Source organism: Streptomyces sp. NPDC002809 (genome assembly GCF_040295435.1).
GTDB lineage: Bacteria > Actinomycetota > Actinomycetes > Streptomycetales > Streptomycetaceae > Streptomyces.
Genome location: NZ_JBEOVJ010000006.1, coordinates 57,672 through 113,293, shown reverse-complemented (window position 1 = coordinate 113,293; position 55,622 = coordinate 57,672). Strand labels below are relative to the sequence as shown.

Sequence of the window (55,622 nt, the reverse complement as noted above, 5' to 3'; positions counted from 1 at the left end):
GGGTGCGTACGTACGAGGCGGAGACGGCGGACCAGCGCTCCGCCTGTGAGGGGCTGAGAGTGCCGCGCAGGGCGGCGAGTTTCAGCAGGGCCGCCTCGGCGCCCGTGGTGAGCGTCTGGGCCTCGCCCGTGTAGTGGTCGTCGATGACGGCGGACAGCTCGGCGTCGTTCATGACGGGCACGACGCGCTCGGCGATGCGGTTCATGTTGCGGTACGAGCCCTGCAGGCGGAACGGCGGCTCGGTGCGCGTCGCGTCGGACTGAGCGGCCGAGGCGATGTACGCGGCGTTGACGGCGAGGACGGTGTCGCGGGCGTGCAGCAGATGACGGAGCACGGCGGTGATCCGGTCCACCTCGGCCGGTGCGTAGGGGTGTTGGAGCCGGTCCGCACGGGCTGTGGCGTCGGTGCCGGAGGCGAGTCGCAGCAGCAGCGCGAGGTCCTCGCGGGACCGCCCGGCGAGGGGGGCGAGCACCGGGTTGGCGGTCAGCGCGTTCTCGACGAAGCTCAGCGCGAAGACGTCCTCGCGGCCGCTCAGCACCTCGCCCAGATTCCAGACGTCGGCCCGGTTGGCGAGCATGTCGGGGATTTGGAACCGTTCCCCGGACTCGGTGTACGGATTGCCCGTCATGCACACCGCGAACCTCTTGCCCCGCAGGTCGTAGCTGCGCGGCTCGCCGTCCCGCACACCCTCGATCCTGCGGGTGGCGTCGCAGAGCGGGATGAACTTCTGGAGCAGCTCCGGTGAGGTGTGCTGGATGTCGTCGATGTGCAGCAGGGTGTTGTTGCCGGCCTCCAGCGCGAAGTTGATCTTCTCGACCTCCCGGCGCGCGGTCGCGCTGCGGGCCTGGGCGGGATCCAGCGAGGTCACGTCGTGGCCGAGGCCGGGGCCGCTGACCTTGACGAGGACCAGGCCGAGCCGGTCGGCGACGTACTCCATGAGCGTCGTCTTGCCGTAGCCGGGCGGCGATACGAGCAGCAGCAGCCCCTGCGAGTCGGTGCGCCGGTCGGCGTCGGCGGTGCCGAGCTGCTTGGCGAGGCTGTCGCCGATCAGTGGCAGGTACACCTCGTCGAGCAGCCGGTTGCGGACGAACGCGGACATGACGCGGGGCCGGTGGTCGTCCAGCCGCAGCCGGGTGCGCTCGGTGGTGACCAGGGCGGTGCGGCGGTGCTGGTAGGCGCGGAAGCCGGGGACGACGGTGGTACGGAATTCCTCGGTGCGGGACAGGAGTTCATCGATCCGGACGGTCAGCCGGCCCCGCTCGATGCGCGGGTGCACGCCCAGGAGGCCGTCCACGGTCGTGGTGAGGGGCGCGTCCCCCTCGTAGCGGGCCAGAACCGGCTCCGGGCACAGCTCGACGGCGACCGCCTCCGCGAGATCGCCCGCGTCCGGATCCGCACCGCCTGCCCGGGCGTACGAGGTGAGCCAGCCCTCGACGAGCTGGCGGCGGGCCGGCAGATCGCCCGCGAGGGCGGCCAGATCCTCGTCGTACGCCGAAGTGCCGGTCGTGCGGCGGAACTTGTCCAGGAAGGTACGGACCGGCTCGGCTGTGACGAATCCTTCCGGGCCGCTCGTCAGCTCCTCGAAGAGGTAGGCGGCGACGGTGCGGGAGCCGTCCTCCTGGATGGCCGCGGCCCATTCCTCCTGGAGTGCGGCCACGGCCGGGGCGAGACCGAACGTCTCGCGGGCGCGGGCCAGGGAACGGGCCCGGCGCGTCCAGGACGTCCGGCTCGCCTCGTCCGTCCCGTACACCCAGAACAGCTGGGCGGCGGCGCGGACAGCGGGCGGGAAGCGCAACAGCCCCGCGGCTGTGTACAGCCGCAGCAGAGCGGCCAGGATGGCCGTGGCGTCCTCGTCGTGGACGCCGCGCTGGTACCCCTCGTCGTACGCGGTGGCAGCCGACTCCCTTACCAGGGCGGCCAGTTCGGTGGCGTCGAGGGACCGCAGCCGGTCAGCTCCCTGCTCGGAGAGGAGCCGGGCCGCCAGGTGCTCGCCGCGGTAGACGGACGGGGACTCGGAGGGCAGCAGCTGGTCCCGGTACGGGCGGGTGGCCCGGAAGTCCGGGTCGGTGACCGGGGCCCGGTAGTCGGTTCCGGTGACGGCGAAGGCGAGCCCGTCGCCCTGGGGCACCAGGGTCAGCTCGAACGGCTGGGTGTTCACCGCGAAGCGGTGACGGCCCAGCCTGATCGTCGCCCCGCCGTCCGCGTACAGCTCGCTGCGGTCGCGCAGCGCCCGCCCCGCCTCCTGGCGGGCGGCCAGCAGCTGCCCGTCGAGCTCCTCGGCCCTGACCGTGTCGCCGAGTCCGCGCAGTTCGTCGGCGGTGCGGCGGACCTTGGCGACCATCGGATCGGAGGCGAAGTAGGTGTGCACGGCATCCGCGTCGGGCAGCGCGGAACTGCGGCGTGCGACGGTCTCCAGCACCCGGGCGGCGGACGCCGCGAGTTGCTCGGTCCGGCGGGCGAGGGCGTCCTGAAGGGTCTGCCTGCGGGCCGAGAACGCCTCGTACACCTCCGTCCGCCGCTCGCCCAGCTCGGCCAGGAAGTCGTCGAACTCGGCGAACCGCGCCTCCAGGTTCTCCAGTTGCAGCAGCAGCCGCGCCAAGCGGTCGTCACAGGCGTCCGGGGTGTCCGCCGCGGCCAGTGCTGCCGTGACGGCCTGCCCCAGCAGGGCGAACTCGGCGGCGAACTCGGCCCGGCCCTCCTGGTCGAGCAGCGTGCGCCGACGGGCGTCGAGCGTGGCGCGGGCCCGGTTCAACCCGCCCAGCACCTCGGCGATCCGCTCCAGGATCGAGGTGCGGACCACGCCGTCACCGATGTCGAGCCCGGCGACGACGTCCGTCACCGTGCTCAGCCCGTCCGTCATCCCCGCCAGCCGCTCGCCGAGCGCCGAGGCGCCGGTGACGGTGGTGAGAGCGGCGGCCTCCTCGGTGAGCCGGGCGACGTCCTCGTGGTACCCGGTGAACGCGTCGTCCCCGGACAGGAACGCGACCGCACGCCGGCCCGCCGCGGAGACGTCGTCGGCGGTGGCGGCGCCGAGTTCGGCGATCCGTCCGGTGTCCGCGTACCGCATCTCGGAGAGCGTCGCCAAGTGACCGTGAGCTGCCCGCAGTTCGGTCAGCCGCCCGACCCATTCGGCGGCCGACCCCGGGGCCTCGCCGCGGACCCGGCGGACGAGTGCGGTGATCCGGTCCGCCGTCTCGGCGAGCGCGTCTGCGGCCCGTCGGGTCTGCTCCTGCACCGCGTCGAACTCGGCGAGCACCTGCTGGGCGGTGTCGCGGAGTGCGGCCAGCGGTTCGCCGAGAGCCCCGAGTCCACTCTCGTCCAGCCAGTGGTACCGGTCCGTCGCGCGGGAGCAGTCGGCCACCAGCCGTGCGTACACGGCACCGGTCGGGGTGGTCCCCTCGGCGCTGTGCGCGAGCGCGAGGCAGTCGGAGATGCCGCGCACCAGATCGGCGTTGCCGACCCGGGCGAGGGGGCCCGTCCCGGCGGGGCGGGAGGCGGCATAGGTGTCGGAGACGTACGGCGTCTGCCAGCGCTGCACCGGGTGCACGCGGGCCGGGCCGCCGTCCGGGCCCTCGACCGGGTCCCGCAGAACGACGAGCGAGCCGTCGTCGAGCAGCGCGTGGCCTCGGCCCTGGAGCGGAGTGGCGACCTCCTGCCGGATCACGTTGTACGGGAGCAGCAGGCTGCGCCCGTCCTCCCGCGAACGGAACGCGTACAGGACGTCCTCCCCGTTGGGGGAGCGGACGGCACCCTCGAAGACGGGTTCGGCGAGCGGCAGGGCGATGTCGAAGGTCTTGGCGGTTCCGGAGGTCAGGTAGTAGCCGCCGGGGAAGATGATTCCCTGGTCCTCGGGGAGCCGGTGGCAGGCGGGACCGATGCCGTCCAGCCGCTGCACGGTGCCGAGGAGTCCGTTGAAGACGAGATGGCGCCAGGCCTCCTCCTTGTACGGCCGGATGCGCAGCAGCACGAGCGGACCGGACTCCGCGTACTCGACCTCGGCGTCGGCGAGCGACTGGAGGGGCTCGGTGACCGGCTCGCGGTAGATCCCGTCGGGGGACTCCGTGTCGTCGGCGGTCTTGAGCGTGAGATGTCCGCCGAGCGTGGAGACGAAGAGCGGGGCACGCGCCCCGTCCCCGGAGCCACCGACCGCGATGTGCGGATGCGGGCCCGCGATGTGGGCCTCGCGGCCCGCGACGGTCCAGGTGAAGTCGTGCGACGGCGGGAACACGTGGTCGCGCTCCCCGCGGGCGTCGAGGAAGGCACCGGGTGAGCCGTCGGCGTCGAGCGCCCAGCGCAGGACGCGGATGTCCTCCGCGGTCTCGCCGGTACGGAACACGGCGAGGAGCCGGCTGTCGGTACGGCGCAGCCGCAGGAGCCTGGCATCCCGGTAGTAGCGGTGCAGGCCGCTGAACTCGCGTACGAAGGCCTCGTCGGCGAGTAGGGGGTCGGTGGCCGGGGCCAACTGGGCGTCGTACAGCGCGAGGACGTCGTCGACGGCCGGCCCGTCGGCCCGGCCGGGGCCGCGCTCGAAGCCGAAGAGGAGGTGTCCGCCGATCGCGACGAGGTCGCGGGGGACGGACGGCTGCGCCGTCCGCACCTGCTCGCTGCCGAGCAGCCGCAGTCCGGTGGAGCCGAACTCCGCGGTCCGGCGTTCGTTGAGCGTCTCGGCGCGGCGGGCGAGCTCGGCGGCCTGGGTGCGGAGCCGCCGCCGCAGCACGTCGTAGGCCCCGTCCTCGGGGCCGTCCGGGGGCGGCGGGGTGGCGGTGTCCATGCGGCTCCTTACGGGGCGGATGTGTGGCCTGCGGCCGGCGGTGTCCTCGACCGCCGGACGGGCTTGCTTCGGTTCGGCTCGGTCCGGCTTGGGCCGGGTCGTCTCGGCTCGGTCCGGCTTGGGCCGGGTCGTCCTCGATCGCCGGACGGGCCGGATTCCGCCCGGGGGCCGAGGGGCACGCGGGCTCGGTCCGGACCGGCGGTCCTCGACCGCCGGACGGGCTCGGCAGGGACCGGGCCTCGGCGGCGTGCGGGTTGCAGGCGGCCCGGGCGGGCTGTCCTCGATCGCCGGACGGGCCTGGGTTGCCCGCCGTTGGCGTGAGCCTGCGGGCGAGTGTTCCCGGCCGGCCACATACCGGCAGTGCGGCCACATCGCGCCCGTCCGGCGTTCGAGTACGGACGGTGCTCCGGGGGCCTTCGAGTGGGCTGGATCGGTCCGATCCAGCCCGTCCGGCGATCGAGGACAAAGGGCCAAGGACCCCGCTACCCCACCGGCGTACCGTTCCGGGACGGTGACGGTGACGGTGACGGTGACGGTGACGGGCTGGGCACCGTGCCCACCGGCGCGTCCGCCAGGCCCAGGGACCTGGCGTGTTCCAGGAGTTCGCGGACCTGGTCCGCACCCGCACCCCCCGCCCCCGGCGCAGCCATCATCCGCATCAGCAGCGCCGACACCGTCAGGTTCTGCACGTCACCCGACGACACCGAACCCAGCACCCGCGTCAGGTCGTCCGTGAACGACGACGTGCCGTTCAGCCACGCCCCGCCCAGCGCCTTCGCCGTGTCCGAGTTCTCGACGAACCCGTCGAGGCTCTTGCCCATCGAGATGGACGAGACCAGCCGGTCGAAGAAGACCGACTCCCCGCCGACGATGTCGATGTCGGCGTTCTCCAGGCCCGTGGCCAGTACCGTCGCCTGCGCCTCGGCGACCTGGCGCTGGACCTCCAGCCCCGCGAGCCTGATCTCCTTCTCCGCGGCCAGCCGCAGCCGGTACTCCTCGTGCCCGCGCGACGCGTCGTCCAGCGCCGCCATCGCGGCCGCCTTGTCCGTGAGCCCCGCCGCCTCGGCCTTCAGCTTCTCGCCGATCATCGCCGCGTCGGCCACCGCCTGTGCCTGTGTGCCCTCCGCCGCCGCGAGCGCCTTGAGCCGGGAGCCCTCCGCCTCGGCCCTGAGCCGGGCGGACGTCGCCTCGGCCTCCGCCAGACCGGTCTTCTCGATGACCTCGGCCGCCGCGTCCCGCACCTGCACGTCCGCGAGTCCGAGGGCCGCCGACTCCGCCTGGACCCCCTCGGCCAGCCGCAGCTTCGCCCGGGCGTCCAGGTCCGCGGTCTTCAGCCGGGCCTCAGCGAGCGTCAGCTGCTCGGCCGCCCGGTGGGTGGCCGCGGCCTCGGCGGCCTCCGCCGCCTTGATGTCCTTGACGAGCTGCTCCTGGGCCTCCGCCTCCGCGGCGATGATCACCGACTTGCGGGTGCGCTCGGACTCCTCGACGGACCGCAGCGTCTTGATGGACTCCTCCTGCTCGGCGACCGTACGGTCCACCGCGATGCGCTCGCGGATCACGTCGGCGACCTCGCGGCGCTCGGCCTCGACCTCCTTCGTCGCGGCGATGCGGTTGAGTTCGGTCTGCCGTTCGCGCCCGATGACCTCGATCATGCGGTCCTTCTCGATGCGCTCGTTCTCCACGGCGATGACCCGCTCGCGGTTCTTCTGCGCGACGGCGATCTCCCGGGCCTGGTTCTCCCGCTGGATGCCGAGCTGCTCCTCGGTCCGGATGAACGCGGTCTGGGCGCCCAGGCGTTCCTCCTCCTGGACCCGGGCGGTGGCCGCCTCCTCGCGGGCGCGCAGGGTCTCCACCTCTCGGCGCTGCTTGATCTCGGCCTCGGCCTGCCGGCGCTCCAGCTCCAGGATGGTCTCCCGGGCGTCCACGTCCTGCCGGGTGATCTCCTTCTGCTCGGTGCGCTGGAACTCGTTGGTGCGTACGTGCTCGATCGCCGTCAGCTCGGTGATCTTCCGAATGCCCTGTGCGTCAAGGATGTTGGCGCCGTCCAGCTGCACCATCGGGGTCTGCTCGAGGAAGTCGATCGCGGCGTCGTCGAGGTGGTAGCCGTTGAGATCGGTGCCGATGACCCGGATGATCCGGTCCCGGAACTCCTCGCGCTTGGTGTACAGGTCGACGAAGTCCAGCTGCTTGCCGACCGTCTTGAGCGCCTCGGAGAACTTCGCGGCGAAGAACTCCTGGATCGCCACCTTGTCGCTGGCCCGTGCCGTACCGATGGCCTGGGCGACCTTGATGACGTCCTCGACGGTCTTGTTGACGCGGACGAAGAACGTGATGTGGATGTCGGCGCGGATGTTGTCCTGGCAGATCAGGCCCTCGCGCCCGGTGCGGCGGATCTCGATCGTCTTCACCGAGATGTCCATGGACTCGGCCTGGTGCAGCACCGGCAGGACGACGGCGCCGGTGAAGGTCACGTCGACCTTCTTGGTCTTGGAGATGATCAGGGCCTTGCCCTGCTCCACCTTGCGGAAGAGCCGGGTGACGATCAGGAGCAGGGCGATCGCGATGAGCAGGACCACGGCGATGAGCAGGCCGAGGCCCAAGGAGATGGCTTCCATGACAGTCCTTGGCGGCTGGTGGTACGGAAAAGGAAAGGGAAGGGTGACGCGGGTGCGCGCGGTGCACGGGCCGGGCGGCACGCGCTCGGGCAGCACGGCAGGCACGGGCACGACGAGGCGTGTGGCGTCGGGCCTTTGCGGGCGTCCGGATCAGGCGGTGCGGCCGGGCGGCGTACGACGGTGCGGACGCGGCAGAGCCGGCGGCGGTCCCGGGTCGAGCGCACGGTCGTACGGGGAGACCCAGAAGAACTCGCCCGCCTCGTCGTACGCGTACAGCAGCCCCGAACTCCCCGCGGTGAACGCGGTGTCGGCCGGTGCCAGCTGACGTACCTGGACGATCGCGGTGGATCCGTCGGCTGCGGCGACCTCGGCCTGGCCGAAGTCCGTACCGACCGAGCCGGTGCGCACCGTGCAGACGCGGCCCAGGAAGTCCTGGCGCGATGGAGGAGGCTGGTCGGCGAAGAAGCGGCGGAAGTGGTGCACGAGCAGCCGCACCACGGCCCAGGCGACCAGCAGCGCCCCGGCGAGGACGCCGAAGGCGAGCGCGGCCCGGACGGCCCCGGTGGCCTCGCTGCGGTGCACCAGCACCGAACCGGTCAGGGCGGTGAACCAGCCGACGGCCACCATCACGGATACCGAGACGGTGACGGGCACGCCGCCGATCCCGGCGAGATCCGTGTCGAGGTCCGCGTCGAATGAGTGGTGGTCGGCCGCACCGGCCAGGACGAGCAGCCAGAAGGCGATGACGACGACCAGCGCCGCGGAGAAGAGCACGGCCGGGAAGGACTGCGCCGCGGTCAGGAACTCCTGCATCGGTCCACCCCCCTGCCGTCCGTGCGGGGCCGGGCGTGACCGCGGAGCCGCGGCGCCGTCCCAACGGCACCGCGACAGCCGGGTCTTCCCCCGTCCCCCTGCACCCCCGTGTTTCCCCCGTGGTCCCCCGGTTGGTGCTGACAGGATCGTGTCATCCACGGCCGGTCGGCCGCACTGCCGGATTCCGGCAATCTTTCTCCGCGCTCGATGCCGGGCACCGGCATGCGCACGTATGCGTTGTGTAAATATCAGTGGCGCATCAGGAGTGGAGGCGTGGGCGTGGCGGAACCGGTGATTCCCGACAGTTTTCTGGAGGGCTACGCCCGGATCCTGGGTGAGGTCGCCGTCTCCGGCCGTCGGCTCACCCGGGAGGAACTCGACACCCGCCGCACCCTCGGCAGGGAGGCTGCCGAGGCCGGGCACCAGCTGCGCGCGCTGGTCCGTATGCATCTGGCCGAGGCCCGCAGCACCTGGCCGGCCGCTGCCCCCGGAGCGACGCCGGCAGCCGCCGCCGCGTCCACCGAGAGCGTGCTGGCCGCTGTGGAACACGCCGTCGACGCGTTCGCCGAGGGTTTCGAGCGGGCCCAGCGCCTCACCGTCCGGCGGGAGGAGGCGGCCCGCCGGGAGTTCATCGACGACCTGCTGTACGGGCGCAGCGACCTGGGCCGGCTGGCCGAGCGCGCCACCCGGTTCGGGCTGCGGCTCTCCCGCGCCCATGCGGTGGCGGTGGCGACGGGCCCGGAGGCGTACACCGAGACCGACGCCGTGCCGCGGCAGGTGGAGTCGGCGCTGCTGGCCCGGTTCGGCGGCCGCAAGATCCTGCTCACGACGAAGGACGGCCGACTGATCTGCATCGCGCCCGGCACCCAGCCCGATGTCCTGCGGTACTTCGCCAAGCAGGCGCACGCGGCGACGGACGGCGGCCGGGTGGCCGTCGGCCGTGCCCACCGGGGGCCCGGCGGGGTGGTCCAGTCGTACGACGAGGCGCTGGACGCCCTCGACCTCGCGGACCGGATGGGCCTGGACGACCCCGTGCTGTACGCCGCCGATCTGCTGGTCTACCCCGTGCTGACCCGGGACCGGCAGGCGATGGCCGACCTGGTGCGCAGCGAACTCGGCCCGCTCCAGCAGGCGCGGGGCGGCGCGGAACCACTGCTGAAGACGCTCACCGTCTACTTCGAAGCGGGCTGTGTAGCGGCCGAGACGGCCCGACGGCTCGCGCTGAGCGTGCGGGCGCTCACCTACCGGCTGGAGCGGATCCACCAGCTCACCGGCTCCGACCCGTCCGACCCGATGCACCGCTACACCCTGCAGACCGCGGTCATCGGCGCCCGGCTGCTGGACTGGCCGGCCAAGGAGGTCTGAGCCCCGGAGACGGCCCGGCCGCCCCGTCCGCTGCCGGGTTCCGGCAGCATCGCCCCTCCACCGCTCCCCACGTGCGGGGATGCCGACCTCCGCCTAGCGTGATCAGTCGGGGGAATCCGGTGTGCAGCGAGGGAGAACCGCACCATGGCCCGACATGCACGTCAGCCGGGGGAACCGGCCGGGGACGGAACGCGGGGGCGGGTGGCCACCGAGCAGTCCGCTTCCCGGGCGGCGCCCGGCAAGGAGCGCGGCCCCTCCCACCGGTGGTGGGTGCTGGGGGTGATCGGTCTGGCCCAGCTGATGGTGGTCCTCGACGCGACGATCGTGAACATCGCGTTGCCCTCCGCCCAGCAGGACCTCGGCTTCAGCGACGGAAACCGCCAGTGGATCGTGACGGCGTACGCGCTCGCCTTCGGCTCGCTGCTGCTGCTCGGCGGCCGTATCGCCGACCTGGTCGGCCGCCGGGTGGTGTTCCTGACCGGGCTGGTCGGCTTCGCGGTGGCCTCCGCCATCGGCGGTGCCGCGCCGAGCTTCGAGATCCTGGTGCTGGCCCGTGCCCTGCAGGGTGTGTTCGGCGCACTCCTCGCCCCGGCCGCGCTCTCGCTCCTCACCACGACGTTCACCGTGCCCAAGGAGCGGGCGAAGGCCTTCGGGATCTACGGTGCCATCGCGGGCGCGGGCGGTGCGGTGGGGCTGCTGCTCGGCGGGGTGCTCACCGAGTACCTGGACTGGCGTTGGTGCCTGTACGTGAACCTGCTGTTCGCGGCTCTCGCCTTCATCGGCGGCTCCCGCCTGCTCACCGCGGGCGCGCCCGTGAACCGTCCGAAGCTCGACATCCCGGGGACCCTGCTGGTCTCCGCCGGACTCTTCTGCATCGTGTTCGGCTTCTCCAAGGCCGAGACGAATCCGTGGAGTTCGCCCCAGACCTGGGGGTTCCTGCTGGCCGGTGCGGTGCTCGTGTCCGTGTTCGCGTGGTGGCAGACCAGGGCCGCGCATCCGCTGCTGCCGATGCGCGTGGTGCTGGACCGGGACCGTGCGGCGTCGTTCCTCGCGATGTTCATCTCCGGCGCCGGCATGTTCGGCGTGTTCCTGTTCCTCACCTACTACCTCCAGAAGAGCCTGCTGTACTCGCCGGTCTCCACGGGCGCGGCCTTCCTGCCCATGGTCGCCGTCATGATCGTGACGTCCGTGACGACGACCAACACCCTGGTGCCGCGGTTCGGGGCCAAGCCGATCGTGCCGCTCGGCATGGGCATCTCGGCGGCCGCGATGGTGTGGCTGACCACCCTGAACCTGAGCAGCAGCTACCTCGCCCATGTGCTGCCGCCGTTGATCTGCCTGGGCCTGGGCCTCGGCATGATCTTCGCCACGGCGATGAACCTGGCCACGGCCGGGGTAGCGGCGCGGGACGCCGGGGTGGCCTCCGCGATGGTCAACACCAGCCAGCAGGTCGGCGGCTCCATCGGTACGGCGCTGCTCAACACCCTGGCCACCAGCGCCGCCGCCGACTACCTGGTGGGCCGCAGGCCCACCCCGGCCGCCGTCGCCCAGGCCCAGCTGGAGAGCTACTCCACCGCGTACTGGTGGTCGGCGGGGTTCTTCGCCCTCGGCCTGCTGGTCACGGTGATCCTCTACCGCCGCGGCGCGCCCCGGCCCCACCTGGTGGAGGAGACCGAGGCGGCTCGCGCCTGACGGCGCCCGGCCCGTCCCTCAGCGGCCGCGCCCGCCCGGCCCGGTGCCCTCCACCAGCGAGACGAACGGGATCGACTCGCCGATCCGCCGGTAGTCCTCCGCTCCGCCGTCGACCGCGAACCCCATGAACGCGGCGAGCCGGCGGGCGGTCCGGGGGTGGCGGGGCGCGTACCGAGCCATCAGTTCGCCGCCCTCCTCGGTCGGCAGGACGTGCGCCGTCACGGCGTGGAACCCGCGCCCGACCTGCACGGCGGCGTGCGGTGTACGGAGCAGGTTGCGGTACCAGTCGGAGCCGGGGCCGAAGCCGGAGGCGACCGTCCAGCTCCGCCGGCCGTCCACGGTCGCGGACTCGACGACCTCGATCACCGTCCGCCGGGAGAGGCCCGTCGTGCGGCCGGTGTGGACGAGGAGCAGCAGACGGTCCCGGAACAACGGTCCGAGCCCCGCGCGGAACATGTGGACGGGCAGCCGGACCGCGGCGCGCCGCAGTCCGGTCGGCAGTGGCGGGCGCCGCTGTCCTGGCGAAGGTGCGGGTTCAGGCATCACTGTGCAAACGTTGCACAGACCAATGGTGGTGTCATGGTCCTGAGCGGTGGATTCGGTACCGGTTCGACACCGTTCCGGCTTCGGCGCGGGCCTGACTCGAGTACGGCCGTTCCGCACGGTACAAAGAGGCATGGCCGAGCAGGAACAGTCATCCGCCGAGCAGGAACAGTCATCCGAGGAACGACCGTCCGCCCCGGGCAGGGACGACGTCGACGCGGTGACGCGTGCGGTGCTCACGGCGTCGCGCCTGCTGGTGGCGGTGTCCGCCCGTTCGCTGGCGACGGTCGAGGACCGGGTGACGCTGCCCCAGTTCCGGCTGCTCGTGGTGCTCGCCACGCACGGGGACGCCAAGCTCGTCTCGCTCGCCGAGCGGCTCGGCGTGAACCCGTCGACCGCGATGCGCATGGTGGACCGGCTGATCGCCGCCGGTCTGGCGGAACGGCAGGTCAACCCGGCCAACCGCCGGGAGACCTCGCTGCGGGTGACGCCCGAGGGGTGCCGGCTGGTGGAGGACGTCACGTCCGCCCGCCGCCGGGAGGTCGCCGCCATTGTCGAACGCCTCGCGCCGGAGCAGTGCACCGCGCTGATCGAGGCGCTGACGGCGTTCACCGCGGCGGGCGGTGAGCCGGCCGTGCCCGGGGGAGGCGCGGACGCCTACCCCCTGGGCTGGGCGCCCGACCTCCCCGCCCCCCACGACAGCTGACGGCGGCACGGACGCGGAGTCAGTCCGCGGACGTGGCCAGTTCCTCCTCGGGGGCGGTCACCCGCGCAACCGGGAGCACGCCGGGCTCACCGGGCGTGGCGGCCGGGCCGTCCCCCTTGCCGCGCCACTTCCGGATCAGCTCGACCGCCGGCTGGGTCCAGCGCGCGGTGAGCGGGCCGACGATCACGAGGATGAGGACGTACGCCGTGGCGATGGGCCCGATCCGGGGCTCGGTGGCCACGGCCAGACCGGCGATGACGATGGAGAACTCACCGCGGGCGACGAGCGTGCCGCCCGCCCGCCAGCGCCCGCGCGATCCGATGCCCGCCCGCCGGGCCGCGTACCAGCCGGTGGCGATCTTGGTGAAGACGGTGACGACGGCCAGCAGCGCGGCCGGCAGCAGCACCGGCGGAATCTCCGCGGGGTTGGTGGAGAGCCCGAAGAACACGAAGAAGACGGCGGCGAAGAGGTCCCGCAGCGGGGTCAGCAGCTTGCGCGCGCCCTCCGCGACCTCACCGGAGAGCGCGATGCCGACGAGGAACGCGCCGACCGCCGCCGACACCTGCAACTGCTGGGCCACACCGGCGACCAGGACGGTCAGTCCGAGCACGACGAGCAGCAGCATCTCCGGGTTGTCGGAGGACACGGCCCGGCTGATCAGCCGCCCGTGCCGCAGCGCGAGGTAGAGCACGAACCCGACGGTGCCGAGCGCGACGAGCAGCGCGATGCTGCCCCCGGCGAAGCCGACGCCCGCGAGCATCGCGGTGAGGAGCGGCAGATAGACGGCCATCGACAGGTCCTCGATGACCAGCACCCCGAGGATGACGGGCGTCTCCCGGTTGCCGAGGCGCCCCAGGTCCGCGAGGACCTTGGCGATCACCCCGGAAGAGGAGATCCAGGTGACCCCGGCCAGGGCCACGGCGCCCACCGGCCCCCAGCCGAGCAGCAGGGCCGCGACGGCGCCGGGGGTCGCGTTGAGGACGAAGTCCACGGCGCCGGAGGGGTACTGGGTCTTCAGACTGGTGACGAGCTCGGAGGCGCTGTATTCGAGGCCCAGCAGGAGCAGCAGCAGGATGACGCCGATCTCGGCGCCCACGGCGGTGAACTCCTCGCTCGCCCCCAGCGGCAGCAGCCCGCCCTCGCCGAAGGCGAGCCCGGCCAGCAGGTACAGCGGGATGGGCGAGAGCCCTACGCGGCCGGCGAACCGGCCGATGATGCCCAGTCCCAGGATGACGGAGCCGAGCTCCACCAGCAGTGCGGTCGTGTCATGCACGGTCAGCCCTCCGCAATGATCTCGGAGAGCGTGTCGACGCCCTCCCTCGTACCGACGGCGACGAGCGTGTCCCCGATGGCGAGCCGGAAGTCCGGCCCGGGTGACGGATGGGCGCTGTGGGTCCGCAGCACCGCCACGATGGAGGCCCCGGTCCGGGTCCGCGCCCGGGTGTCCCCGAGAAGCCGGCCGCCGTACGGGGAACGCGTCCCGAGCGGGATGTGCTCGGTGACCAGGTCGATGCCCTCGGTCCGCACGGCGTCGATCGGCGCCGCGTCGATGAGGTGGGCGAGCCCGGTGGCCTCCTGTGGGGTCAGTGGTACGGAGAGCCGACAGGAATCGGGGTCGTCCTGGTCGTAGAAGCCGATGAACCGCCGTCCGTCGTGGTGCACGACGACGGAGATGTGCTGTCCCGACTCGGTGGTGTAGTCGTACTGCACGCCGACTCCGGGCAGCGTGGTGCGGTGGGTTCCCATGGCTTCCTCCCGAGGAGCGCGGTGTGCTCTGACGTACTTGGTGATCTCTTTAGCTGCGCATTACCTTATCCGGAGGCCTCCGCCGCCTTCGTGGCCGGTCTTCCGGCCCCGGACGCACGCGTGCCCGGCCGGTGCGCAACCGGCCGGGCACGCGGTGGTCGACGCGACGCGTCAGTCGCCGATCTCGATCTTTCCGTTCGGTGCGGCGGCGGTGTCCTGCTGGGCCGGGACCTGCGGCTTCGGGCCCGCGCCCTTGAGGTTCTGCAGCAGGGCGGCGAGGTCGACTCCCGTGGTGGAGCTGAGGAGCTCCATGCCCTGGGCGACGTTGTCCGTGACCGTGCGCGACAGCTGGCTCGCGCCGTCCGTCGAGATGACGGTCAGCTTGTCGATGGCGCTCAGCGGCTCGGACGCCTTGGCGACGACCTGCGGGAGCACCTCGACGAGCATCTGGAGGACGGCCGCGTCCCCGTACCGCGCGAAGGCGTCGGCCTTCTTCTGCATGGCCTCGGCCTCGGCCGAACCCCGGGCGGCGATGGCTGCGGCCTCGGCCTCACCCTCGATGCGCACGGCATCGGCGAGCGCCGAACGGTGCAGCTTCTCGCCCTGACCGGTCAGCCGGGACCGCTCCGCGTCCGCCTCGGCCTCCTTGACCTGGGCGATGCGGCGGGCCTCCGCCTCCTGCTCGGCCTGGTAGCGCGCGGCGTCGGCGGGCTTGCGGACCCGGGTGTCGAGCTCGCGGTCGGTCAGGGCGGCCTGACGCTGGGCCACCTTCTCCTGCTCGGTGAGGACTTCCTGCTGGCGGGCGGCCTCGGCGAGCGGGCCCGCGGCGGCGGCCATCGCCGCGGCGGCCTCCGTCTCGGCCTTGATCTCGGCCTGCTTGAGGTAGAACGTCCGCTCGGCGATGGCGATCTCCTCGGCGGCCTTCAGCCGGGCCTGCTCCGAGGCGCGGCGGGCGATCGCCTCCGCGATGTCCGCCTCCTGCTTGGCGCGGGCGGCCTCGGGGCGGCCGAGGTCCTCCAGGTAGGAGCCCTCGGTGGTGATGTCCTGGATCTGGAAGGCGTCCAGGATCAGGCCCTGACCGGACAGGCTCGCCTCGGCCTCCTCCGCCACCTGGCCGGCGAACGCGGCCCGGTCGCGGATGATGTCCTCGACCGACATCCGGCCGACGATGGCGCGCAGCGCACCGGAGAGCACTTCCTGGGTGAAGCCGACGATGCCGTCCTGCTGCTGGAGGAAGCGCTGGGCGGCGGCCCGGATGGCGTCCTCGCTGCCGCCGACCTTGACGATCGCGACGCCTTCCAGGTGGGACTTGACCCCGCGCAGGGTGACGGCCCCGCGCACGGCGACGGGGATGTGCCGGCTGGAGAGGTCCAGGGTGAACTTCTGCTGGACGAACGGCACGACGAAGACGCCGCCACCGACGACGACCTTCTGGCCGCTGTTGTCGATGCTGGACCGTCCGGTCACCGGGTCGACGGACTTCTTGCCCCGGCGGCCGGTGATGATGAACGCCTGGCTGGGTCCCGCGACCTTGTAGCGGGTGATGACGGCGAGGGCGAGCAGGAAGAGGAGTACGACGACTCCGACGATGGCGATCAGGACTGGACTCATAAGGGTGTCCCCCTCTGCCTCCCGACGGGGACGGCAGTTCTGTGGCGAGCGGTGGCGTGCGGGCCGGCGTGCCGGCTCAGCGTTCGACGGGACGGACCGAGACCGAGGTGGTCGAGAGCGTCGCCTCGACCCAGATCTCGGTGCCGCGTTCGACCGGTACCGGGCTCTTCGCCGAGAGCTTCACGGGCTGCCCCCCGAGCCGCAGCAGCACCTCGCCGTAGCCGTCGGCCGGAATGGCTGTGACCACGGAACCCGACGTGCCGACGAGGTCCTCGTCCCGCGGCGTGGCATGGGTCTGATCCCGCATCAGGGCCCGGCTGAACTTCCAGGTCAGCCAGGCCGCGACCAGACCGGCGAGCACTCCGGCGGCGGTGGCGGCGATCGTGCCGACGCCGGTCGTACCGAGCACGATGGCGCCGCCGAAGCCGAGCATCGAGAGGAAACCGGCGATCACGGGAAGGGAGACCAGTCCGCTGAAGAGGCCTTCCAGGAGGCCCCCGAAGAGTCCTTCGAGGATCCCGTCGAAGATCAGTGACAGGGCGAGAAGTGCGATTCCCGCAATTCCGAGACCGAGGAACAAGGTCACGCGGTCACTCCTCCCGGCTGCCGGAATCCCCCGAAGATTTCCGTCGAACTGGCTGGATGGTCCCATACATCCCCGACCGCCGACACTGCCGTGTCCCGGCAGTGTTCTACCTGTTACCCATGCCGGACAAACGCTCCGCCAACGTGTCCAGCGACTGGAACGTGGCGCCGAGCAGCGCCACGTGCTTCCAGCGGAGCACCCCCTCGGCGTCGATCAGGAACACCGCGCGCCGCACCCCGATCCCGGGCGCCGCCACCCCGAACGCGCGGGCCGTCTCACGGCCCGTGTCCGCGAGGAGCGGCATGCGCAGCCGATGGGCGCGGGCGAACGACTCGTGGCTGTCCACATCCTGTGGACTGATTCCCCAGACCTCCGCGTCGAGCCCCTCGAAGGTCTCCATGCCCGAGGAGTACGAGCAGAGCTGCTTGGTGCACACGGTCGTGTTGTCGCCCGGGTAGAAGGCGAGGACGACGGCCCGGCCGCGCGCGGCCGAGAGCGTGTAGTCGCGGCGCTCGAAGGAGTCCCCGTCGAGTGCGCCTCCCGCGAGGGTGAAGTCCTGGACCTGCGAGCCGATTTGAGGTGACGATCCCATGTGATGTCCTTCGCTGTCCGGCGCTGCGTGAGGGTGCTGCCCGTGCTCCGTACAGCATGCTCGGTACGGCTTCGATCACCGCACCCGGAGGTACCTATGACGCAACCACGCCCGCCGGCCGCCGCGGTGCTCCTGCTGCACGGTGGCCGGGAGACCGGTCTCGGGGTGCCGCCGCCCGGCCCGCTCAACCTGCCGGCGGTGCGGATGCGGCCGTTCGCGCGCGGTCTGCGTGACGCGCTGCCCGGCGACGTACTGGTGCGGGCGGTCCGGTACGGGCACCGGGGCTGGAACGGGGACCGGGCGGATCCGCTGCACGACGCCGTACGCGCCCTGGACGAGCTGTGGCGTACGGCGGGGGAGGTCCCGGTCGTGCTGCTCGGGCACTCGATGGGAGGCCGAGCCGCCCTGGCCGCCGCGGGACATCCGCTGGTACGGGGCGTGGTCGGCCTCGCCCCGTGGTGCCCGAAGGGCGACCCGGCCGCCCAACTGGCCGGACGGGACGTCGTCCTGGTGCACGGCACCCGCGACCGCGTCACGAACCCGGCGGACTCCCGCGCGCTCACCGAACGGGCCAGGAAGGACGGTGCCCGGACCTGCCTGGTCACCGTGGAAGGCGGCGACCACGCGATGCTCCGGCGCGCCCCCGCCTGGCACCGCCTGACGACCGCTCTGGTCGCCGGGCTGCTGGCCCGGGCACCGCTCCCCGGGCCCGTGGCCGAGGCGCTGCGGCTGCCTCCGGGGGCCACGGCCGACGAGGGGGCGGTGGACCTGGACCGGCTGCTGCCGGCCGGCGGTCCGTGAACCCGCCCTGGCCCTACACGCCGGGCGGCACGGGCGGGGCGTAGTAGCCCAGGAACATGTCCACCCCGTGGGTGATCAGCCGGTCGGTGGCGTCGTCGTCGATCGTCGTGCCGTACGAGCCGAAGACCAGGTGCGGGAAGACCAGCAGTGCGTACAGCTGGACGATCGCCGTCTCCAGGTCGGGGATGACCAGCCGGCCGCGGCCGGCCAGCTCGCGCAGGGCGTCCGCGACGGCGGGGTGGTGGCCCTCGGGGCCATGGCCCTGCCAGGCCTGTGCGATCTCCGGGAAGCGGTGCAGCTCCGCGGCCACCAGGTTGCGCAGGGCGATCACATCGGCGTTGCCGCGGACGGCGGCCACCCAGGTCCGGGCCGCGTCGACGAGGGCGGCCCGCAGGTCGGGGGCGTCGGCGAGGGCGGCGAGCGCTGTCGTGGACGCGCCGCCGAGCGGCTCGTCGAGCGCCCCCGCGATGACGGCGGTGAACAGCGCCTCCTTGCTGCCGAAGTGGTTGTAGACCGTCACCTTCGAGACGCCCGCCTCCGCGGCGATGACGTCCATGCCGACGCCGAAACCGTCGCGGAGGAACGCCTCGCGGGCCGCCTTCACGATGGCCTGCCGCTTGGCCTCGGCGCGGGGTCCGGCGGGGCGGGGCTTGTTGTCCATGGGCCGATGCTAACAGCGACCTGAACTGAACGGTTGAGTTCAAGTGTACTGAGCCGTACAGTTCAGTTCATGACTCATGACACCCCCTCGAAGACCTCCGTGCGAGGCGCAGGCCCCCCGGACGGCGGCAGCAGCCGGCACGGACACGGCAACGATCACGGACACGGGCACGGCGACGGACACGGGCACGGCCACGGCCACCACCGGCCACCTGCCGTCCGCCGGCCCGGGGTGATGCTCGCGCTCATCTGCGTCGCCCAGTTCATGCTGGTGCTCGACGTCACCGTGGTGAACGTCGCGCTCCCCGACATGGCCGCCGATCTGCGTCTCAGCCGCACCGCGCTGACCTGGGTGGTCACCGCGTACACCCTCTGCTTCGGCGGACTGATGCTGCTGGGCGGCCGCCTCGCCGACGCGCTCGGGGCCCGGCGCACCCTGCTCGCCGGTCTGGCCGTCTTCACCGCCGCCTCGCTGGCCTCCGGGCTCGCCGGCAGCGCCTCGATGCTGATCGGCGGCCGGATCGCGCAGGGCGTGGGCGCCGCGCTGCTGTCTCCGGCGGCGCTCTCGCTCGTCACCACGTCGTTCCACGGGCCCGCACGCAACAAGGCGCTCGGGGTGTGGGCCGCGATCGGCGGCACCGGATCGGCGATCGGGGTGCTGGTGGGCGGCGCCCTGGCCGGCGGACCCGGCTGGAGCTGGGTCTTCTACGTCAACGTGCCCGTCGGCATCGCCCTGCTCGCCGCCCTCCCCGTCTTCGTACCGGCGAGCGCACCCCGGCCGTCGGCGCGGCTCGACGTGCCCGGGGCCGTGCTCGTCACGGCCGGTACCGGTGCGCTGATCTACGGACTCGTCAAGGCGGGGGACGGTGGGTGGGGCGCCCCCGCCACGCTGCTTCCGTCGGCGGCCGCCGTGGTGCTGTACGCGGGATTCGCGGCGGTCGAGCGGGTGACCCGGGAGCCGCTGATGGACCTGCGGATGTTCACCCGCAGGCCGGTGCTGGCCGGGGCGTTCCTGATGCTGATCGCCACCGGACTGCTGATCGCGTTCTTCTTCCTCGGCTCGGTCTACCTCCAGCACGGCCGCGGCTTCGGGGCCCTGAAGACCGGGCTCGTCTTCCTGCCGGTGGCGGTGGCCGTCGGCGTCGGCGCGCACCTGGGCTCGCGGCTCGTCACATCGGTGGGGAGCCGGGCCACCGCGGTCGGCGGCATGGTGACCGCCACCGCCGCCTGCGCCCCGCTGACCGGGCTCGACGCGGACAGCAGTGTGTACGGGGTGCTGATGCCGGGTCTCGCGGTGGCCGCCTTCGGGCTCGGCGCGGTGTTCGTCACCGCCACCACGACGGCGCTCGGCATGGTCGCGCACGAGGAGGCCGGGCTCGCCTCCGGAGTGGTCAACACCTTCCACGAGGTCGGCGGGTCGATCGGTGTCGCGGTCGTGTCCACGGTGGCCGCCGCGGGAATCGGCGGCGCGGCGGGGACGGTGACCGGCTTCGCGGACGCGTTCCTCGTGTGCGCGGTGGCCGCGGGCGGCTGCGCGGCGGTGTGCGCGGTGCTGGTGCCCCGGGGGAAGCCGGAGACCGGGGGCGCGATGCCTGTGCACTGAAACCGGCGTGCGGCGGGTGTTCTGCGGATGCGGGCGAGGTGCGGTCGGCCGACGATGAAGGGCCGGGCAGTCGGGCGGCCCGCGCCCTGCCCCAGGAGGTTGTCTTGCTGGCCGATGCGCACGCCGACATTCCGTCGCCGCTCGACATCGTGGCGCTCGCGGCGCTCATCGAGGGCACCACGGCCGGGGTGGGCGTGCTCGACACCCGGCTGCGCTACCTGTACGTGAACCCGGCCCTCGAACGGCTCAACGGCATCCCGGCCGCCGCACATCTGGGCCGTACGGTCTCCGAGGTGCTTCCGGACATCGACGCCCGCGAGGACCTGATGCGCGCGGTCCTCGCCGACGGCCGGGCCCGCGAGATCACCTCCAGCGGCCGGACCCCCGCCGCGTCCGGCACCGCCACCCGCTACTGGCACGGGGCCTACCACCGCCTGGAGGTGGGCGGCCGGATCGTGGGCGTCGCCGGGATCGTGCTGGAGGTCATGGCATCCGACGAGGAACAGCGCCAGCTGGCCCAGGCCCGGCGCCACATGAACCTCCTGGACACCGCGAACGCCCGCATCGGCACCACCCTCGACATGGACACCACCTGCGCCGAACTCGTCGACCTCGTCGTCCCCGCGCTCGCCGACCTCGCCACCGTCGAGGTCTTCCCGCCCGACGTCGCACCGCCGGTGCGCCCCGCACCGCCCGGGGTGGTCCGGCTGCGGCGGGCGGCCCTGACGGCGGTGCCGGGGCTGCGCGAGGCGGTCGCGCAGTTCGGTGTCGCAGGCGACTACGTCGACTACCAGGAGGACGCGGCCGTACCGCGCTGCCTGTCCACCAACCAGCCCGTGGTCGAGAACCTCACCGGCGACGAACAGCTCGGCCGCTCCGCACCGTCCCCCGAACGGGTCACCGCCTACCGGGCCCTCGGGATGCATTCCGCGGTCATCGTGCCGGTCGCCGTGCGCGGCGGTCCGATCGGCGTTCTCGGCCTGGTCAGGGCCGGGGACTCGCCCGTCTTCACGGACGAGGACGTGGTGGTCGCCCGGGAGCTCGCAGGGCGGGCCGCCGTCGACCTCGACCACGCGCGCCGCTTCACCCACGAGCACACCATCGCCCTGGAACTCCAGCGCTCCCTGCTCTCCGAGCCGCGTCCGCCGCACCCGCACATCGAGATCGCCACCCGCTACCTGCCGGCCGACCGGAGCGTGCTGGTCGGCGGCGACTGGTTCGACGTCATCCCGCTGCCCGACGGCCGCCACCTCAAGGCGATGGGCGATGTGATGGGACACGGCGTCGAGGCGGCCGTCGCGATGAGCCACTACCGCTCCCTGCTGCGACTGCTGGCCGACGAGAGACTGCCGCCGCACCGCATCCTGGAACAGCTCGACCGGATGGTCGAGCGGTCCGGGCCCGACCGGGCGGCGACCTGCCTGCTCGCCGTCGTCGACCGGGCCGGCGGGGTGTGCGAGGTGTCGAGCGCCGGCCATCTGCCTCCGGTGCTCATCGACCCCGGCCCGGCCGGTACCCGGCTGGGCGATGTGACGGCGGGCCCCCCGCTCGGCACCGGGTTCGGCGGCTACCGGACGACGAGGATCGAGTGCGGTCCGGGAACGGTGCTTTTCATGTACACCGACGGGCTGGTGGAGCGGCGCGGCGAGGACATCGACGTGTCCGTAGGCCGGCTCGAGGAACTGACCCTGCCGGCGAGCGGCGAACTGGAGGACCTGCTGGACGAGGTGCTCGACCGGTTCGGCCCGGGCGCCGAGGACGACATCGCGGTGATGGCCTCACGGGCGCGGTCGGTGGCCCCGGACGGCGACTGCGCGAAGGACTGAGTCCCGGGCCCGCCCGTCGGATCAGCCCAGTTCGAGGCTGGTGATGCCGAACAGCCCCGTGTGATCGACGTCGGGCACCGCACCGGTGTACATGCGGGCCGTCTCGAACGACGGGGTGAGCCCGAGCTGTTCGGCCAGCCGCACCGCCGCCGGGTTGACGCCGGGGACGTCGACGGCGACGGGGGACGACGGGTCCGTGGCCGCGAGTGCGCTCACCAGCGCGCCCGCGATCTCCGGCGTGGCCGCGTACAGCGGGCCGATGCGCGACGACGTACGGCAGGCGCGCAGCACGGCGAGTCCCCGCACCTCGCCGTCGGACAGCGCGACCAGCGCGGTGCGGCCGGGCGTGGTCGTCCAGGCCGCGAGGAAGCTGTCCCGTTCCGCCGGGAAGAACCGGCGGTCGTACGCGGTGACCCGGCCGAAGGGCAGTGTGCGGGCGTCCACCAGGGTGACGCCGGGCGGCGGGGCGACGTCGACCGGGACGAGCCCTTCGTACCGCAGGTTCGTCCACGCCGGACGGAACCCGGACCTGCGGTAGTTGGGCTGCTGCTCGACCACTCCGTCGAGACCGGTGTTCCGTCCGGCCAGCCGCGCAGTCCCGGCGGCCCAGAGCCGCATCCCGTATCCCTGTCCGCGCAGTTCCGGGCGGGTCAGGTAGAAGCCCAGGAAGCCGAAGCCGGTGCCGTAGCGGACCACGGAGACACACGAGGCGGGCACCCCGTCGATGCGGCCGATCAGGAAACCGCACGGATCGGCGGCGAAGAACGCCTGACCGTCGGTCAGCCCGGGGTTCCAGCCCTCGGCATGGGCCCAGTCCGCCATCATCCTGATGTCGTCCGCGCTTGCTGTGGTGATCTCGAAAGTCGGCACGGATCCACCATGGACCCGGCGGGCTGCCCGTTCAACGACGCCTCGCCCCGCTCACACGAACAGGAACGCGCCCGCCGTCGCCGCGCCGAGCGCCGTACCGGCCGTCACCTGGCCCACCGTGTGGTAGCCGAGCGCGACCCGCGACCAGCACACGGCGGCCGTCATGACGTACCCGGACAGCCACCACGGCGAGTGCACCACGGCCAGCAGCGCGACCACGGCCGAGGCGACCGAGGCGTCCACCGAGATCTTCCAGACCGTGTTGACGGCCAGCAGGACGACGGTCATCGCCCACAGCCCGAGCATCGCGGTCAGGATGCCCGAGGGGGCGCCACCCAGCACCATGACCGCAGAACCGATGCCGATGGAGCCGAGGATGACGAGGAAGATCGGGGCCCGCTTGGTCCGGTCGACGACATGGCGGTCGCCCCAGGTGCCGCGCCCCCGCTCCCACTCGATGTAGCCGGCCGGGACGAGCCCGGCGCACAGGGCGCCGAGGAATCCCCAGAGCAGCCCGGTCCAGTGCCCCGCCGCTGCCAGTCCGATGGCGAGCATGCCGGCCAGCAGGAGGTTGCGGGGCTGGAAGATGTCGGTCACGGTCCGCGCGGCGGACGGGCCGGCGTCGTGGGTGGTGCTCGTGCTCATGCCTGCTGCTCCTGCTCCCTGGACCGTCCGGCCGTGACCGCCGCGGAGGATTCGAGTACCTGCCGGGCCTGCTCCGGCGTGACCGTGCGGTACGCCGTCGCCACCCGGACCAGCCAGGCGACCTCGCCGTCCTGGTCGGTGGCGTGCTGGGTGCCGACGGCGGCCGCGTCGCCCGCCGGTGCCCCGGCGCTCCGGGCCGAGAGCGCCGCCTTGATCCAGTAGGCGTCGGCCAGCGGCCCGGCCTGCTTCCGGTCGGCGATCCCGGCCCCGGCGGCGGCCTCGGCGGCCGGCAGCAGCGAGTCGGGGACGTAGTGGCGCAGCTTCTCCACCGCGTCGGCGATGTCCGCCGACCAGCGGTCGACGCGCAGATCGGCCGGGGTGCCGAAGCGGGTCAGCTCGCGCAGCAGGGGCGCCGGGGGGTCGAAGGGCTGGTCGGGGAAGGCCGTCATCAGCTCGTACCAGAGCGCGTGCAGCTGCGTCTGGGCGCGCCAGAGCTTCGCCCGGCGGCGGACGTTGCTCAGTGCGGGGATGGAGGCGCCGATCGCGAAGAAGGCGAACAGCGCCACCTGCGAGGCCTCGGTGACCTCGTCGAACTTCAGGGCGAAGGCCTCGCCGGGCTGGTCGACGACGCTGACCCAGAGGAACAGCGTCCGGCTGACGGTGTAGCCGACGCCGATGAACATGGCGAACGTCATCATCCCCAGGCCCACCCGCAGATGGCGCCGCTCGGCGCTCGCGGTGGCGAGCGCCCACTGGTACGCGCAGACGGCGGAGGCGGCACCGAGGTAGAGGTAGAACACGCTCATGTAGAGCGTCGCGCCCCACTGGCCCGCATGGTCGGCGACGAAGCGGTCCGACGGCGTGGACCGGTCGACGACGGTGAAGAACAGCACTGTCAGCAGTACGAGGGTGGCGACGGAGGCCTTCGCCGCGACCTGCTGGATCATCCGCGCGAACCGTACGTGGCGCGGGACCGCCCCGGCGTCGGCGTACTGGCCGTAGATCGCCACGATGTAGCTGAGAATGGCCAGAATCGCGACCGTCGCCGTGTAGTGCTTGATCAGCACCGAAAGGTCGGTGACCGGACTGTCGTTGAGCCCGATGCGCACCGCACGGGTCTTGGTCCACAGCGCGGCGGCGAATCCCGCGTAACAGCCCCACAGGGCACGGCGGCGCCGGTCCTCCTCGTCGCCCCACAGAGCGGCAGGCATGCGCCACAGGGCGACGGCTGTCATCAGGCCGGCTATCAGATAACCGGCGACGTCGAGCGGGGTCACGGCGGAAGTCCTTGTGGTGGGGGGACGGGGATCGGGGGAAGCGGCGCTACGTGCGGCGGAACAGGCCGCGGCGGCGGTGGGCGACCGGGCGCGAGAGCGAGTTGGCGAGCCGCCCCACCATGTCATCGCTCGTCACGTCCCTGGCCATGCGGGGGATGAGCGAGGCACCCAATTCGGCCATGCGTTCGTCATGGGTGTCGTACTGGGCGCGGGCCTGTACGGCGTCCGGGCTCTTCAGCGCGTCCGGGCCGACGACCCGGGCGATCAGGGAGGTGTCGAAGACGGGCAGCAGCCGCCGCAGCTGCTCCGCGTCCAGCGAGGTGCCGTGGTCGAACCACTCGTGGCACAGCTCGTGCAGGATGACGTGCTGGGTCTGGTACTCGGTGGGGCGGCGGCGGTAGAGGACGAAGCTGGTCCCGCCGGCCTTCAGCCGCAGGCCGCAGGCGGCGTTGACGCGGGCCAGCCGGTCGGGCATCTCGTGCAGCACGATGGTGCGGCCGCGGGCCGCCTCCATGTTCGCCACCAGCCCCTCGACCGTGAAGGGGGAGGGGAGCGGGAGGCCGGCCAGTCCGGCCTCGCACTCCTTCCGCAGTTCGCGCAGGGACACGGCGTCAGCTCCGCGGTTCGCCGTCGGCCGGTGGCTGCCGGTCCTGCGCGTCCTGGAGCAGGGCGAGCGCGAACTGCAGCAGCTCCGGCGGCAGCCCCTCCTCGTCCAGACCCCGTCCGGCCAGCCCGTCGATCTCGCCGGTCCGCCGCTTCGCCAGGAACTGCAGTCCCGCGACGACGTCGTCGACGACCTCGGACTCCTCCTTGAAGAAGCGCCAGTCCACGCCGAAGCCGAGGCCGAGCGCCTTCAGGATCTCCTCGGACGGCTGGGTCACCTTGCCGGCGAGGATGTTGGAGAAGTAGCTGTGGGAGAGGGACCCGCCGCGCTCCTTGACCAGGTCGGCGAAGACCCGTCCCGAGATCTTGCGGCCGGGGAAGGTCTTCTCGACCATGTACTCGACCTTCTGCCGCAGCGTTCGCAGCTCCGGCGCGCGTTCTTCGCCGCTGTCCATCCGGCCCCCACGTTCACGTCCGCCGCCCGGGCGTCTGTCCTGCTCCGCGCGGTGCTCGATTCGGTCAACGGGCTCGTACTGTAACCAACCCCGACGCGTCGTCCGCTGCCTGGGGAGCCCTGACGGGACACCGTAAAGGGATGAAGGGGAGCATCCTGCTCCGGTGTCCGGAACAGGCTTGCGCAAACACTCTACGTCACTGTTAACTCGAAAAAACATGGGCAGGGGACCACGAGGGGAGTCCCTTGCCCGTGAAGACACCTGCGCGAACCCGCCTCCTGTACGAGGGCCGGGCGCGCACATGGGTGTAGCCCTTCACGACGGGGGATGCGTGAAGGGCTACGTGTGCATTATGACCTCTGGCCAGGCAGTCATCAACTGACCGGCCGGTCAGTGTTCTTGGCGGACCCCTGGCCGGCCCTCCCGGAGGGCGCGGTCACGACGGCCCCGGGGCGGGCCCGGAAGGCGGGGTCCGGCGGCGGGCCCAAGAGCGTCGGGACCGGGGCGGATCAGATTATTTCCCCCGTCCGGCCCCGGAAATCTGTCGCGGCTATGCTAGACACGATGGCTCGCACAATGAGAGTTTCTCGTTCGGTCAACGAAGTCAGCGATACGCGGCAGGTGCACATGCCCCCCGAAACCCCTCCGCATGCCACTGACCGTCTCGATGACGACGACTACCCCGCCTACACCATGGGCCGCGCCGCGGAGATGATCGGTGCGACGCCCGGATTCCTCCGTGCGATCGGTGAGGCCCGGCTGATCACTCCGCTGCGGTCGGAGGGCGGCCACCGCCGCTACTCGCGCTACCAGCTGCGCATCGCGGCCCGCGCCCGTGAGCTCGTCGACGGCGGAACGCCGATCGAGGCCGCGTGCCGCATCGTGATCCTGGAGGACCAGCTCGAAGAAGCGCTCCGGCTGAACGAGGAGCTGCGTCGGCCGACCCCGGGCCGCGACACGCCCTGAGCGGGCGCCGTCCCCGTCCCGCGCCGTCCCCGTACGTCCGTCCCCGTCTCGCCGGTTTCGGAGCCGTGCCCGCCGCTTGCCGTCCCGCGCCGGCCGCTTGCCGTCCCGCGCCCGCCGTTCCCGGCCCCGGCGCGCGCCGCCCCGGTGCGCGGTCTGGGTGCAGTGCTCGTCGGTGACGGAGTGGTGCGTGAACTCCATTGCTGCGGCGCGTAGTCGGCTCCACGTCCCGTCGGGCCGGTAGGGCCGGGGTGCACGTGCGGTGCGCCGGTCCCGAGGCTCCGTAGCACGGAGCGACGAATATCTATAGCCGCAAGCACAGAATTTTATGCAATGCCCGGTGAAGGTTTATGACGCGCCGGGCGGAGTGAAATTACTTGCCGCGCCCGCTCGCATTCATTGTGCTACTGTAGATCTCAGTTGCAGTTGTGGTTCCCAAAGACTCCAAGTGCTCTCCTCGGCTAAATGGGCCGGTGGGTGCGCTTTTGTATTTTCCGGTTCATTATCCGGATGGGGTAATCATCGCGGCGACGCGGGACTGGCACAGTGCTAGCCCCCGGGCTCTGCCCCAGAAGGAGATAAAACATGGCTACTGGCACCGTCAAGTGGTTCAACGCGGAAAAGGGCTTCGGCTTCATCGAGCAGGATGGTGGCGGCGCTGACGTCTTCGCCCACTACTCGAACATCGCCGCCAGCGGCTTCCGTGAGCTGCAGGAGGGCCAGAAGGTGAACTTCGACGTCACGCAGGGCCAGAAGGGCCCGCAGGCGGAGAACATCACCCCCGCGTGAATCTGATGACACCGGCGCTCACGCGCTGAGTGCGCATCCACAGCTGGGGCCCGCACCTTGGGTGCGGGCCCCAGCTCGTTGCTTTTCCCGGGTCCGCCCCCGTGCACGCCGTGCCGGTTCCACCGCCACGAGCCGCCGGGGAAGCACACAGGACCCATGCTCTTCACCATGCGGCGGACGATCCGCCATGGCTCCCGGACCACCGGTCCGCCGGAGCCCCGTGACGAGACCCGCAGGCCCGTGTCCCGGGCCGGCTCGTCCGTCATTGCGAAGCGCCGGACCCGGCTCTGCCGGGCCCGTATCGGCCCAAGACCGGCCGCCGGGCTTCGTTCACGTATGCCAACGGCCCGTTCTTGCGATTCTTGTGCCGCTCGTCGCCGCAATGAATTCCTCGATACGCGCCATATCGAGGAAAGGTTCTGCATGAACCGCGATCGCACAGCTCGCTCCAATGACCGTTTTTCCCGTACCACCCGCGGCGGTGGAGCCACCGGTTCCGGCGGCTCCCGTTCGGGTGGCGGCGGCTTCCGCTCGCAGGCCCCGGGCCGCCAGGGCAGCGGCCAGGGACGCTTCGGCGCCCCGGCCCAGCGCTCCGGTGGTGGCTACGGCCGCCGCCCCGCCGCCAAGCAGGGCGAGTTCGCCCTGCCGAAGACCATCACCCCGGGACTGCCCGCCGTAGAGGCCTTCGCGGACCTCGACATGCCCGCGCCGCTGCTGTCGGCGCTCGCGACCGAGGGCGTCACCGTGCCCTTCCCGATCCAGGCGGCCACGCTGCCGAACTCGCTCGCCGGCCGTGACGTGCTCGGCCGCGGCCGCACCGGATCGGGCAAGACGCTCGCCTTCGGTCTGGCCCTGCTGGCCCGTATCGAGGGACAGCGCGCCGACTCCCGGCGCCCGCTGGCCCTGGTCCTCGTCCCCACCCGGGAACTGGCCCAGCAGGTCACCGACGCGCTCACCCCGTACGCCCGCTCGCTCAAGCTGCGGCTGGCCACCGTCGTCGGCGGCATGTCGATCGGCCGGCAGGCCGCTGCGCTGCGCGGCGGCTCCGAGGTCGTCGTCGCCACGCCCGGCCGGCTCAAGGACCTGATCGATCGCGGCGACTGCACCCTGGACAGGGTCTCCATCACCGTTCTGGACGAGGCCGACCAGATGGCCGACATGGGCTTCATGCCGCAGGTCACCGGGCTGCTCGACCAGGTGCAGTCGGAGGGCCAGCGGATGCTGTTCTCGGCCACCCTGGACCGAAACGTGGACCTGCTGGTCCGGCGCTACCTGCACGACCCGGTCGTCCACTCGGTCGACCCGGCCGCCGGTGCGGTGACGACGATGGAGCACCACGTGCTCTACGTCCGCGGCGCCGACAAGTACGCCACCACGACGGAGATCGCCGCCCGCGACGGCCGGGTGATCATGTTCCTCGACACCAAGCACGCCGTGGACAAGCTCACCGACCACCTGCTCAGCAGCGGGGTACGGGCGGCGGCGCTGCACGGCGGGAAGTCCCAGCCGCAGCGCACCCGGACCCTGACGCGGTTCAAGACCGGACACGTCACGGTGCTGGTCGCCACGAACGTCGCGGCCCGCGGCATCCACGTCGACAACCTCGATCTGGTCGTCAACGTCGACCCGCCGAGCGACCACAAGGACTACCTGCACCGCGGCGGCCGCACCGCCCGCGCCGGTGAGTCCGGCAGCGTCGTCACGCTGGTGCTGCCCAACCAGCGCCGCGAGATGACGCGCCTGATGGCCGACGCCGGGATCACCCCGCAGATCGCCGAGGTCCGCTCCGGCGAGGCCGAGCTGAGCCGGATCACCGGTGCGCAGGCGCCCTCGGGCGTGCCCGTCACCATCACCTCGCCGCCCTCCGAGCGTCCCAAGGGCGGCTCCTCGTCCCGCGGCCGGCGCAGCCGGCCGTCCCAGGCGCGCCGCTCGTCGTCCTCGTCGGCGTCGTCGTCCTCCCAGTCGCGGAGCGGCGGCGCACCGCGCCGTTCCTCCGGCGACCGCGCCGCCTGAGAGGCTGCCGACCGCGCGGCCTGAGAGGCTGCCACCCGCGTTCCCTGCCCGGTTTCCGCTCCCGACCCCGTTGAGGCACTATGCGCTGCGTCATCGCCCGCTTCCCGTTCGACCTGTTCAAGCACGAGGTCGAGGAATCGATGAAGGGCATCAAGCCCGAACCCGTCACCGGGGAATCGGTGATCATCAGCCGTCGTGTGTACCCCGTCAAGCAGGTGGGCGAGGTCATCACCCGGCAGGACCGCCGCGACTTCTCGGCCGGTGAGGTGACCCGGGCGCTCTCGCGCCTCGGCTTCACCACCCGGTCCGTCCCGGCCCCCGCCGCACCCGTGGTGCTCAGTCCCCTGGAGGCGGCCTCGGCCGCACTGGGGACTCCCGGCCAGGACGCCTGAGCCGGCACCGTCACACACCGAGGCCCGGTCTCCCCGAGAGGGAGGCCGGGCCTCGGCGCGTGCGGTGTCAGGCCCAGAGCGCCTCGGCGAGCGTGACACCGGCGAACGCCGCGCCGAGACCCGCGACCACGCTCGCCACCGCGTTGGCCGCCGCGTAGAACCGTGCCCCGCCCTCGGCCAGCCGCAGCGTCTCGTAGCTGAACGTCGAGTACGTGGTCAGGGCCCCGCAGAGCCCCGTCCCGAGCAGCAGCTGCAGGTGCGAGGAGGCGGCGCCGGCCGCCGCCGCGCCGGTCAGCAGGCCCAGCACCAGACAGCCGCTGACGTTCACCGTGAAGGTCCCCCACGGGAAGACGGTGTCGTGCCTGGCCTGCACCGCACGGTCGGTGAGGTACCGCAGCGGGGCACCGACCGCCGCGCCGACGACCACCAGCAGCCAGTTCACGGGCGCTCCCCGGGGTCCCGCGCCGGGAGGACGATCTCGCAGGCGTCCAGCGTGACCGTGCCGTCTGCGGTCAGTTCGGCGATCAGCGGCAGGAACGCACGGATCTTCGCCTCCGCGTCCACGATCACCACCGCGACCGGCAGGTCCTCGCTGAGCGACAGCAGCCGCTGGGTGTGGATCATGGAGGAGGCGCCGAAGCCCTCGATGCCCCGGAACACACTGGCGCCCGCCAGTCCCGCCGCGTGCGCCCGGTGCACGATCTCCGTGCAGACCGGACGGTGGTGCCAGGTGTCGGACTCGCCGACCAGGACGGTCAGCCGCAGGCCGGGTGCCGTGTCCGGTGTCGTCATGCCTGCCTCCACGCCAGTGCGCGGCGTGTCAGCCACACCGCGCTTCCCACCGCCGCGAGGGCCGCGAGCAGTGTCACACCCAGATAGACCAGACCGGTGCGGACCCGGCCGCCGTCGACGAGGCGCTCGATGTCCACGGCGTACGTGGAGAAGGTGGTGAACCCGCCCAGTACCCCGGTGCCGAAGAACGGCCGCACCAGGCGGTGGACCGTCCACACCTCGGTGATTACGACCATGAACACACCGATCACCGCGCAGCCGACGACGTTCACCACGAGGGTCGTCCACGGGAACGTGCCCGTCGGGGTGGGCCACAGGAGCGCGGCCCCGTAGCGGGCGCAAGCGCCCACCGCGCCGCCGAGCGCGACCACCGCGACGACGGCGGTCTGCGGGTTGCGGGACTTCGTGGACACACTTCTCCTACCTGCCGGGGCACCCGCCGGACGCGGCTGCGCACGTACGCAAGCAGGGACCGTTGGCGGCACTCCGGCCGCGGTTCGGGTACGGCGGGCCCCACCGCCGTGCGGTGACCGTCGCCGGTCCCCGCTCTCCTCAGAATATCGCCCGGATCCTGCGGGGCGGGTTGACCTAGGGTTGCCGGGTGTATGCGAACGGGGAGTTGCGGACAGCAGTAGGGGACATCCAGCGGGGCCGCATCCCCCGCCAGCGGGACGGGGAGCGGGGGGACAGGGAGCCGGAAGCCGGGAAGCCGTGGTGGCGGCGGCACGCTGTGCCGGTCGTCGCCGTGGCCGTCGTGATTCCGCTCTACGCCGTGTGGGCCGCCGTCCTGGCCACCGGCGGCGGTGACCTCGCCGCGCAGCTCGCCTGGTCGGGGTTCACGGCCCGCCACCCGGGTGCGGCCTACAACCTCTCCTGGTACGGGGGGACGCACACGGCCAACTACAGCGTCTTCTCCTCGTACTTGATGGCATTCTTCGGTGTCCGGGCGGTGTCCGTGGCCGCCGGGATCGCGGGCACCTGGCTCATGGCCCTCCTCTTCGTACGCAGGGGTGTGCCGCATGCTCTCCTTCCCGCGGTCCTCGCCGCGCTCGCCCTGTGGTGCAACGTCGCGTCGGGGCGTACGACCTTCGCGCTCGGTGTCGCCGTCGGGCTCGTCGCCTGCCTCTACGTCCACCGCTCGGTGACGGCCGTCGTGGCCGGGGCGCTTGCGACGATGGCCAGTCCGGTCGCCGGGCTGTTCCTCGTGGTGGCGGGGGCCGCCTACCTTCTGGACCGGCAGTGGCGAAAGGGCGCGGTGCTGATGGTGCCGTTCTTCGCCGTCGTGGGCGCCACCGCGGTGCTCTTCCCGTTCCAGGGCGAACAGCCCATGGCCGCCAACAGGCTGTGGATGCCGGTCGTCGTCTGTGCCGTCCTCGCGGTCGCGGCGCCGGTGGGGCGGGAATGGCGTCTGCTGCGGTACGGCGCCATGGTGTACGCCGTCGGCGTGCTCCTCACCTTCCTCATCGCGTCCCCGATCGGTACGAACGTGGAGCGGCTGCTCGGTCTCGTCGCCGTGCCCGTGCTGGTCATGGCGGTCCTCGCCCTCGTCCGGGAGAAGGCGTGGGTGCGGACGGCCGTGATGGCGGTGGCCCTCGTGCTGTCCGCCAACTGGCTGGTCGACAAGACCGTGGACGACCTCCGGGTGTCCACGGAGGTGCCGTCCTGGGCGTCCCGTACCGAGGGCGTGGTCGGTGAACTGCGCCGGCTCGACGCCGGTCTCGGCCGCGTGGAGGTCGTTCCGGCCCGAAACCACCGCGAGGCGGCGGCACTTGCCCCGCACGTGAACATGGCGCGCGGCTGGAACCGCCAGCTCGACGTCGAACGCGGGCGGCTCTTCTACGACGGGCGGCTGTCCCCCGCCGCCTACCGGGCCTGGCTGGACCGGTGGGCCGTGGGCTACGTGGTGCTGCACCACGGACAGCCCGACGGCCCCGCCGAGGCCGAGGCGGCGCTGATCAGGTCCGGTCAGCCGTGGCTGAAGCGGGTGTGGCGGGACGAGGGCTGGACGATCTACCGGGTACGGGGCGCGAGGCCGCTGGTGGAGGCCCCCGGCGAGGTCGCGGGCGGCGACGACGCCGAGCTGGTGGTGCGGATGCCCGAGGCGGGATCGGTGACCATCCGCGTCGCCCATTCACCGTGGCTGCGGGTGCGCGGCGTGGACGGGGCCGCCGGGGGCTGCCTGCGGCAGGACGGTGAGTGGACGAGGCTGACCGTGCCGAAGGGCGGGACGTACCGCCTGGACTCGGCGTACCGGCTGCCGCGCGGCGGGGGCTGCTGAGGCGGCGTGTCGGTTTTGGGGCGGTGGGGGCTGCTGAGGCCGTGTACCGGCCCCTGCGGCAGTGGTTGTCCGCCCTGTGCGGCTCGCGGGCCGGACCAGCGGTTTCACCCGATCGGCCACCGCATCTGCGCGCCGGGCGGAGAGGCCGCAGGGTGGTCCCATGTGGCTCCGTCACCGACTCTGGCCGGCTGCCGCGGTTCTCCCGCTCACCCTTCTGATGCTGCGGGACGCCCCGGTGCGCCTCGTGCTGCCCCCGCCGGACACCCCGGTCCACCAGCGGCCGCGCGGGGTGCCGCAGCCCGCCATCGTCACCCGGGCGGGCTGGCACGCGGACGAGGGCATGGTGCGGGAGCACGCGGTCTACACGGGCGCCGTGCGGGCGGTCTTCATCCATCACACGGGGGAGTCCAACACCTACGACTGCGCCGACGTGCCACGCATGCTGCGGGCGGTCGAGGAGTCCCACATCAAGGGCAACGGCTGGGACGACATCGGCTACAACTTCCTCGTCGACCGGTGCGGGACGATCTACGAGGGCCGGGCCGGCGGCATCACGCGGCAGGTCCGCGGGGCGCACACCACGGGTTTCAACGCCGACAGCGTCGGCATAGCCGTGCTGGGCAACTACGGCCGCGGGGCCGAGGTGCCGCAGGCCATCGTCAAGGCCCTCGCCGAGGTGGCCGCGTGGAAGCTGCGGCCCGGGTCGGACCCGCGCGGCACGGTGCGGCTGGTCTCGACGAACGACGCGAGCAGGTATCCGAAGGGCAAGGCGGCCGTGCTGCACGTCATCTCGGGCCACCGAGACGCCTACCAGACCAACTGTCCCGGAGAGGCGCTGTACGCGCAGCTGCCCGCGATCCGGGCCGCGGCGGCGGCCCTGCGCGAGGCGCGGACGGGCACGGAGGACGCGGAGAGTCCTCCCTGAGGTTCGTACTAGTGCATAATGCTGTTCTGTCTAGTTCAAAATGGGTTAGCATGCCGCCATGCCTGCCACGACCCCGCTTCCCGTGACCCTGACCGGCCGCCACGTCCGCGTCGAGCCGCTGTCCCAGGACCATCTCGACGACCTCTTCGCCGCCGGCGGCGGTGACGACGAGGTCTGGCGCTGGCAGGGCGGACCGGCCCCGCAGACCCGGGAGGCGCTCGGCGCGAAGCTCACGGACCTGCTCGCAGCAGCGCGACGCGGGGTGTACGTCCCGTTCGCCGTCATCCACCGGGCGAGTGGCCGGGCGGTCGGCTGGACCACCTACATGGACGTCGACGCGGCCCACGAACGCCTGGAGATCGGATGGACGTGGTACGGCCGCGCCCACTGGCGATCGGCCGTCAACACCGAGACGAAGCTGCTTCTGATCGGCCACGCCTTCGACGAACTGGGAATGGGGCGTGTGCAGTTGAAGACGGACCACCTCAACACCCGTTCTCAGGAAGCGATCGCCCGGCTCGGCGCCCGGCGCGAAGGGGTGCTGCGGCGCCACCGCCGCCGCCCCGACGGCACCTGGCGCGACACGGTCTACTTCTCACTGCTCGCCGACGAATGGCCCGAGGCGAAGGCGCGCCTGGAAGCGCGTCTCTGACCCTCGCCGGTCCCGCGCGGCCGGCTGCCGGCGTCCGTACGGGGGCAGGCCCCCGGGCCCGGGTCCACCGGTCGGTGGACCCGGGGTTCCACCGGGCGGGGCTGCCGGGTGAAGGGCCCCTCGAACCAGCATGGACGCATGAGAATGCGACCTGTACGTATGGCCCGTTGGAGCGCCCGGCACCCGTGGCGCGCGATCGTCGGCTGGTTCGTCTTCGTGCTCCTGTGCCTCGGCGCGGGCATCGCCACCGGCAGCAACCCCGCCACCACCGAGGACTTCTGGGTCGGCGAGGCGGGCCGCGCCGAGTCGATGGCCACCGACGGCGGCCTCCAGCGCCGGCCCACCGAACACGTCCTGATCCGCGCCGGGTCCGGCCCCCTGGACACGGAACGGGCCACCGCCGCGGCCCGCGACCTCACCGCCCGGATGGACGCGCTGCCCGAGGTGGCCGACGTGGCGCCGCCCGTCCGCTCGAAGGACGGCACGGCCCTGCGCGTGACCGTGGTCATGAAGGGCGCCGAACTCGACGCCAGGAAGAACGTCGTCCCGCTCCTCGACCGGACCGCGCAGGTGGCCGAGGCCCACCCGGACCTGATCGTGGAGGAGACCGGCTCGCCCGCCATCAGCAAGGGCGTCAACGACCAGCGCGGCGAGGACCTCGCGCTGTCCGAGCGCCTCTCCCTGCCGGTGACGCTCGTCATCCTGCTGGTCGTCTTCGGCTCGGTCGTCATGGCGGGCGTGCCCCTGCTGCTGGCGCTCTCCTCCATCGCCGCGACGATGGGCCTGGCCGGCCTGGCCTCGCACCTGATGCCCGACCCCGGCGTCGGGACCAACATGATCCTGCTCATGGGGCTCGCGGTCGGCGTCGACTACACGCTCTTCTACCTCAAGCGCGAACGCGAGGAACGGGCCCGTGCGGCGGGCCGGCTCAGCTCCGAGGCGCTCGTGGAACTCGCGGCGGCGACCGCGGGCCGGGCCGTCGTGGTCTCCGGCCTCGCCGTGATCGTCTGCACCGCCACCCTCTACCTGGCCACCGACGTCATCTTCTCCTCGCTCGCGACCGGAACCGTCCTCGTCGTCGCCGTGGCCGTCCTCAGCTCGCTCACCGTGCTGCCCGCACTGCTCGTGAAGCTCGGCCACCGCGCCGAACGCCGCGCCGCGAAGAAGGCCGCCCGCCGGGCGAAGCGCGGTGCCCCGGCCCGTACGGAGGCGGCGAAGCCCGAGAACGGCCGGATCTTCGGCGCGCTCATGCGACCCGCGCAGCGCCACCCCGCGATCACCCTGTGCGTATCGGTCCTGGTCATGCTCGCCGTGGCGGCGCCCGCTCTGGGCCTCAAGCTCATCGACCCGGGCAAGGACACCTTCTCCCGCTCCATCCCGGCCATGCAGGTCTACGACCGGCTGACCGCCGCGTTCCCCGAACTCCTGGTCAAGCACGAGGTGGTGGCCCGGAGCACCCCCGGCCGGGCGCCCCGGGTCAGGCAGGCGCTGACCGAGCTCGGCCGTACCGCCCAGGCGGACCCGCTCTTCGCCCGCACCGCCGAGCCCGTGGTGCGGACCTCCGCCGACGGCCGGACCAGCGTGCTGGAACTGGCGGTGCCGCACCCGGCACCCTCCGACGAGGCGATCGCCTCGCTGGACCACCTGCGCAACCGCTACATCCCTTCCACAGTCGGTGGGTTGACGGCCGTGGACATCGCGGTCAGTGGTGATGTGGCGCGCGGCCAGGACTACGTGCACCACGAGCGGAGCAAACTGCCGCTGGTGATCGGATTCCTGCTGCTGCTCACCTTCGTGACCACCGCCGTGGCGTTCCGCTCGGTCGTCGTCGGCCTGCTCGGAGTCGTACTGAACCTGCTCTCCGCCGCCGCCGCGCTCGGCGCACTCGTCCTGGTTTTCCAGGGCACATGGGCCGAGGGCCTGCTGGACTTCGACTCCCTCGGCGCCATCGCGTCCAGGGTGCCGCTCTTCCTCTTCGTGCTCCTCTTCGGCCTGTCGATGGACTACCAGGTCTTCGTCGTCAGCCGGATCAAGGAGGCCATGGAGCACGGGATGACGGCCCGCGAGGCGGTACTCGACGGCATCGCACGCTCCGCCAAGGTGGTGACCAGCGCGGCCCTGGTCATGGTCACGATCTTCGCGGCCTTCGTCTTCCTGCACCTCACCGAGATGAAGCAGATGGGCTTCTGCCTGGCGGTGGCGGTCCTGCTGGACGCCGTGGTCATCCGGATGATGATCCTTCCCGCCGCCCTGCTCCTCCTCGGTGAGCGGGCCTGGCGTCCGCTGCGGCCCTCGCGCCGCAGGGGCGCCGGTGCCGCTGCGGCCCCGGCCGGCCGGCCCGTCCCCCACGTAGGCTGACGGCCATGCTTCAACGGCCGCAGCGCGGCGACCCGGTCTGGATCTGGGTGCTCCACGGGTGGGAGGTCTTCTCCTGGGGGCTGATCGCCCTGGTCACCCTGATCACGATGTCGGGCGGCACCTCGACGGACCGCAAACTCGGGATCCTCGCGCTGACGGCCGTGCTCGCCCTCTGCTGCGTGCGGGTGCGCAGGCACCCGGGAGACCGGCGGCCGTGGGGATACGGATACCTCTGCGTCCTCGTCGTCGTGCTGGGGCTGCTCTCGGGCCTCGGTGACGGCTTCGGGGTCTTCTACGCCGTGACGCTCACGCAGTTCATCGTCTTCGCGGACAGTCCTCGGGGCGCGATCCTGTTCAGCGGCCTCGGCGCCCTGGCGATCACCCTCGGCGGCAGTCTGCGCGAGGGCGGGCAGGGGGACGTGTTCCTCATGAACACCCTCTCCTCCCTGGGGGTCTGGGCGGTGGCCGTCGTGATGGCGCTGGTGACGCCCAGGGCGTTGGCGCAGCGCGACGAACGAGCGGCTCTGCGCGCCGAGTTGAAGAGCACCCGGCTCGAACTGGCGGAGGTCTACCAGCGCCAGGGCGCGGCGGAGGAACGCGAACGCCTCGCCCGGGAGATCCACGACACCCTCGCCCAGGGCTTCGCCTCCATCATCGTGCTCGCCGAGGCGGCCAGGTCCCAGCTGTCCGTGGACGTCGACCGCAGCGCCCAGCAGCTCCAGTCCATCGAGCAGACGGCCCGGGAGAACCTCGCCGAGGCCCGGGTCCTGGTCGGCGCCGCCCCCAGCAGCGGCGTGGCCCCCGGATCGGTCGCCGCGACGCTCCGCCGCACGCTGGACCGATTCACCGAGGACACCGGGCTCGACGTGTCGGCGGACCTCGCCGACATCCCGTGCGACCAGCCGACGAGGATCGCGCTGCTGCGCTGCACCCAGGAGTCCCTGGCCAACATCCGTAAACACGCGGCGGCCACCACGGTCGGCGTGGTCCTGGCGCACGGACCCGACACCGTCGAGCTGGAGATCACCGACGACGGCCGCGGGTTCGTCGTCGAGGACTCCCGCGGCTTCGGCCTGGACGGCATGCGCAAACGGCTCGCCGAGTTCGGCGGCGGCCTCACCGTCACCAGTTCGCTCGGCGACGGCACCCGGATCCTCGCCACCATCCCGCTCGCCTTCGACGGTCAGGTGTGACATGACAGCCGACACGAACACCGCCACCCCACCGCTGCGGATCATCCTGGCCGACGACCACACGGTGATGCGCGCCGGACTCGTCGCGCTGCTGTCCTCGGAACCCACCGTCGAGATCGTCGGCGAGGCGGGCGACGGCCGTGAGGCGGTCCGCCTCGTCGAACGGCTCCGGCCCGATGTGGCGCTGCTGGACCTGCGGATGCCGGTCCTGGACGGGGTGGGCGCCACCTTGGAGATCGTCGCGGGCGAGGCCCCCACCCGGGTGCTGATCCTGACGACGTACGAGACCGACGCGGACATCGAGCGCGGCGTCGAGGCGGGCGCCACCGGCTATCTGCTCAAGGACGCCACCCGCGAGCAGTTGGTGGATGCGATCCACTCGGCGTCGCGGGGCGAGACGGTCCTGGCCCCGCGGGTCGCGCAACGCCTGGTGGCGAGGTTGCGCTGCCCGGAGCCCGTCACCCTGACCGCCCGCGAGTCCGAGGTGCTCCGGGCGGTCGCGGACGGGCTGTCGAACGTGGAGATCGGCCGCCGGCTGTTCATCGGCGAGGCCACGGTGAAGACCCATCTGCTGCGGATCTTCGCCAAACTCGACGTCAACGACCGCACGCGCGCCGTGGTGGTGGCCATGAACGCGGGTCTGCTGCAAGGACGTTAGAACCTGGGCGGCCCCGCCGACGGGGTTCGCCCATGTCGGCCCCGGTGGTGTCCGACTCGGAGAGCCGCTTCGACCGCGACGTGGCCGCCCAGCCGGGAGCGGGCCATCTCATCGTGCTCCTCGGCGTGAACGATCTCGGCCACCCGGGCACGGTGGCCCCGGAGTCGGAACGGGTGTCGGCGGCGGACCTGATCGACGCGCACCGCCGGCTGATCGCCCGGGCCCACGAGCGCGGGCTGAAGGCGTACGGCGGCACGATCCTGCCGTTCAAGGGCGACACGCTCGGCTTCTGCTCCCCGGCCGACGAGGCCGCACGCACGACCTTCAACCACTGGCTGAGGACCAGCGGCGAGTACGACGGAGTGGTCGACTTCGACAAGGCCTTGCGCGACCCGTCCGACCCGCAGCGTCTCCGGGCCCGTTACGACAGCGGCGACCATCTCCACCCGAACGACGCGGGCGCCGAGGCGATGGCGGAGGCGGTGCCGCTGAAGATCCTGCGCCGACTGCGCTGACTGCGCTGACTGCGCTGACTGCGCCGAGTGTGCTGACCGCACCGGCTGCACCGGCTGCACCGGCTGTGTTGACCTGCCTGACTGCGCTGACGGCTCCGCCTACAGCGCGTCCGGGCCCCGCTCGCCCGTGCGGACCCGCACCACCGTTTCGACCGGCTGCATCCACACCTTGCCGTCGCCGATCCGGTCGGTGCGGGCGGCGCGCACGATCCCGTCGATGACCGCATCCGCGTCCGGGTCGGCGACGACGACCTCGATCCGGACCTTGGGGACCAGGTCGACCCGGTACTCGGCGCCCCGGTACACCTCGGTGTGGCCGTGCTGACGCCCGTAGCCACTGGCCTCGGTGACGGTGAGCCCCTGCACGCCGAGCTCCCGCAGCGCGGTCTTCACCTCGTCGAGGCGGTGCGGTCTGACGATGGCGGTGATGAGCTTCATGGGGCGGAGTTCCTGTCCTTGGAGAGCGGCGTCGGCCGGGCGGCCACGGCCTGCGGAGCGCCGTGACCCAGGGCGCCGTGATCGTAGGCGCTCTCCGCGTGCAGTGTCTGGTCCAGGCCGGTGAGCTCCTCGTCCGCGGAGGCACGAAGTCCCATGAACCGGTCGACGGCCTTGCCGATCCCGTACGTCATGAGGAAGGTGTAGGCCGCCACGGCCAGTACGGCGACGGCCTGCCGGGAGAGCTGGCCGAACCCGCCTCCGTACAGCAGCCCTTCCGCGCCGCCGGTCATCGTGGCCGTCGCGAACAGGCCGATGAGCAGTGTGCCGACGATGCCGCCGACGAAGTGCACGCCGACGACGTCCAGCGAGTCGTCGTAGCCGAACCGGAACTTCCAGGCGACGGCGTACGAGCAGACGACACCCGCGGTGAGGCCGACGGCGGCGCCGCCCAGGATGCCGACGGTGCCGCAGGCCGGGGTGATCGCGACCAGTCCTGCGACCGCGCCCGAGGCGGCGCCGAACGTGGTGGGGTGGCCGTCGCGCTTCTGCTCGACGAAGAGCCAGCCGAGCAGCCCGGTGCACCCGGCGACCAGGGTGTTGAGGACCGAGGCGGCCGCCAGACCGTTGGCGCCGAGCGCGGAACCGCCGTTGAAGCCGAGCCAGCCGAACCAGAGCAGCCCGGCACCGAGCATCACCATGGGCAGGTTGTGCGGGCGCATCGCGTCCTTCCTGAACCCGATGCGCGGCCCCACGACGAGCGCGAGCGCCAGCCCGGACGCCCCGGACGCGATCTCCACGACCAGCCCGCCGGCGAAGTCGAGTGCGCCCAGCGAGTCCTTGATCCAGCCGCCCGGACCCCATACCCAGTGGGCGACGGGGGCGTAGACGAGCAGCGTCCACACCGGCACGAGGACCAGCCAGGCGGCGAACTTCGTACGGTCCGCGATCGCCCCGCTGATCAGTGCTGCGGTGACGATCGCGAAGGTCAGCTGAAACGTGGTGAACAGCAGGGTCGGCACGCTGCCGGTCACGGTGTCGGGCCCGATCCCGGCCATGCCCACGTGCCGCAGGTCCCCGACGAGCCCGCCGTACGCATCGTCCCCGAAGGCCAGCGAGTACCCGGCGAGCAGCCAGACGACGGTGACGAGAGCGATCGAGACGAAGCTCATCATCAGCATGTTGAGTACGTTCTTCGTCCGGACCATGCCGCCGTAGAAGAGTGCGAGCCCGGGAGTCATCAGCAGGACGAGTGCGGTGGCGGCGAGCAGCCAGGCGGTGTCACCTGTGTCGATACCGGCCGCGGCCACGGTCACGGGGGTCACGGGGGAGTCCCTCCTCGGGGCGCGTGCGGTGCGGGCGTCTGAGAGCGTGACCGGTGCGCGTTTCGTAACTGGGACCCGGATGTTTCCGGCGCATTTCATTGCGCGGAGGTTGCTGAAGTCTCACCGGTGCGGGAGAGATGTGAAGGACCGGTGGGCGCACCACTCCCGTCTGCTACCTTGCTATGCATGGAACCCGGTAAGGCAAGTGGTCAGGCGGGCGACCCGACCACGGGCAGGATCGAAAGCCAGCTGCTCAAAGGGGTGTTGGAGTACTGCGTGCTCGCGCTGATGCGGGACGAGCCGAAGTACGGGGTCCAGCTGGTCCGCGAACTGGAGGCGACGGGCGCTCTGGCGACCGGCCAGGGCACGGTCTATCCCCTGCTGTCGCGGCTGCGGCGGGAGGAGTTCGTCGTCACCACCTGGCAGGAGTCGACGTCCGGGCCGCCGCGGCGCTACTACGCGCTCTCGGAGGCCGGTCATGCCGCGCTCGCCCGGTTCGCCGCAGTCTGGCCGGGATTCCGGCACGCCGTCGACGACCTCGTCATGCCGGGCCAGGGGCTCGGTGCGCATAAGGAAGGGCACCACCTTGAAGACCGATGAAACGCTGACGCGCGAGTATCTGGCGGCAGTCGAACGCGAGACGTCGACGCTGCCGGCCGCGGCCCGTCAGGAGCTCATCGCCGACCTCGGCGAACACATAGAGGTCGCGCTCGCCGAACGGCCCGGCAACGTGCACGAGATCCTGCGGGAGGTGGGCGACCCGCGCGTCATCGCCGCGACGGCGCTCCAGGAGCTCGGCGGGACCGCGAGCGTGCCGGCCCGCGGCCCCGGCCGCCGACGCTCCCCGGTCTGGCTGCCGCTCGCCCTCCTGGTGGTCGGCGATGTGCTCCCGTACCTCGGAGCCATGGCCCTCACCTGGATCGGCTTCGCGGCCAGGGTCACCGCCGTCGTGATCGTGTGCCGGGCCCGCCACTGGACGGTGGCCCAGAAGTGGACCGGCCTGACCCTGGCCATCATCGTCCCGGTCGTCGCGCACGTCGCCTGGTACCTCTCCCCCGTTCCCCACCACGGAAGCGCGGCGGAGCCGGTGGCGCGCTGGACGCTCGTCGCCCTGGTGTTCCTCCTGACGCTGGCGGGCGCCGGGTCGCTGTGGCGCGACAGGCGCCGCTCGTAGTCGCCCAGTTGCCCAGTCGCCCAGTAGCCCAGTCGCCCAGTGAAGTCCGACGGCTCGATCTGGTTCTCCGACCCGGACTTCGGCATCACCAGCGACTACGAGGGCTGCCGCGCGGAGAGCGGGTTCGGCGCCGACAACGTGTACCGCATCGACCCGTCCACCGGTGAAGTGCGCCTGGTCGCAGACTGTTTCGGCGCACCGAACGGACTGGTCCCCTCCGCCGACGAGCGGCAGCCGTAGGTCTCCGACACCCGGGCCGGCCGGCCTCATCCGCCTCTCGGTGTACGGGAAGACGGCACCCTGTCGGACGGAGGGGTCTTCTGTCTTCGCGGCCGCGGGGGCACGCGAGGCGGCCCGCTTCGACAACAGGGGCTGTCGCACGACGCCTCCCCCCAGGTGCTCGACGCGCTCGCCGGTGCGCTGAGGCTGGACGAGCCGGAACGGGCCCACCTGCACGCCCCGGCCCGCGCACCGAGAGGAGGCGGACCCGCCGTCCGTCCGGGGCCCGAGCGGATCTCCGAGGCCACCTCGGCCCTGCCGGCCGCCATCGACGGCACACCAGCCGTCGCCGACGGACTCCGGGGCCCACCTCCCTCGGCCTGCGCCACGGCAACGTCCATGTGCTCAGCGCCGCTTGCACCACGGGTACCGACCCCAACCTGCTGCGCGCCCGCCTCGACGGCCACGGGTGACACCTCGCCGCTGTGAGCGGCATGGCACGAGACGCTCACAGTGGCGGCATGTGGCCTTCCTCACAGTGAAAGCTTCGGCAGGGAAAGCAACTGAGCCCTTTCGTCTCGTGTGTCCGTCGCGATGAACCGGTGTCGGCCGGATCCGGTGAAGAAGGTGTGGGGGCCAATCGCCGTTCCGGTCATACGATCGCCTCAAGTCGCCTCTGTGTGTCCCATTCCGCAGCGACTCCTCTTCTCGCTTTCGGACCCCGGAGGGCTCTTGTGAAGATTCGCCGGATTCTTGCCACAGCTGTTGCCGCCGCAGTGACCACGCCCGCTCTCCTGTTGTCGGTCGCTCCCGCGTTCGCCGCCGACAAGCCGACGGCGCAGACCCAGCACAAGCCGTCCGTCGCGGAGTTGGAGAAGGCCGCCGCCGCGGCGAAGACGGCGTACGACAACGCCGTGGCAGCCGAGGCCGACACCTTGGCGGCTCTGAAGGTGCTCATGTCCGACACCACTCCTCTGGCCCTGGCGGCGAAGGCCGCCAAGGCCGCGGCGACCGACGCCGCCACCGCGAAGACCGAGGCCGACCGGGCGGCCGCCGACGCCGAAGCGGCGGTCGACGGTCTCCCGGAGACGGCAACGGATGCGGAGAAGGCCGCCGCGGCGACGACTCTCGCCGAGGCGGAAGCCGCAGCCGCAGCCGCCGCCGAGGCCAAGACCGCCGCCGATGCCAAGGCGGTGGAGGCCGACGAAGCGCATGACGACGAGCGGGTCGGCGCGGCCAGGGCGCTGTCCGTGGCACGGGAGGTCACCAAGGAGGCGCTCGCAGCCAGGACCGCCGCCGACGAGGCGCTGGCCGAGGCGAAGGAGGAGCTCCACGGCGGCGACTACTTGGACACCTGCGTCTCCGAGACCGAGCTCACCGCGGTCATCACGGGTGTGCCGTCCACGGTCGTCGCCGGCAAGAGGGTCGACTTCACGTTCCGGGTGACCAACGGCACCGGCAAGGCGATGGATCGGCTGTTTCCGTCCGTCTACATCCGCGCGACGTCCCGGAGCGGGCACAAACCCCTCGACCATCTCGTGCACCTTCAGCGGTGGTCCGCCGCCACCTCGACGTGGAAGAACGTGGACGTCGAGCACTACATGGAGAAGATCAGCCCGCTGAAGGCCGGCGCCCACGCCGACGTCAGGATGCGCTTCACGATCGACGCCTCGGCACCCGCGGGCAACGGTGCCACCCTCGTCTCCGGCAGCTACTGGAACGCCGACGGCACCTGCGGCACGACCGCGAACACCCGCGGGCCCGACTTCGTGATCGCACCTGCGGGAAGCAAGCCCGGCAAGGGCGACGACGCCGAGCCCGGCCACGCCGAGCCGGGTACGACCGGGCCGGACACCTCGGGCCTCACGCCGCAGAGCGGCACGTCGGCCGGTCCCGTGGACGGCAGCCTCGCCGCCACGGGCTCGTCCTCCGCGACGTCGCAGTTCGCCCTGGCGGGCGGTGCGGCCGTGGCGGTCGGCGCGGGTGCGATGTTCGCCGTACGCCGCCGCAGGGCGGGCTCCCGCGTCTGACGCACGGGCCGGGATGCCGAACGGGCATCCCGGCTTCAGGGCGCAGGGTCCTGCTTGGCACCGCGCCGCAGCGCGCGGCCGCACCACCGGATGACCGCGGCGTTGGCCAGGGCGCCGACGGCGACAGCGGCGACGATCACCACGGTGCCTCCGGGCAGCATCAGCAGGACCAGGCTGGCCGGAGCAGTCGCGAGCAGCGGGATGACTCCCGCCATCGATTCGCCGGAGTCGTCACCGGCGGACACCACGAACGCCCAGACGAGCAGGGCGGCGCAGACCACGAGGTAGACGAGGGCGATGACGTCGCCGGTGGCGAGGCGCGGGCGGCGGGCGGGGGGCCGGGCGGAGGCAGCGGGCATGGCGGTGGACTCCTCGGTCGTCCGGATCACCTCCGGAGATGATCCGGGCGTGATCCGAAGTGGCTGGCTATCGGTGGGGGCCGGGCGGGTTCGGGCGGGCGAGGCCGAGGTCGTAGGCGAGAATCGTGGCCTGTACCCGGTCCCGCAGCCCGAGCTTGCGCAGCAGCGCGTTCACATGGGATTTCACGGTGCCGACGGTGATGCCGAGCCGGTCGGCGATCTCCGCGTTGGTGAGTCCGGACGCGACCAGGGCCAGGACGTCGCGTTCGCGCCCGGTCAGGCTGTCCAGCTCGGTCACAGGACTTCCGGAGCCGGGCCCGGTGCCCGCCGCGGAGGCGTAGTGGCCGATGAGGCGTCGGGTCGCGGACGGCGAGAGCACGCTCTCGCCGGCGGCCACCACCCGGATGCCGTCGAGCAGTTCGGCGGCGTGCACGTCCTTGAGCAGGAAGCCGGACGCCCCGGAGCGCAGGGCGTCGAAGACGTACGCGTCGAGGTCGAAGGTGGTCAGCACCAGGACACGGGGCGCGCCCTGGTGGCCGGTGATGATGCGGGTGGCCGCGATCCCGTCCAGTTCCGGCATCCGGACGTCCATGACGACCACGTCGGGTACGAGTTCCTGGGCGAGCCGCACCGCCTCGGCGCCGTCGGCGGCCTCGGCGACGACCCTCATGTCCTCCTCGGCGTCGATCACGGCGGCGAACCCCGCCCGTACGATGCCCTGGTCGTCGGCGACCAGCACGCTGATGCTCATGGCGTCCTCTGCTCCCCGTCGCCCTGCTCGGCGACGGCCGGTGGTGTGTCCGCGGCGGCCCGGGCCGCCGGGCTCGGAGCAATGGGCAGCCGGAGGCCGACCGTGCCTGCCGGCCGGGTGGTGACGGTGCCGTCGAGGGTCGCGACCCGTGCAGCCAGCCGTTCCCGCACGGCGGGGTGGACGGCACGCGACACCCCCGTGGCGGTGAGGATCAACGTACCGTCGAGTGCGTCGATTTCGATCACGGCCGACTCCTCGCCGCCTGCGGCCAGTACCGTCTCGACGGCGTAGTAGGCGGCCAGGTCCACAGCGGTGGGCAGGCGTTCCGGCACGCGGTCGGTCAGCCGTATCTCCACCTCGCGGCCGGTGGCCCGGCACTGGCGGGCGAGCAGATCCAGAGCCTGGAGCGTGGGCTGTGGGCGCAGTTGCTGCCCGGGCTCGCCCTCGCGGGCCGTGTCGAGGAGGGCGCGCATCGCGGCCAGGGCCTCACGGGCGCGTTCCGCCGTCGCCTCGAGCCGCCCCGCCTGCGCCTCCACGACCATGTCGGCGGTGCGCGCCAGGACGGTGGTCTCCAGCCCGGCGGCGATCCGGCGGCGCTCGCCCCACGCGTCCCGGACGGCCTCTCCGGTCCAGCCCGCGAGCCGTTCCTCCCGCGCGCTGCGGGCGGCCAGGTCCCGCCGCCCGCGCAGGGTTCCGGCCCACAGGGCCGCGCAGACGGCCGACGTCACCCCGGCCGCGGACAGTGCGGCGACCGCCCAGAGGGGAAGCGCCGTGCCCCGTTGCAGGACGACGGCGGTCGCGGCCACCACGTGCACCGCCACGGCCACGACCGGCAGGAGAGGGCGGGGGCGGCCGCCGGCGGTGCCGGCCGCCGCCCCGGCGAGCGCCACGCAGGTGGCGAGCAGGCTCAACGCCGGCGGGAGGACGACCGGTCCTGAGTAGTCACCCAGGGCCGTCGCCACCGGCCAGAGCAGGGCCAGAGCGCACAGGACGCCCTGAGCGGTACGCGGCGCCCGGCGCAGCCACAGGAGCGTGACCGCCTGGGCCGCGGCCAGCAACGCGAAGAACACACCCGCGGACACCTGCGCACCGGGCGACGCGGTCTCGGCCCTGATGACGAGCACCGGCAGCAGGGGTTGCACGACGAGGCCGACGGCAGCCGTCACCTGCGCCGCCCGGTAGCTGCGCGGTACGGACGGCTCCGCCGTGGCGGTGCCCCGTCCGGGCAGCACCGCGCGCACCTCCCAGCCGCCCTCCGCGGTCGGTCCGGTGGTCAGGGTGCCGCCCGCCTCCCGAGCCCGGGACCGCAGGAGGCCCTGGCCGCGTCCCCCGCCGAGGCCCGCGCCGTGCGCCACCGTGCCGGGCAGGGGTGCCCCGCTCGTGACCACGACATCCGTACGGGTGTCGCCGTACCGGCACAGCACGCTGGTGCGGGCGCCGGGGGCGTACCGTGCCACGTTGGTCAGCGCCTCGCGCACGATGCCGTACGCCGCGTCCGCGACGCTGCCGTCCGGCAGGGCGTCGATCTCGCAGTCCACCTGCTGCCCGAGCCTGCGGACCCCCGCGACCAGGTCGAGCAGCCGCTCCCGCGGTGAGGGCTGCTGCGTGCGCGAGGGTGCGGGTGCCCGTACCGAGCCGAGCGCCCGGGTGACCTCGTGGCCGGTCTCCACCGCGAACCGGGCGGCTTCGGCGGCGAGTTCGGGACGGCGGTCGCGCAGTCCGACCGCCGCGCCCACCGTGACCACCACGGCCGTCAGGTGGTGGGCGCTGACATCGTGCAACTCCCTTTCCATACGCTGCCGTTCGGCTGCGGGGAGCCGGTGCCGTTCGGTCTCGGCCCGCTTCAGCCGTTGCTCGGCCGTCCGTCGCGCACGGTGGTTCCGCCGTACCAGCAGGCCGCCACCGCAGGCGGCGGCATACATCAGGGCGGTGAGTACCAGGTCGAGTCCGTCACCCTCGCGCAGTCCGTGCAGGCTCAGTCCCTGGAGCAACTGCCAGAGGGCGAGCGCCACCACGCACAGCACGGCGGTGAAGGTGTCGCGCTCGACCGCCACCGTGAACAGGGCCAGCGCGACGCCCGCGGTCCCGAGCACCGCCATCGCCCCGGCGGGCAGCGGGCCGGCCCCCAGCGCGCAGGCGGCAGCGGTCAGGACGAGGGTGGCCACCGGCCGGTCGCGGCGCAGGGCGAGCGCGGCCGTCACCGGTCCGGCGACCAGGACAGCCACGAGGAGGTCGGACGAGGACGGAAGGTCCCCGCGCAGCAGTGCGGCCCCCGGCCACACCAGGGCCTGGACGCAGATCAGCAGCACCGGGATCAGCCGGTCGTCGGTTCGTTTCATGACAGGTAAAGGCTAGGGCCGCACCCCGACGGACCGGCTCCGGCTGAAGGTGGATTCGGGTCTCTTACCTGAGGTGCAGACGCGGGTCGAGGACGACTCCGGGGGCTCTCCTCTACCTCTGGTTGGACGGTGCGGTCATCCCGGCGCCCGAGGCCCGCGCCACGCTCGGGCCCCTAGTCTCGATCACATCGGGAAAGCGGCCCGCCGACGGATCCGCCAAGGAATCCGCAGCCGGCCTCTCACCCTTTCCACCGCGGTTGTTCCACACGTTGTGCCGCATCGCAATCCGACCACGGCCTGCGGGCACCGAGCCCGCTCCTCATCCACGATCCAGGGGGATCTCCCATGTCCAAGCGCGTTCTCGTCCCGTCCCTCATCGGTGCCGTCGCCATCGGCGCGGTGGCCGCCGGCAGCTTCGCCATGGCCTCAGCGGCCGACTCGAAGCCCGTCCTGAAGGACGGCTCGGTCCGATACACCGCCCCGACCGACACCGTCGCGGGCATGTTCACCTTCACCGCGAAGGTGAGCGACGACTCGGGCGTCCGAGGCCTGAAGGTCATAGCGTGGCCCGCGAGTTCGAAGCTCGACCCCACGGAGGCGGAGCTCCGCGAGGTGGACGACGCCACCTGCCGGAGCCTCTCGGACGAGACCTCCCGGTGCACCTACCGGCTGACGGTGACGAAGAAGGAGGCCGCCGAACTGGACCGGGGGACCTGGCACATCTCGGCCCTCGCGACGGCCGAGGACGGCGACACCCTGTTCCTGCCCCACGCCGCCTCCGTCGACATCAGCGGCTGACCCGCCACCGCGGCCGGTGTCGAGGGGAAGCCCCCTGCGGGTGCTCGCCACCGGCCGGGCACCGTCAGGCCGACGAGCCGCTGTCGATCACCAGGTCGGTGCCGACCATCGCGCCTGCCATGGGCGAGGCGAGGTGGAGCACGGCGGCCGCCACTTCCTCGGCCGACGCGACCCGGCCGAGCGGGTTCTCCGACTTCACCCGCTCGGTACGGTCGGCCTCGGTCTCGCCGGGCCGGAGCGACATGGGAGCGGCACAGGCGCCCGGGCTGACCGCGTTGATGCGGATGCCCTGGTGGATGTGGTCGAGAGCGGCGGCACGGGTCAGTGCGGAGACCGCCGCCTTCGAGGTGATGTACGCGGCGGCGTTCGGGATCCGCAGGTGTGCGCCCAGGTTGGAGGAGATGTTGACGATGACTCCGCCGCCGTTGTCCTTCATGTGCGCGATCTGGTGCTTCATGGCCAGCCAGACACCGGTGACGTTGGTCCGCAGTACCGCGTCCCAGTCCTCCTCGCCGATCTCGGCGGCCGGCACGGTGCCGCGGAGTATCCCGGCGTTGTTGACCGCGATGTCGAGGCTCCCGAACCGGGTGACAGTGGCGTGTACGAGGTCGCGGAGCAGACCGGAGTCGGTGACGTCGGCGGTGATGGCGGCAGCCGTGCCGCCGGCCGCCTCGATGAGGGCGGCCGTCTCTTCCAGGGAGGCCGCGGTGCGACCCGCGGCGACCACGGACGCGCCCTCGGCGGCGAAGGCGAGCGCGATGGCGCGGCCGAGACCGGATCCCGCGCCCGTGACGAGCACGGTCTTTCCAGCGAAGTGCTGCATGTCGAGAACTCCTTCGAATGAACGGTTACTTGGTGCTGCGGTGGTTGAGGAGGGCGAGGGCGACAAGGGTGATTCCCGTCGCACCGAGGGACCGGGCGTCGCTGCCGAGCGTGAGCAGGACGGCGAAGAGGACGGTCGGGCCGAGCTCCATCGCGCTGTTCAGCACGCTGCCCGCGAGCCCGGTCTGCTCCTGCGGTACGCCTTCGGTGGTGAGCACGGCGGCTCCCCCGAAGGAGGCCGCGGCGCCGGCCGGCAGCAGCACGAGGCCCGGCAGCAGCCCGTACGCGTACGGGATGTGCGCATCGAGTCCGGTGAGGGCGAGGAGAGCGAGCCCGGCCGCTGCGGTGCCGAGCCCGGCGGTCGTGACGGCCTGGGCCCCGTAACGAATGATCAGTGGTCCTGCCACCCGGCCCGAGGAGATCAGTACGACGGCGAACGGCACGAAGGCGGCCGAGGTCTGCAGCGGTGACCAGTCGCGGGCCTGCTGGAGGTGGAGCGAGAGGACCACGAAGGTCATCGCGGTCCCGCAGGCGCTCGACGCGATGGCCAGGAGGGCGAGGGCGCGCCGCCGGCCGAGCAGGAAGGCGGTCGGCAGCAGCGGGTCGTGGACGCGACGCTCGGCGCACAGGAACGCGACGAGCAGTGCGGCGCCGCCGAGCAGCGGCACGAGCACTCCGGCCGACGACCAGGGGTGGGTGTCGGTGACGACGAGCCCGTAACTGGTGAGGACGATCCCGGCGGTGGCGAGCAGAGCACCCGTCAGGTCGAGCGCCCTGCCCCGGTTCGCAGCGGTGGGCGGCAGCGACCGGGAGGCGAGGAAGAGGGCCGCGACCGCGACCACGACCGGTGGCACGAAGGTCCAACGCCACGAGAGCAGCGACAGGATGACGCCGGAGAGCAGATTGCCGGCCGTCGCGCCGAGCACGGAGAGCCCGCCCCAGGTGGCCATCGCCCTGCGGTACGCGGCGGGGGAGGAGAAGGTGACGCGCAGCACCGCCATGGCGGCGGGTGCGACGAGGGCCGCACCGGCGCCCTGTGCGAAGCGGGCCGCGATCAGCGTCCCGATGCCGGGAGCGAACGGGGCGACGGCGGATGCGGCGGCGAAGAGGGCGAGGCCCGCGGTGAGCATGCGCCGTCCGCCGTAGCGGTCGGCGAGGCGGCCGCCCAGGAGCAGCAGCCCGGCGAAGGTCAGTCCGTATGCGGCACTGAGCAGAATCAAGTCGGGCCGTTGTAAGCCGAATTCCTGCCCGATGCGAGGCAGCGGTACGGCGATCGCTGAGAGCGTGAAGATCAGGGTGATCTGGATGCTGCCGAGAAGTGCCAAGGCGTGCCGGTGCTGCACGTCGGCGACGGGGGAGGCTCCCTCGACGGTCATGACACCCTCCCTCGTATCTTGAACGATCGGTCCATTATGTGAGCGTGCGGGCGTGCGGGCGTGCGGGCGTGCGGGCGTGCGGATGGGTGTGCGTGTGGGCGTGCGGGTGGGTGTGCGGGTGCGGGAAGGGGGGTGGTGGCTCCGGCGGTTCCCGCGTGGGTGATTCAGTCCAGCAGGGTCAGTGCCTGCTCGACCGCGTCCCGCACCCTGGCGGGATCGCTGGAGGCCTTCCCGACGATCCGTACGCCCTGCAGCAGGACGAGCAGCATCCGGGCCAGTGCGCGAGGGTCGCGGTCCTCGGGCAGCTCGCCCTGGGCCCGGGCCCGTACGAGCGCGGAGTGCAGCGGGGTTTCGAGGTGCTCCCAGCTGAGCTCGACCCGACGCGCGGCCGCGGTGTCGTGCGGGGCAAGCTCGGCCGCGGTGTTGGTGATGAGGCAGCCGTTCAGCCGCCCCTCGGGCGAGGCGGCCTCCGAGGCGAAGCGGCGCACCACCGAGCGCACGGCGGGCAGCGTGGGTCCCGGCTGCGACAGCTCGGCGAGGAGGAGTGGATCGCGCCCCTCCGAGTACCGGTCCATGGCTTTCAGGTACAGCTCGTGCTTGTTGCCGAAGGTGGCGTAGATGCTGGCGCGGCCGATGCCGAGGTGCTCGACGAGGTCGGCCATCGATGTCGCTTCGTAGCCGCGCCGCCAGAACAGCTCAAGGGCCGACTGCAGCGCGGCTTCGGGATCGAATTCCTTGGTCCTGGCCACAGGGAAGACTCTAAGCCCAATCAGAACGATCGGTCAATAATGGCGTTGCGTCGCAGCCCGTTGCGTTTCTTTTCGGTGGCTCGGCGCCGCGGCCGCCCGCAGTGCGCTGACCCTGGCCGCGTGCTGCTCCCCGGTGATGACTGCCCGTCATGCGGATCCGGCCTCCGGCGAATGTCGCCGGTCGCCTGCGGATTCGTCTGCGATCGGTAACAGAGGGATCCCGAAGGTGCGTTCGTGTGTCTTCATGGGAGCAGGGCAGGTCAGGGCATCGGCGGAGACGACAAAGGGGCGGGCGGACATGGCGAAGCACAAGGGAAGGGGATGGCACACCAAGCTTCTCGCGGCGGCGCTCGGAGTGACGGCGATGGCCGCTGCCACCTCGTTGTGGACCGCACAGGCCGGCACCGTCGCAGGAGGGCCCCAGGCGTCCATCTCGGCGCCGGAAGCCGAGCCCAAGGACCGGGTGGCGAAGGTGGCTGCGGACATCGCGCACGCCTCGGACCGCGGCGCCAAGGGCGTCAACATCACCATCGACGACGGACCGGACCCGGTCTGGACGCCGCAGGTGCTGCAACTCCTGAAGGACAGTGGTGTGAAGGCCACGTTCTGCATGGTGGGCACCCAGGCCGAGGCGTACCCGTCCCTCGTCAAGGCGGTCGTGGCGGACGGGCACCGGCTGTGCAACCACACCGTCTCGCACGACACCGCCATGGACACCAAGTCCGAGGCCTACCAGTCCCAGCAGATCCTCGACGCCGAACGCATGATCACCAAGGCGTCCGGAGGCGTCCGGCCGCAGTACTACCGGGCCCCGGGCGGCGCCTTCACCCCGTACAGCCGCCACCTCGCCGCGTCCCGGGGGATGCGGCCGCTGGGCTGGAACGTCGACACCAAGGACTTCGAGCGTCCCGGCGTGGACACCATGGTCGCCACGGTCAAGAGCGAGATCTCCAACGGGCCGACCGTTCTCTTCCACGACGCGGGTGGCGACCGCTCCCAGACCCTGGCCGCGCTGCGCGAGGTCCTGCCCTGGCTGAGGCAGCAGGGCTACGCCTTCGGTTTCCCCGTGCGGTGAGGGGGACTCGGGGCGCTCTTCCGCAGCCCCTGTGCCTCCTCAGGACTGCCGCGGGGTGAGGAGCCGGCGCAGTGCCGTCGGCGTGTGGCCGAGGTACTCGCGCATGGTCCGGCAGAGGTGGGCCTGGTCGGAGAAGCCCAGGTCGGCGGCGAGGGTCGCGAGGCTTTCCTCGCCCGCGTCCAGCCGGTCGAGGGCCCGGCCTATACGCACCCGGTTGCGGTAGCGGGTCAGTGAGACCCCCAGCTCACGGGTGAAGGAGCGGCTCAGGCGGTAGGGCGAGACGCCGAGAAGCTCCGCGAGCGGCAGCAGCCCCTCGGAGGCGGGGTGGGACTCGCCGATCGCGTGCCGGGCCGCGGCGACGAGCCCCGCCTCGTCACGGCCGGGACGGACGCCGGCCGGAACGGCCCCGCCGACGGCCTGGCCGACGGTGGCGGAGAGCAGACCGAGGAGCTCCTCGGTCACCGCGTGGTCCACATCGCCGGTGCGGGCGGACGCGAGGACGCGGCGGTGGGCCAGATCGAGGCGGGCGCCCACGTACACGCTCTGCCGGACCGGGCGGGCGTCCTCACCCGCCACGACCCTCCACAGCGCGGGCGTCAGGCTGATCGACGTGCACGCGTCGCCCCCGCCGGACGGGTGTGCGAAGCGCTCCTCCTCGCCCGGGACGCCGAGGTAGGCCATCGTCAGGTCGACCTCGGCGGGGCCACCGGCCGTCTGCCTGCGGAACCGGCCGCGGCGCACGAGCACCACGCGGTAGTCCTCGCGTACCTCCGCGGGTGACCAGCGGGTGTGGTCGTCCCGGCAGTCGACGGCGGTGATGCAGAAGCCAGGCCGGCTGGCGAGGACGGTGGAGGTGAGCACTCCTGAACGCTACGCCGGAGGTCTGACAGCCGCCCTGCGCAAGGATCTTCAAGACCGGGCGGGGGCGTGGCGAGCAGGCTGAGCGGTGTCGCACCTCACCCCGTACCGCCATCAAGGAGTCGCCGTCATGCCCGCTCCCGCCAGGATCAGCACCGTCGTCATCGACTGCGACGACCCGTCCGGGCTCGCCGAGTTCTACAGCAAGGTCACGGGCCTGGAGATCGCCGAAAGCGGCGAGGACCACGCGTCCCTTGCCGGCGGGGACCACCCCGGTCTGGCCTTCGTACGCGTCGAGGGCCACCGGGCCCCCGGCTGGCCCGACGGGAACAGCCACGCCCACCTCGACTTCACGGTCTCCGACCTGGAGGAGGCGGCAGGCCGGATCGTCGCCCTCGGGGCGTCGAGGCCCGGGTTCCAGCCGGGCAAGGACCAGTGGATCGTCCTCACCGATCCCGAGGGGCACCCGTTCTGCCTCGCCGCCGGCGCCTGACCGATCGCCCGACAGGAGAAGACCACATGGCTCACATCCACAAGGAATTCCTGATCGACAACTCCCCGGCGAACGTCTGGGAGGCCCTGCGCGAGGTCGGAGCCGTGCACCGGCGCCTGGTGCCGGGCTTCGTCACGGACACCCGGATGGAGGCGGACACCAGGATCGTGACCTTCGCGACCGGAGTCGTCGTTCACGAGCTGATCGTGGACATCGACGATGCCGCCCGCCGGGTGGCCTACGCGGTGGTCGGCGGCTCGCTGGCGCCGAAACACCATCACGCCTCGATGCAGGTCCTCGACGCCGCGGAGGGGCGCAGCCGTTTCGTCTGGACGACCGACGTGACGCCGGACGAACTCGCGGACTCCATCCGCGAGATGGTCGAGCAGGGCGCGCACGTCATGCAGAACACGCTGAAGGCCACCACCCGGGCCCCGGCGGCGGGATAGGGCCCCGGGCCCCGGCGGCCGGATAGGAACCCGGGGCCACTCGCGCCGGGGCGGGGCGGAGGGGATGCGCCGCCCCGCACCCGGCGCGAGAAGGGGAGAGGGTTCCCGGCCCGGGACCGCTATCGGGCGGCGTTACCCGGCCGCATGGCCCACCCGGGCGAACGGCTCGGTGGAGGCGTCGTGGTGTGCCGGGCGTACGGCGCGGAGGGCGCCAACGGGGCGGAGGCGGCCGCGGAGGCTGACAGCCCGTCCAGCAGTCGGGTTCTGTGCTGCAAGGGTGCGGCTCCTTCGGCATCGGGCACAGCTGTGCCCAGGGAGGCGGCTGCGCATGGGGGATTCCGCGTCGGAGCCCGCCGTCCAGGTATGTACGCGTCAAGGCTTCGTGCAGGAGTTTTCAGCTCTTTGCGCGAAGCGGTGCCGGGCAGGGAGGCCGATGTGCGGTGAGGGCCCGGCGAAGCCACCTGGCCGGTGTCCGGCCGAGCCCGGACAGTAGAGTTCGGGTGCGTCAGCCCCCAAGACCCGAGGTACTGTCCGTGACCCCCGAACCCGCCGTGCACCCCGCCCCACCTGCAGTGAGCGTGGTGGGGATCGGAGCCGACGGATGGGCCGGACTCCCTGAGGCGGCGCGCTCGGAGCTCATCGGCGCGCAGGTCCTGATCGGCGGCGAGCGCCAACTGGGCCTGCTCCCGGCGGAGTGCGCAGGACGCCGCGTGCCGTGGCCCTCGCCGCTCAGGCCCGCGGTCCCCGGCCTGCTGGCCGCGCACGCGGGAAGCAGCATCGCCGTCCTGGCCAGCGGCGACCCGATGTTCTACGGCATCGGGCGGGCCCTCACCGAAGTGCTGGGGTCCGCGGGGCTGCGGATTCTGCCGCACCCGTCGTCCGTCTCCTACGCCTGCGCCCGCGTCGGCTGGCCTCTGGAGGACACCGAGGTCGTCACCCTGGTCGGCCGCCCTGCGGCCCGGCTGGCCGCCGCCCTGCACGACGGCCGTCGGCTGCTGGTCCTCAGCGCGGACGCCACCACTCCCGGTGTGGTCGCGGCTCTTCTGCGGGAACACGGCTTCG

At 72.3% G+C, this 55,622-nt stretch carries 53 protein-coding genes (2 of these 53 cut by a window edge); 26 read left to right on the top strand and 27 right to left on the bottom strand.

Annotation, left to right across the window (positions count from 1 at the left end; genetic code table 11):
• The 3 genes from ABT025_RS06125 to ABT025_RS06115 form a co-directional block, all read right to left on the bottom strand.
• On the bottom strand, nt 1–4,771 hold the 5' portion of the coding sequence (locus tag ABT025_RS06125) for a DNA repair ATPase (RefSeq protein WP_350990388.1). Its footprint begins 221 nt before the window's first position; only the first 4,771 of its 4,992 coding nucleotides appear in the window; the start codon lies at nt 4,769–4,771; its stop codon lies beyond the left edge, outside the window.
• Nucleotides 4,772–5,253: 482 nt separating this feature from the next.
• Nucleotides 5,254–7,386 carry a flotillin family protein gene (locus tag ABT025_RS06120; protein WP_350990386.1) on the bottom strand — a complete coding sequence of 711 codons (2,133 nt, stop codon included), beginning with the start codon at nt 7,384–7,386 and terminating at the stop codon, nt 5,254–5,256.
• Between the two features lie 150 nt (nt 7,387–7,536).
• Nucleotides 7,537–8,199: a hypothetical protein gene (locus ABT025_RS06115; protein ID WP_350990385.1), complete on the bottom strand. Its 663-nt coding sequence runs from the start codon at nt 8,197–8,199 to the stop codon at nt 7,537–7,539.
• Between the two features lie 279 nt (nt 8,200–8,478).
• Between ABT025_RS06115 and ABT025_RS06110 the strand changes: the two genes are divergently transcribed.
• Both ABT025_RS06110 and ABT025_RS06105 read left to right on the top strand, forming a co-directional pair.
• The gene (locus tag ABT025_RS06110) at nt 8,479–9,564 is read left to right on the top strand and encodes a PucR family transcriptional regulator (RefSeq protein WP_350990548.1); all 1,086 of its coding nucleotides are present in this window, start codon (nt 8,479–8,481) and stop codon (nt 9,562–9,564) included.
• Between the two features lie 144 nt (nt 9,565–9,708).
• Nucleotides 9,709–11,256, top strand: coding sequence for an MFS transporter (locus ABT025_RS06105; RefSeq protein WP_350990383.1), 1,548 nt, complete (start codon nt 9,709–9,711; stop codon nt 11,254–11,256).
• Nucleotides 11,257–11,274: 18 nt separating this feature from the next.
• On the opposite strand, the gene ABT025_RS06100 is transcribed toward ABT025_RS06105, so the two are convergent.
• Nucleotides 11,275–11,799, bottom strand: coding sequence for a nitroreductase family deazaflavin-dependent oxidoreductase (locus ABT025_RS06100; protein ID WP_350990381.1), 525 nt, complete (start codon nt 11,797–11,799; stop codon nt 11,275–11,277).
• A 133-nt stretch (nt 11,800–11,932) separates the two neighbouring features.
• Between ABT025_RS06100 and ABT025_RS06095 the strand changes: the two genes are divergently transcribed.
• Complete coding sequence (locus tag ABT025_RS06095; RefSeq protein ID WP_350990379.1) at nt 11,933–12,505, top strand: MarR family winged helix-turn-helix transcriptional regulator; 573 nt, start codon at nt 11,933–11,935, stop codon at nt 12,503–12,505.
• Between the two features lie 19 nt (nt 12,506–12,524).
• On the opposite strand, the gene ABT025_RS06090 is transcribed toward ABT025_RS06095, so the two are convergent.
• The 5 genes from ABT025_RS06090 to ABT025_RS06070 form a co-directional block, all read right to left on the bottom strand.
• Nucleotides 12,525–13,778: a cation:proton antiporter gene (locus tag ABT025_RS06090; RefSeq protein WP_350990377.1), complete on the bottom strand. Its 1,254-nt coding sequence runs from the start codon at nt 13,776–13,778 to the stop codon at nt 12,525–12,527.
• Between the two features lie 2 nt (nt 13,779–13,780).
• On the bottom strand, nt 13,781–14,251 hold the full coding sequence (locus ABT025_RS06085) for a cation:proton antiporter regulatory subunit (RefSeq protein ID WP_266780289.1): 471 nt from the start codon (nt 14,249–14,251) through the stop codon (nt 13,781–13,783).
• 171 nt (nt 14,252–14,422) lie between these two features.
• Complete coding sequence (locus ABT025_RS06080; protein WP_350990374.1) at nt 14,423–15,862, bottom strand: flotillin family protein; 1,440 nt, start codon at nt 15,860–15,862, stop codon at nt 14,423–14,425.
• A gap of 76 nt (nt 15,863–15,938) precedes the next feature.
• Complete coding sequence (locus ABT025_RS06075) at nt 15,939–16,448, bottom strand: NfeD C-terminal domain-containing protein (protein ID WP_350990372.1); 510 nt, start codon at nt 16,446–16,448, stop codon at nt 15,939–15,941.
• Nucleotides 16,449–16,554: 106 nt separating this feature from the next.
• Nucleotides 16,555–17,040 (bottom strand): peroxiredoxin family protein, encoded by a 486-nt coding sequence (locus ABT025_RS06070; RefSeq protein ID WP_350990368.1) that lies wholly within the window; start codon nt 17,038–17,040, stop codon nt 16,555–16,557.
• A 96-nt stretch (nt 17,041–17,136) separates the two neighbouring features.
• On the opposite strand from ABT025_RS06070, the gene ABT025_RS06065 reads away from it, so the two are divergent.
• Nucleotides 17,137–17,841, top strand: a complete 705-nt coding sequence (locus ABT025_RS06065) for an alpha/beta hydrolase (protein WP_350990366.1) — start codon at nt 17,137–17,139, stop codon at nt 17,839–17,841.
• Between the two features lie 13 nt (nt 17,842–17,854).
• Here ABT025_RS06065 and ABT025_RS06060 read toward each other — a convergent pair whose 3' ends face one another.
• Nucleotides 17,855–18,502 carry a TetR/AcrR family transcriptional regulator gene (locus ABT025_RS06060; protein ID WP_350990364.1) on the bottom strand — a complete coding sequence of 216 codons (648 nt, stop codon included), beginning with the start codon at nt 18,500–18,502 and terminating at the stop codon, nt 17,855–17,857.
• Nucleotides 18,503–18,736: 234 nt separating this feature from the next.
• Here ABT025_RS06060 and ABT025_RS06055 point away from each other — a divergent pair, with 234 nt between their 5' ends.
• Together ABT025_RS06055 and ABT025_RS06050 are read left to right on the top strand one after the other, a co-directional pair.
• Entirely contained in the window at nt 18,737–20,104 is a 1,368-nt protein-coding gene (locus ABT025_RS06055; RefSeq protein WP_350990546.1) for an MFS transporter, read from the top strand.
• Nucleotides 20,105–20,208: 104 nt separating this feature from the next.
• Complete coding sequence (locus ABT025_RS06050) at nt 20,209–21,930, top strand: SpoIIE family protein phosphatase (protein ID WP_350990362.1); 1,722 nt, start codon at nt 20,209–20,211, stop codon at nt 21,928–21,930.
• 21 nt (nt 21,931–21,951) lie between these two features.
• Here the strand turns inward: ABT025_RS06050 and ABT025_RS06045 are convergent, their stop codons facing one another.
• Genes ABT025_RS06045 through ABT025_RS06025 form a run of 5 tightly spaced genes read right to left on the bottom strand, consistent with a single transcriptional unit; the run spans nt 21,952 to nt 25,780 of the window.
• Nucleotides 21,952–22,800 carry a GNAT family N-acetyltransferase gene (locus ABT025_RS06045; RefSeq protein ID WP_350990360.1) on the bottom strand — a complete coding sequence of 283 codons (849 nt, stop codon included), beginning with the start codon at nt 22,798–22,800 and terminating at the stop codon, nt 21,952–21,954.
• A 51-nt stretch (nt 22,801–22,851) separates the two neighbouring features.
• Nucleotides 22,852–23,445, bottom strand: a complete 594-nt coding sequence (locus tag ABT025_RS06040; protein ID WP_350990358.1) for a hypothetical protein — start codon at nt 23,443–23,445, stop codon at nt 22,852–22,854.
• A complete protein-coding gene (locus tag ABT025_RS06035; protein ID WP_350990356.1) occupies nt 23,442–24,722 on the bottom strand; it encodes an MAB_1171c family putative transporter in 1,281 nt (426 codons plus the stop codon). The genes ABT025_RS06040 and ABT025_RS06035 overlap by 4 nt, the downstream gene beginning before the upstream one ends.
• A gap of 46 nt (nt 24,723–24,768) precedes the next feature.
• Entirely contained in the window at nt 24,769–25,329 is a 561-nt protein-coding gene (locus tag ABT025_RS06030; RefSeq protein WP_350990354.1) for a toxin, read from the bottom strand.
• A 4-nt stretch (nt 25,330–25,333) separates the two neighbouring features.
• The gene (locus ABT025_RS06025; protein WP_350990352.1) at nt 25,334–25,780 is read right to left on the bottom strand and encodes a hypothetical protein; all 447 of its coding nucleotides are present in this window, start codon (nt 25,778–25,780) and stop codon (nt 25,334–25,336) included.
• A 627-nt stretch (nt 25,781–26,407) separates the two neighbouring features.
• Between ABT025_RS06025 and ABT025_RS06020 the strand changes: the two genes are divergently transcribed.
• The 4 genes from ABT025_RS06020 to ABT025_RS06005 all read left to right on the top strand — a co-directional run bounded on the left by ABT025_RS06020 (nt 26,408) and on the right by ABT025_RS06005 (nt 29,937).
• Nucleotides 26,408–26,746, top strand: a complete 339-nt coding sequence (locus tag ABT025_RS06020) for a MerR family transcriptional regulator (protein WP_350990350.1) — start codon at nt 26,408–26,410, stop codon at nt 26,744–26,746.
• 582 nt (nt 26,747–27,328) lie between these two features.
• Complete coding sequence (locus ABT025_RS06015) at nt 27,329–27,532, top strand: cold-shock protein (protein ID WP_015609674.1); 204 nt, start codon at nt 27,329–27,331, stop codon at nt 27,530–27,532.
• Nucleotides 27,533–27,955: 423 nt separating this feature from the next.
• Nucleotides 27,956–29,545 (top strand): DEAD/DEAH box helicase, encoded by a 1,590-nt coding sequence (locus tag ABT025_RS06010; protein WP_350990348.1) that lies wholly within the window; start codon nt 27,956–27,958, stop codon nt 29,543–29,545.
• Between the two features lie 80 nt (nt 29,546–29,625).
• On the top strand, nt 29,626–29,937 hold the full coding sequence (locus ABT025_RS06005) for an SCO5918 family protein (protein WP_350990346.1): 312 nt from the start codon (nt 29,626–29,628) through the stop codon (nt 29,935–29,937).
• Nucleotides 29,938–30,004: 67 nt separating this feature from the next.
• Here ABT025_RS06005 and crcB (ABT025_RS06000) read toward each other — a convergent pair whose 3' ends face one another.
• Genes crcB (ABT025_RS06000) through crcB (ABT025_RS05990) form a run of 3 tightly spaced genes read right to left on the bottom strand, consistent with a single transcriptional unit; the run spans nt 30,005 to nt 31,142 of the window.
• Nucleotides 30,005–30,379 (bottom strand): fluoride efflux transporter CrcB, encoded by a 375-nt coding sequence (gene crcB, locus ABT025_RS06000; protein WP_350990344.1) that lies wholly within the window; start codon nt 30,377–30,379, stop codon nt 30,005–30,007.
• Nucleotides 30,376–30,729 carry a DUF190 domain-containing protein gene (locus tag ABT025_RS05995; RefSeq protein WP_350990342.1) on the bottom strand — a complete coding sequence of 118 codons (354 nt, stop codon included), beginning with the start codon at nt 30,727–30,729 and terminating at the stop codon, nt 30,376–30,378. Before ABT025_RS05995 ends, crcB (ABT025_RS06000) begins: the two co-directional genes overlap by 4 nt.
• On the bottom strand, nt 30,726–31,142 hold the full coding sequence (crcB, locus tag ABT025_RS05990; RefSeq protein WP_350990340.1) for a fluoride efflux transporter CrcB: 417 nt from the start codon (nt 31,140–31,142) through the stop codon (nt 30,726–30,728). The genes ABT025_RS05995 and crcB (ABT025_RS05990) overlap by 4 nt, the downstream gene beginning before the upstream one ends.
• A gap of 317 nt (nt 31,143–31,459) precedes the next feature.
• Here crcB (ABT025_RS05990) and ABT025_RS05985 point away from each other — a divergent pair, with 317 nt between their 5' ends.
• The 7 genes from ABT025_RS05985 (at nt 31,460) to ABT025_RS05955 (ending at nt 39,308) form a co-directional block, all read left to right on the top strand.
• Nucleotides 31,460–33,007 carry a DUF8823 domain-containing protein gene (locus ABT025_RS05985; protein ID WP_350990544.1) on the top strand — a complete coding sequence of 516 codons (1,548 nt, stop codon included), beginning with the start codon at nt 31,460–31,462 and terminating at the stop codon, nt 33,005–33,007.
• 160 nt (nt 33,008–33,167) lie between these two features.
• The gene (locus ABT025_RS05980; RefSeq protein WP_350990338.1) at nt 33,168–33,932 is read left to right on the top strand and encodes a peptidoglycan recognition protein family protein; all 765 of its coding nucleotides are present in this window, start codon (nt 33,168–33,170) and stop codon (nt 33,930–33,932) included.
• Nucleotides 33,933–33,990: 58 nt separating this feature from the next.
• Nucleotides 33,991–34,584 (top strand): GNAT family N-acetyltransferase, encoded by a 594-nt coding sequence (locus tag ABT025_RS05975; RefSeq protein ID WP_350990336.1) that lies wholly within the window; start codon nt 33,991–33,993, stop codon nt 34,582–34,584.
• Between the two features lie 138 nt (nt 34,585–34,722).
• On the top strand, nt 34,723–36,942 hold the full coding sequence (locus tag ABT025_RS05970; RefSeq protein ID WP_350990334.1) for an MMPL family transporter: 2,220 nt from the start codon (nt 34,723–34,725) through the stop codon (nt 36,940–36,942).
• A 5-nt stretch (nt 36,943–36,947) separates the two neighbouring features.
• A complete protein-coding gene (locus ABT025_RS05965) occupies nt 36,948–38,135 on the top strand; it encodes a sensor histidine kinase (protein ID WP_350990332.1) in 1,188 nt (395 codons plus the stop codon).
• Nucleotide 38,136: 1 nt separating this feature from the next.
• Nucleotides 38,137–38,793: a response regulator gene (locus ABT025_RS05960; protein ID WP_350990331.1), complete on the top strand. Its 657-nt coding sequence runs from the start codon at nt 38,137–38,139 to the stop codon at nt 38,791–38,793.
• Between the two features lie 32 nt (nt 38,794–38,825).
• Nucleotides 38,826–39,308 carry a GDSL-type esterase/lipase family protein gene (locus tag ABT025_RS05955; RefSeq protein WP_350990329.1) on the top strand — a complete coding sequence of 161 codons (483 nt, stop codon included), beginning with the start codon at nt 38,826–38,828 and terminating at the stop codon, nt 39,306–39,308.
• Between the two features lie 99 nt (nt 39,309–39,407).
• Here ABT025_RS05955 and ABT025_RS05950 read toward each other — a convergent pair whose 3' ends face one another.
• Nucleotides 39,408–39,746 (bottom strand): P-II family nitrogen regulator, encoded by a 339-nt coding sequence (locus ABT025_RS05950; RefSeq protein WP_350990327.1) that lies wholly within the window; start codon nt 39,744–39,746, stop codon nt 39,408–39,410.
• Nucleotides 39,743–41,068, bottom strand: coding sequence for an ammonium transporter (locus tag ABT025_RS05945; RefSeq protein ID WP_350990325.1), 1,326 nt, complete (start codon nt 41,066–41,068; stop codon nt 39,743–39,745). Before ABT025_RS05945 ends, ABT025_RS05950 begins: the two co-directional genes overlap by 4 nt.
• 186 nt (nt 41,069–41,254) lie before the next feature.
• Between ABT025_RS05945 and ABT025_RS05940 the strand changes: the two genes are divergently transcribed.
• The 4 genes from ABT025_RS05940 to ABT025_RS05925 all read left to right on the top strand — a co-directional run bounded on the left by ABT025_RS05940 (nt 41,255) and on the right by ABT025_RS05925 (nt 44,491).
• Nucleotides 41,255–41,668 (top strand): PadR family transcriptional regulator, encoded by a 414-nt coding sequence (locus tag ABT025_RS05940; RefSeq protein WP_350990321.1) that lies wholly within the window; start codon nt 41,255–41,257, stop codon nt 41,666–41,668.
• A complete protein-coding gene (locus tag ABT025_RS05935) occupies nt 41,655–42,242 on the top strand; it encodes a DUF1700 domain-containing protein (RefSeq protein ID WP_350990319.1) in 588 nt (195 codons plus the stop codon). Before ABT025_RS05940 ends, ABT025_RS05935 begins: the two co-directional genes overlap by 14 nt.
• Before the next feature lie 39 nt (nt 42,243–42,281).
• Complete coding sequence (locus tag ABT025_RS05930) at nt 42,282–42,482, top strand: hypothetical protein (RefSeq protein ID WP_350990317.1); 201 nt, start codon at nt 42,282–42,284, stop codon at nt 42,480–42,482.
• Nucleotides 42,483–43,237: 755 nt separating this feature from the next.
• Nucleotides 43,238–44,491 (top strand): LPXTG cell wall anchor domain-containing protein, encoded by a 1,254-nt coding sequence (locus ABT025_RS05925; RefSeq protein ID WP_350990315.1) that lies wholly within the window; start codon nt 43,238–43,240, stop codon nt 44,489–44,491.
• A gap of 35 nt (nt 44,492–44,526) precedes the next feature.
• On the opposite strand, the gene ABT025_RS05920 is transcribed toward ABT025_RS05925, so the two are convergent.
• The 3 genes from ABT025_RS05920 to ABT025_RS05910 all read right to left on the bottom strand — a co-directional run bounded on the left by ABT025_RS05920 (nt 44,527) and on the right by ABT025_RS05910 (nt 47,940).
• Complete coding sequence (locus ABT025_RS05920) at nt 44,527–44,850, bottom strand: SCO4225 family membrane protein (RefSeq protein WP_350990313.1); 324 nt, start codon at nt 44,848–44,850, stop codon at nt 44,527–44,529.
• A gap of 67 nt (nt 44,851–44,917) precedes the next feature.
• Nucleotides 44,918–45,601: a response regulator gene (locus ABT025_RS05915; protein ID WP_350990311.1), complete on the bottom strand. Its 684-nt coding sequence runs from the start codon at nt 45,599–45,601 to the stop codon at nt 44,918–44,920.
• A complete protein-coding gene (locus ABT025_RS05910; RefSeq protein ID WP_350990309.1) occupies nt 45,598–47,940 on the bottom strand; it encodes a histidine kinase in 2,343 nt (780 codons plus the stop codon). Before ABT025_RS05910 ends, ABT025_RS05915 begins: the two co-directional genes overlap by 4 nt.
• Before the next feature lie 345 nt (nt 47,941–48,285).
• On the opposite strand from ABT025_RS05910, the gene ABT025_RS05905 reads away from it, so the two are divergent.
• A complete protein-coding gene (locus tag ABT025_RS05905) occupies nt 48,286–48,738 on the top strand; it encodes a DUF5707 domain-containing protein (protein ID WP_350990307.1) in 453 nt (150 codons plus the stop codon).
• Nucleotides 48,739–48,802: 64 nt separating this feature from the next.
• Here ABT025_RS05905 and ABT025_RS05900 read toward each other — a convergent pair whose 3' ends face one another.
• The 3 genes from ABT025_RS05900 to ABT025_RS05890 form a co-directional block, all read right to left on the bottom strand.
• Nucleotides 48,803–49,561 (bottom strand): SDR family NAD(P)-dependent oxidoreductase, encoded by a 759-nt coding sequence (locus tag ABT025_RS05900; RefSeq protein WP_350990305.1) that lies wholly within the window; start codon nt 49,559–49,561, stop codon nt 48,803–48,805.
• Nucleotides 49,562–49,586: 25 nt separating this feature from the next.
• A complete protein-coding gene (locus tag ABT025_RS05895) occupies nt 49,587–50,936 on the bottom strand; it encodes an MFS transporter (protein WP_350990303.1) in 1,350 nt (449 codons plus the stop codon).
• A gap of 164 nt (nt 50,937–51,100) precedes the next feature.
• Nucleotides 51,101–51,685, bottom strand: a complete 585-nt coding sequence (locus ABT025_RS05890) for a TetR/AcrR family transcriptional regulator (RefSeq protein WP_350990301.1) — start codon at nt 51,683–51,685, stop codon at nt 51,101–51,103.
• Nucleotides 51,686–51,983: 298 nt separating this feature from the next.
• Here ABT025_RS05890 and ABT025_RS05885 point away from each other — a divergent pair, with 298 nt between their 5' ends.
• Nucleotides 51,984–52,760 carry a polysaccharide deacetylase family protein gene (locus ABT025_RS05885; protein ID WP_350990299.1) on the top strand — a complete coding sequence of 259 codons (777 nt, stop codon included), beginning with the start codon at nt 51,984–51,986 and terminating at the stop codon, nt 52,758–52,760.
• A gap of 39 nt (nt 52,761–52,799) precedes the next feature.
• Here ABT025_RS05885 and ABT025_RS05880 read toward each other — a convergent pair whose 3' ends face one another.
• Nucleotides 52,800–53,621, bottom strand: coding sequence for a helix-turn-helix domain-containing protein (locus ABT025_RS05880; RefSeq protein WP_350990297.1), 822 nt, complete (start codon nt 53,619–53,621; stop codon nt 52,800–52,802).
• 127 nt (nt 53,622–53,748) lie between these two features.
• Here ABT025_RS05880 and ABT025_RS05875 point away from each other — a divergent pair, with 127 nt between their 5' ends.
• From ABT025_RS05875 to cbiE, 3 genes are all read left to right on the top strand, one after another.
• Complete coding sequence (locus tag ABT025_RS05875; protein WP_350990295.1) at nt 53,749–54,111, top strand: VOC family protein; 363 nt, start codon at nt 53,749–53,751, stop codon at nt 54,109–54,111.
• 26 nt (nt 54,112–54,137) lie between these two features.
• Complete coding sequence (locus ABT025_RS05870) at nt 54,138–54,560, top strand: SRPBCC family protein (RefSeq protein ID WP_350990293.1); 423 nt, start codon at nt 54,138–54,140, stop codon at nt 54,558–54,560.
• A 527-nt stretch (nt 54,561–55,087) separates the two neighbouring features.
• Nucleotides 55,088–55,622, top strand: partial view of a precorrin-6y C5,15-methyltransferase (decarboxylating) subunit CbiE gene (gene cbiE, locus ABT025_RS05865; protein ID WP_502971892.1) — the 5' portion only. It continues 833 nt past the right edge of the window; the window shows 535 of its 1,368 coding nt (coding positions 1–535); it begins with the start codon at nt 55,088–55,090; the stop codon falls past the right edge of the window.

What these genes read in the sequence shown, in the direction of transcription:
- ABT025_RS05895 (WP_350990303.1), bottom strand. Translation starts at nt 50,936, where the DNA reads ATGACCGTCGAGGGAGCCTCCCCCGTCGCCGACGTGCAGCACCGGCAC.
- ABT025_RS05905 (WP_350990307.1), top strand. Translation starts at nt 48,286, where the DNA reads ATGTCCAAGCGCGTTCTCGTCCCGTCCCTCATCGGTGCCGTCGCCATC.
- ABT025_RS05970 (WP_350990334.1), top strand. Translation starts at nt 34,723, where the DNA reads ATGAGAATGCGACCTGTACGTATGGCCCGTTGGAGCGCCCGGCACCCG.
- ABT025_RS06120 (WP_350990386.1), bottom strand. Translation starts at nt 7,386, where the DNA reads ATGGAAGCCATCTCCTTGGGCCTCGGCCTGCTCATCGCCGTGGTCCTG.
- ABT025_RS06080 (WP_350990374.1), bottom strand. Translation starts at nt 15,862, where the DNA reads ATGAGTCCAGTCCTGATCGCCATCGTCGGAGTCGTCGTACTCCTCTTC.
- ABT025_RS05980 (WP_350990338.1), top strand. Translation starts at nt 33,168, where the DNA reads ATGTGGCTCCGTCACCGACTCTGGCCGGCTGCCGCGGTTCTCCCGCTC.
- ABT025_RS05870 (WP_350990293.1), top strand. Translation starts at nt 54,138, where the DNA reads ATGGCTCACATCCACAAGGAATTCCTGATCGACAACTCCCCGGCGAAC.
- ABT025_RS05965 (WP_350990332.1), top strand. Translation starts at nt 36,948, where the DNA reads ATGCTTCAACGGCCGCAGCGCGGCGACCCGGTCTGGATCTGGGTGCTC.
- ABT025_RS06105 (WP_350990383.1), top strand. Translation starts at nt 9,709, where the DNA reads ATGGCCCGACATGCACGTCAGCCGGGGGAACCGGCCGGGGACGGAACG.
- ABT025_RS06095 (WP_350990379.1), top strand. Translation starts at nt 11,933, where the DNA reads ATGGCCGAGCAGGAACAGTCATCCGCCGAGCAGGAACAGTCATCCGAG.
- ABT025_RS06100 (WP_350990381.1), bottom strand. Translation starts at nt 11,799, where the DNA reads ATGCCTGAACCCGCACCTTCGCCAGGACAGCGGCGCCCGCCACTGCCG.
- ABT025_RS05875 (WP_350990295.1), top strand. Translation starts at nt 53,749, where the DNA reads ATGCCCGCTCCCGCCAGGATCAGCACCGTCGTCATCGACTGCGACGAC.
- ABT025_RS06020 (WP_350990350.1), top strand. Translation starts at nt 26,408, where the DNA reads ATGCCCCCCGAAACCCCTCCGCATGCCACTGACCGTCTCGATGACGAC.
- ABT025_RS05915 (WP_350990311.1), bottom strand. Translation starts at nt 45,601, where the DNA reads ATGAGCATCAGCGTGCTGGTCGCCGACGACCAGGGCATCGTACGGGCG.
- ABT025_RS06065 (WP_350990366.1), top strand. Translation starts at nt 17,137, where the DNA reads ATGACGCAACCACGCCCGCCGGCCGCCGCGGTGCTCCTGCTGCACGGT.
- ABT025_RS06085 (WP_266780289.1), bottom strand. Translation starts at nt 14,251, where the DNA reads ATGGGAACCCACCGCACCACGCTGCCCGGAGTCGGCGTGCAGTACGAC.
- ABT025_RS06025 (WP_350990352.1), bottom strand. Translation starts at nt 25,780, where the DNA reads ATGGACAGCGGCGAAGAACGCGCGCCGGAGCTGCGAACGCTGCGGCAG.
- ABT025_RS05940 (WP_350990321.1), top strand. Translation starts at nt 41,255, where the DNA reads ATGGAACCCGGTAAGGCAAGTGGTCAGGCGGGCGACCCGACCACGGGC.
- ABT025_RS05920 (WP_350990313.1), bottom strand. Translation starts at nt 44,850, where the DNA reads ATGCCCGCTGCCTCCGCCCGGCCCCCCGCCCGCCGCCCGCGCCTCGCC.
- ABT025_RS06015 (WP_015609674.1), top strand. Translation starts at nt 27,329, where the DNA reads ATGGCTACTGGCACCGTCAAGTGGTTCAACGCGGAAAAGGGCTTCGGC.
- ABT025_RS06040 (WP_350990358.1), bottom strand. Translation starts at nt 23,445, where the DNA reads ATGAGCACGAGCACCACCCACGACGCCGGCCCGTCCGCCGCGCGGACC.
- ABT025_RS06005 (WP_350990346.1), top strand. Translation starts at nt 29,626, where the DNA reads ATGCGCTGCGTCATCGCCCGCTTCCCGTTCGACCTGTTCAAGCACGAG.
- ABT025_RS05950 (WP_350990327.1), bottom strand. Translation starts at nt 39,746, where the DNA reads ATGAAGCTCATCACCGCCATCGTCAGACCGCACCGCCTCGACGAGGTG.
- ABT025_RS06115 (WP_350990385.1), bottom strand. Translation starts at nt 8,199, where the DNA reads ATGCAGGAGTTCCTGACCGCGGCGCAGTCCTTCCCGGCCGTGCTCTTC.
- ABT025_RS06055 (WP_350990546.1), top strand. Translation starts at nt 18,737, where the DNA reads ATGCTCGCGCTCATCTGCGTCGCCCAGTTCATGCTGGTGCTCGACGTC.
- ABT025_RS06060 (WP_350990364.1), bottom strand. Translation starts at nt 18,502, where the DNA reads ATGGACAACAAGCCCCGCCCCGCCGGACCCCGCGCCGAGGCCAAGCGG.
- ABT025_RS05975 (WP_350990336.1), top strand. Translation starts at nt 33,991, where the DNA reads ATGCCTGCCACGACCCCGCTTCCCGTGACCCTGACCGGCCGCCACGTC.
- ABT025_RS05885 (WP_350990299.1), top strand. Translation starts at nt 51,984, where the DNA reads ATGGCGAAGCACAAGGGAAGGGGATGGCACACCAAGCTTCTCGCGGCG.
- ABT025_RS05910 (WP_350990309.1), bottom strand. Translation starts at nt 47,940, where the DNA reads ATGAAACGAACCGACGACCGGCTGATCCCGGTGCTGCTGATCTGCGTC.
- ABT025_RS05955 (WP_350990329.1), top strand. Translation starts at nt 38,826, where the DNA reads ATGTCGGCCCCGGTGGTGTCCGACTCGGAGAGCCGCTTCGACCGCGAC.
- ABT025_RS05900 (WP_350990305.1), bottom strand. Translation starts at nt 49,561, where the DNA reads ATGCAGCACTTCGCTGGAAAGACCGTGCTCGTCACGGGCGCGGGATCC.
- ABT025_RS06070 (WP_350990368.1), bottom strand. Translation starts at nt 17,040, where the DNA reads ATGGGATCGTCACCTCAAATCGGCTCGCAGGTCCAGGACTTCACCCTC.
- ABT025_RS05995 (WP_350990342.1), bottom strand. Translation starts at nt 30,729, where the DNA reads ATGACGACACCGGACACGGCACCCGGCCTGCGGCTGACCGTCCTGGTC.
- ABT025_RS05960 (WP_350990331.1), top strand. Translation starts at nt 38,137, where the DNA reads ATGACAGCCGACACGAACACCGCCACCCCACCGCTGCGGATCATCCTG.
- ABT025_RS06010 (WP_350990348.1), top strand. Translation starts at nt 27,956, where the DNA reads ATGAACCGCGATCGCACAGCTCGCTCCAATGACCGTTTTTCCCGTACC.